The organism is Baekduia sp., assembly GCF_035685985.1.
In the GTDB taxonomy this organism is placed as follows: Bacteria; Actinomycetota; Thermoleophilia; order Solirubrobacterales; family Solirubrobacteraceae; genus Baekduia.
Genome location: NZ_DASRZV010000011.1, coordinates 56,897 through 98,901 on the forward strand (window position 1 = coordinate 56,897; position 42,005 = coordinate 98,901).

Annotated in this window: 36 protein-coding genes, 1 rRNA gene and 1 riboswitch (1 of these 38 cut by a window edge); of the genes, 31 read left to right on the plus strand and 6 right to left on the minus strand. The window is 71.5% G+C overall.

The window, feature by feature from the left end; translation table 11 throughout:
• Positions 1-2, minus strand: partial view of a mandelate racemase/muconate lactonizing enzyme family protein gene (locus tag VFG42_RS04240; protein WP_324905602.1) — a 2-nt sliver only. 1,036 nt of this gene lie to the left of the window's left edge; a 2-nt sliver of its 1,038-nt coding sequence is all that appears in the window; the start codon is cut by the window's left edge — 2 of its three bases fall inside, at positions 1-2; its stop codon lies off the left edge, out of view.
• Positions 3-116: 114 nt separating this feature from the next.
• On the opposite strand from VFG42_RS04240, the gene VFG42_RS04245 reads away from it, so the two are divergent.
• Positions 117-1,052, plus strand: coding sequence for a LysR family transcriptional regulator (locus tag VFG42_RS04245; protein ID WP_324905604.1), 936 nt, complete (start codon positions 117-119; stop codon positions 1,050-1,052).
• Positions 1,053-1,092: 40 nt separating this feature from the next.
• Here the strand turns inward: VFG42_RS04245 and VFG42_RS04250 are convergent, their stop codons facing one another.
• The gene (locus tag VFG42_RS04250; protein WP_324905607.1) at positions 1,093-2,004 is read right to left on the minus strand and encodes a 1,4-dihydroxy-2-naphthoate polyprenyltransferase; all 912 of its coding nucleotides are present in this window, start codon (positions 2,002-2,004) and stop codon (positions 1,093-1,095) included.
• A 6-nt stretch (positions 2,005-2,010) separates the two neighbouring features.
• Positions 2,011-2,847 carry a 1,4-dihydroxy-2-naphthoyl-CoA synthase gene (gene menB, locus VFG42_RS04255; protein ID WP_324905609.1) on the minus strand — a complete coding sequence of 279 codons (837 nt, stop codon included), beginning with the start codon at positions 2,845-2,847 and terminating at the stop codon, positions 2,011-2,013.
• 24 nt (positions 2,848-2,871) lie between these two features.
• Between menB and VFG42_RS04260 the strand changes: the two genes are divergently transcribed.
• The 9 genes from VFG42_RS04260 (at position 2,872) to VFG42_RS04300 (ending at position 13,496) form a co-directional block, all read left to right on the plus strand.
• A complete protein-coding gene (locus VFG42_RS04260) occupies positions 2,872-4,128 on the plus strand; it encodes an AMP-binding protein (RefSeq protein WP_324905611.1) in 1,257 nt (418 codons plus the stop codon).
• The gene (locus tag VFG42_RS04265) at positions 4,125-4,979 is read left to right on the plus strand and encodes a class I SAM-dependent methyltransferase (protein WP_324905613.1); all 855 of its coding nucleotides are present in this window, start codon (positions 4,125-4,127) and stop codon (positions 4,977-4,979) included. Before VFG42_RS04260 ends, VFG42_RS04265 begins: the two co-directional genes overlap by 4 nt.
• Positions 4,980-5,056: 77 nt before the next feature.
• Entirely contained in the window at positions 5,057-6,046 is a 990-nt protein-coding gene (gene ilvC / locus VFG42_RS04270) for a ketol-acid reductoisomerase (RefSeq protein ID WP_324905615.1), read from the plus strand.
• A gap of 194 nt (positions 6,047-6,240) precedes the next feature.
• Positions 6,241-6,325, plus strand: a riboswitch (ZMP/ZTP riboswitch).
• 20 nt (positions 6,326-6,345) lie between these two features.
• Positions 6,346-7,485 (plus strand): phosphoserine transaminase, encoded by a 1,140-nt coding sequence (serC, locus tag VFG42_RS04275; RefSeq protein ID WP_324905617.1) that lies wholly within the window; start codon positions 6,346-6,348, stop codon positions 7,483-7,485.
• On the plus strand, positions 7,485-9,104 hold the full coding sequence (gene serA, locus VFG42_RS04280; RefSeq protein ID WP_324905619.1) for a phosphoglycerate dehydrogenase: 1,620 nt from the start codon (positions 7,485-7,487) through the stop codon (positions 9,102-9,104). The genes serC and serA overlap by 1 nt, the downstream gene beginning before the upstream one ends.
• A 92-nt stretch (positions 9,105-9,196) precedes the next feature.
• Positions 9,197-10,453 carry an extracellular solute-binding protein gene (locus tag VFG42_RS04285; RefSeq protein WP_324905621.1) on the plus strand — a complete coding sequence of 419 codons (1,257 nt, stop codon included), beginning with the start codon at positions 9,197-9,199 and terminating at the stop codon, positions 10,451-10,453.
• Positions 10,454-10,563: 110 nt separating this feature from the next.
• Positions 10,564-11,409 (plus strand): sugar ABC transporter permease, encoded by an 846-nt coding sequence (locus VFG42_RS04290; protein WP_349260385.1) that lies wholly within the window; start codon positions 10,564-10,566, stop codon positions 11,407-11,409.
• Positions 11,410-11,411: 2 nt separating this feature from the next.
• Entirely contained in the window at positions 11,412-12,242 is an 831-nt protein-coding gene (locus VFG42_RS04295) for a carbohydrate ABC transporter permease (protein ID WP_324905625.1), read from the plus strand.
• Between the two features lie 12 nt (positions 12,243-12,254).
• Positions 12,255-13,496 carry a sn-glycerol-3-phosphate ABC transporter ATP-binding protein UgpC gene (locus VFG42_RS04300; protein ID WP_324905627.1) on the plus strand — a complete coding sequence of 414 codons (1,242 nt, stop codon included), beginning with the start codon at positions 12,255-12,257 and terminating at the stop codon, positions 13,494-13,496.
• Positions 13,497-13,995: 499 nt separating this feature from the next.
• Here VFG42_RS04300 and VFG42_RS04305 read toward each other — a convergent pair whose 3' ends face one another.
• Entirely contained in the window at positions 13,996-14,859 is an 864-nt protein-coding gene (locus tag VFG42_RS04305; protein ID WP_324905629.1) for a hypothetical protein, read from the minus strand.
• A 150-nt stretch (positions 14,860-15,009) separates the two neighbouring features.
• On the opposite strand from VFG42_RS04305, the gene VFG42_RS04310 reads away from it, so the two are divergent.
• The 8 genes from VFG42_RS04310 (at position 15,010) to VFG42_RS04345 (ending at position 25,080) form a co-directional block, all read left to right on the plus strand.
• Positions 15,010-16,164: an ABC transporter ATP-binding protein gene (locus tag VFG42_RS04310; protein ID WP_324905630.1), complete on the plus strand. Its 1,155-nt coding sequence runs from the start codon at positions 15,010-15,012 to the stop codon at positions 16,162-16,164.
• On the plus strand, positions 16,157-17,377 hold the full coding sequence (locus tag VFG42_RS04315; RefSeq protein ID WP_324905632.1) for a spermidine/putrescine ABC transporter substrate-binding protein: 1,221 nt from the start codon (positions 16,157-16,159) through the stop codon (positions 17,375-17,377). The genes VFG42_RS04310 and VFG42_RS04315 overlap by 8 nt, the downstream gene beginning before the upstream one ends.
• A 4-nt stretch (positions 17,378-17,381) precedes the next feature.
• Positions 17,382-18,251, plus strand: a complete 870-nt coding sequence (locus VFG42_RS04320) for an ABC transporter permease (protein ID WP_324905634.1) — start codon at positions 17,382-17,384, stop codon at positions 18,249-18,251.
• Positions 18,251-19,138 carry an ABC transporter permease gene (locus VFG42_RS04325; protein WP_324905636.1) on the plus strand — a complete coding sequence of 296 codons (888 nt, stop codon included), beginning with the start codon at positions 18,251-18,253 and terminating at the stop codon, positions 19,136-19,138. Before VFG42_RS04320 ends, VFG42_RS04325 begins: the two co-directional genes overlap by 1 nt.
• 56 nt (positions 19,139-19,194) lie before the next feature.
• On the plus strand, positions 19,195-20,736 hold the full coding sequence (locus VFG42_RS04330) for an APC family permease (RefSeq protein WP_324905638.1): 1,542 nt from the start codon (positions 19,195-19,197) through the stop codon (positions 20,734-20,736).
• A 62-nt stretch (positions 20,737-20,798) separates the two neighbouring features.
• Complete coding sequence (locus tag VFG42_RS04335) at positions 20,799-21,803, plus strand: zinc-binding dehydrogenase (protein ID WP_349260383.1); 1,005 nt, start codon at positions 20,799-20,801, stop codon at positions 21,801-21,803.
• 179 nt (positions 21,804-21,982) lie between these two features.
• Positions 21,983-23,602 (plus strand): 2-isopropylmalate synthase, encoded by a 1,620-nt coding sequence (locus VFG42_RS04340; RefSeq protein ID WP_324905642.1) that lies wholly within the window; start codon positions 21,983-21,985, stop codon positions 23,600-23,602.
• Between the two features lie 317 nt (positions 23,603-23,919).
• Positions 23,920-25,080 carry a LamG domain-containing protein gene (locus VFG42_RS04345; protein ID WP_324905671.1) on the plus strand — a complete coding sequence of 387 codons (1,161 nt, stop codon included), beginning with the start codon at positions 23,920-23,922 and terminating at the stop codon, positions 25,078-25,080.
• Positions 25,081-25,082: 2 nt separating this feature from the next.
• Here the strand turns inward: VFG42_RS04345 and VFG42_RS04350 are convergent, their stop codons facing one another.
• The gene (locus tag VFG42_RS04350) at positions 25,083-26,075 is read right to left on the minus strand and encodes a patatin-like phospholipase family protein (protein WP_324905644.1); all 993 of its coding nucleotides are present in this window, start codon (positions 26,073-26,075) and stop codon (positions 25,083-25,085) included.
• Positions 26,076-26,136: 61 nt separating this feature from the next.
• On the opposite strand from VFG42_RS04350, the gene VFG42_RS04355 reads away from it, so the two are divergent.
• From VFG42_RS04355 to VFG42_RS04405, 11 genes are all read left to right on the plus strand, one after another.
• Entirely contained in the window at positions 26,137-26,730 is a 594-nt protein-coding gene (locus VFG42_RS04355) for an XRE family transcriptional regulator (RefSeq protein ID WP_324905646.1), read from the plus strand.
• 19 nt (positions 26,731-26,749) lie between these two features.
• Entirely contained in the window at positions 26,750-28,096 is a 1,347-nt protein-coding gene (gene leuC, locus VFG42_RS04360; RefSeq protein ID WP_324905648.1) for a 3-isopropylmalate dehydratase large subunit, read from the plus strand.
• Positions 28,097-28,102: 6 nt separating this feature from the next.
• Positions 28,103-28,675, plus strand: coding sequence for a 3-isopropylmalate dehydratase small subunit (leuD, locus tag VFG42_RS04365; RefSeq protein ID WP_324905650.1), 573 nt, complete (start codon positions 28,103-28,105; stop codon positions 28,673-28,675).
• Positions 28,676-28,762: 87 nt separating this feature from the next.
• Positions 28,763-29,566, plus strand: coding sequence for a serine protease (locus VFG42_RS04370; RefSeq protein WP_324905652.1), 804 nt, complete (start codon positions 28,763-28,765; stop codon positions 29,564-29,566).
• 51 nt (positions 29,567-29,617) lie between these two features.
• Entirely contained in the window at positions 29,618-30,652 is a 1,035-nt protein-coding gene (gene leuB, locus VFG42_RS04375; protein WP_324905654.1) for a 3-isopropylmalate dehydrogenase, read from the plus strand.
• A gap of 13 nt (positions 30,653-30,665) precedes the next feature.
• Positions 30,666-31,616: a branched-chain amino acid transaminase gene (locus VFG42_RS04380; protein WP_324905656.1), complete on the plus strand. Its 951-nt coding sequence runs from the start codon at positions 30,666-30,668 to the stop codon at positions 31,614-31,616.
• Between the two features lie 115 nt (positions 31,617-31,731).
• Positions 31,732-33,330, plus strand: coding sequence for a citramalate synthase (cimA, locus tag VFG42_RS04385; RefSeq protein ID WP_324905657.1), 1,599 nt, complete (start codon positions 31,732-31,734; stop codon positions 33,328-33,330).
• Complete coding sequence (locus VFG42_RS04390; RefSeq protein WP_324905659.1) at positions 33,327-34,463, plus strand: DegT/DnrJ/EryC1/StrS aminotransferase family protein; 1,137 nt, start codon at positions 33,327-33,329, stop codon at positions 34,461-34,463. Before cimA ends, VFG42_RS04390 begins: the two co-directional genes overlap by 4 nt.
• A gap of 149 nt (positions 34,464-34,612) precedes the next feature.
• The gene (locus VFG42_RS04395) at positions 34,613-34,981 is read left to right on the plus strand and encodes a hypothetical protein (RefSeq protein WP_324905661.1); all 369 of its coding nucleotides are present in this window, start codon (positions 34,613-34,615) and stop codon (positions 34,979-34,981) included.
• Between the two features lie 27 nt (positions 34,982-35,008).
• Positions 35,009-36,355: an argininosuccinate lyase gene (argH, locus tag VFG42_RS04400; RefSeq protein WP_324905663.1), complete on the plus strand. Its 1,347-nt coding sequence runs from the start codon at positions 35,009-35,011 to the stop codon at positions 36,353-36,355.
• 4 nt (positions 36,356-36,359) lie between these two features.
• Positions 36,360-36,965 carry a DNA-3-methyladenine glycosylase gene (locus tag VFG42_RS04405; protein WP_324905665.1) on the plus strand — a complete coding sequence of 202 codons (606 nt, stop codon included), beginning with the start codon at positions 36,360-36,362 and terminating at the stop codon, positions 36,963-36,965.
• Between the two features lie 218 nt (positions 36,966-37,183).
• Here VFG42_RS04405 and VFG42_RS04410 read toward each other — a convergent pair whose 3' ends face one another.
• Positions 37,184-39,667: a transglycosylase domain-containing protein gene (locus VFG42_RS04410; RefSeq protein WP_324905667.1), complete on the minus strand. Its 2,484-nt coding sequence runs from the start codon at positions 39,665-39,667 to the stop codon at positions 37,184-37,186.
• Between the two features lie 98 nt (positions 39,668-39,765).
• On the opposite strand from VFG42_RS04410, the gene tyrS reads away from it, so the two are divergent.
• Positions 39,766-40,956 carry a tyrosine--tRNA ligase gene (gene tyrS, locus VFG42_RS04415; RefSeq protein WP_324905669.1) on the plus strand — a complete coding sequence of 397 codons (1,191 nt, stop codon included), beginning with the start codon at positions 39,766-39,768 and terminating at the stop codon, positions 40,954-40,956.
• Between the two features lie 636 nt (positions 40,957-41,592).
• Positions 41,593-42,005: ribosomal RNA gene (locus tag VFG42_RS04420) — 16S ribosomal RNA — on the plus strand; the annotation flags it as partial.

Sequence of the window (42,005 nt, forward strand, 5' to 3'; positions counted from 1 at the left end):
ATCCAGTCGGGCAGCCTGTCACGTCGCGTCGCTCGACGGATCCATCACGGAGCGTGATCGATGCTGCCGCGAACGTGACTTCGACATATCGACGACCCCGTGCCAGGATCATCGCCATGGAGCTCCGTCACCTGCGCACCATCGCCGCCGTGGCCCGTCACGGCTCGTTCACGAAGGCGGGGGAGGAGCTCCACCTCGCGCAGTCGGCCATCTCGCAGCAGATCCGGCGCCTCGAGGCCGAGCTGGGGATCCAGGTCTTCACGCGGTCGTCGCGGTCGGTCGAGCTGACCGCGGAGGGCCGGCTGGTGCTCGACTACGCCCACCGCGTCCTGCACGAGGTCGAGGGCCTGCAGAACGAGCTGGAGGAGCTGTCGGGGCTGCTGCGCGGCGAGCTGAAGCTCGGCGGCATGTACCCGACGGGCCTGTACGACCTCGCCGACGTCATCGCGGACTTCCACGAGCGCCATCCCGGCGTGGCGATCCACATGGTCGAGCGCACGCAGGACGAGTTGTTGGATGCCTTGCGCGCCGACGAGCTGGACGCCGCGTTCACGGCGGTCGACCCCGACGCCCTCGGAGAGGACTTCGCCGCCAGCCTCGTCTTCGAGGAGGAGTTCGTCGTCGCGCTGCCGATCGACCACCCGCTGACCGACTGCGAGCACGTCACCTACGAGCAGCTCGCCGCCGAGGACCTCGTCACCTACCGCGAGAACTCCGCGCTGCGCCTGCGCCTGGAGAAGGCCATGGCCAAGATCGGCGTGGAGCCGCGCAACGCCTTCATCTGCACCGAGATGGGCGCCGTCCGCGCGCTGGTCTCCAAGGGCCTCGGCGTCGCCGCGCTGCCGAAGTCGATCGCCTCCGAGCCCGGCCCCGCGATCACGTTCCGCCCGGTCGGCCCCGAGCGCCTGACCTGGCCGACCGCGCTGGTCTGGCGCGCCGACCGCCGCCGGCCGCCCGCCGCCAAGGCCTTCCTCCAGCTCGCGCTCCAGCGCGCCGAGGACACCGGCCGCGACGGCCGCTCCGGCACGCCGCCGGTGGCGCTGGTGGCCTAGCGGCGCGCCGAGCGCTCGCGCCGCGCGGGGTCGCCGCCGGTCACCCCGTGATCAGCAGCCCCGCGCTGAGCAGCACGCAGAACACGAGCTGCAGCATCCCGGTCTTGGCCAGCGCGCCGTTGAGCGTCGGGCCGTCGTCGTGCTGGCGGACCGTGCGCACCAGCGGCACCGCGAGCGGCAGCGCCAGCCAGGTCAGCAGGACCCACGGGCCGACGTGCTCGCCGCCGGCCAGCCAGACGATCGGCGGGATCAGGAACGCGACGTAGATCTCCAAGGCGTACAACGTGCGCGCCGCGGAGCGCCCGAGCCGGACCGCGAGCGTGCGCTTGCCCACGCGCGCGTCGGTCGGCGCGTCGCGGATGTTGTTGACCGCGAGGATCGCCGACGCGATCAGGCCGACCGGCACCGCCAGCGCGAAGGCCTCCCACTCCAGGTGCTCGACCTGCGCGTAGTAGGAGCCGGTCACCGCGACCAGCCCGAAGAACAGGAACACGAAGACGTCGCCGAGGCCCTCGTAGCCGTACGGCCGCGGGCCGCCGGTGTAGAGCACGCCCGCGAGGATCGACGCGGCGCCGATGGCCAGGATCACCCAGCCGGCGACGATGATCAGGTAGACGCCGCACAGCACCGCGAGCGCGAACGACACGTAGGTCGCGGTCAGCACCTGCCGCGGGGGCACGAGGCCGCCGGCCGTCACGCGCACCGGGCCGAGCCGGTCCTCGGTGTCGGCGCCGCGGCGCGCGTCGGAGTAGTCGTTGGAGAGGTTCGCGCCGACCTGGATGAACACGGCGCCCAGCAGCGCCGCGATGAACGCGCCGACGCGCAGGCTGTCGCGCTCGGCCCACGCCAGCGCGGTGCCGACGAGCACCGGGGCCACGCCCGCGGGCAGCGTCCTCGGCCGCGCGGCCAGGAGCCAGATCTGGATGGGGGAGGGGCGGGAGCTGACCGACATGTATGCCTAAGCCCGCCGCGGGAACTGGGAGAAGTCGGGCCGGCGCTTCTCCTTGTAGGCCTCGCGCCCTTCCTTGGCCTCGTCGTTGCCGTAGAACAGCAGGTTGGCGTCGTGCGCCAGCTGCTGGATCCCGGCGTAGCCGTCCTCGTGGGCGTTGAACGAGGCCTTGACCAGCCGCAGCGCGAACGGCGACAGCTCGAGCATCTCCTGACACCAGGACACGGTCTCCTCCTCCAGCCGCTCCAGCGGGACGACCGTGTTGACCAGGCCCATCTGCAGCGCCTGCTGGGCGTCGTACTGCCGGCAGAGCATCCAGACCTCCTTGGCCCGCTTGGTGCCGATCAGGTCGCGCAGCAGCGACGCGCCGAAGCCGCCGTCCCAGGAGCCGACGCGCGGGCCGGTCTGGCCGAAGCGGGCGTTGTCGGCGGCGATCGTCAGGTCGCAGCAGAGGTGCAGGACGTGCCCGCCGCCGACCGCGAAGCCAGCGACCGACGCGATGATCGGCTTGGGCAGCCGCCGCATCTGGACCTGGAGGTCGGTGACGTGGAAGCGCCCGACCTTGGCGCCCTCCGGCACGTAGCCGGTGTCGCCGCGGACGTTCTGGTCGCCGCCGCTGCAGAACGCGTGCGGGCCCTCGCCGGTGAAGATGATGACGCCGACCTCGAGGTCCTCGCGGGCGCGCTCCAGCGCCTCGGACACCTCGATCAGCGTCTGCGGCCGGAACGCGTTGCGCACCTCGGGCCGGTCGATCGTGATCTTCGCGATGCCGGGGGTGGGTGGGGCCGACTTCTCGTAGCGGATGTCGGTGTAGTCGCCGTCGCCGGGGGTCCAGGTCACTGCCATGGTCGGCAGGCTACTTTCCGAGCCATGGTGGTCGAGTCCTGGATGGCGAGGGCGGCGCGTGAGCGCCCGGACGTGCGGGCGGTCAACGACCTCACGTACGCGGCCCTGTACGAGCGTGCGCGAGCCGCCGCGGCCGGGCTGCCGCGCGGCGCGCGGGTGGGGTTGGCGATCCCTCCGGGGCTCGACTACGTGGTCGCGCTGCACGCCTGCCTGCTGGCCGGCGCGCTGGTCGTGCCGATCGACCTGCGGCTGACCGAGGCGGAGCGTCCGGCGGTGGACCTGACCTTCACCGGCGCGGTGCGCTGCTCGCCGGAGGCCGACGTCCGCGACGTCCACGACCTCGACGACCCCGCGATCCTCGTGCACACGTCGGGCACCACGAGCGCCCCCAAGCCGATCCGCCTGACCTACGGCAACTGGCTCTGGAGCGCGCTGGGCAGCGCGGTCGCGCTCGGCGTCGACCCCGACGAGCGCTGGCTGTGCACGCTGCCGCTGTCGCACGTCGGCGGCCTGTCGATCCTGCTGCGCAGCGCGATCTACGGGACGACCGCGATCGTCCACGAGCGCTTCGAGACCGACCGCGTGCTGGAGGCGCTGCGCGCGCCCGGCGGGCCGACGATCGTCTCGCTGGTCCCGACGACGCTCGCGCGCCTGCTCGACGCCGGCCTGACCCGCCCGCCCGCGCTGCGCTGGGCGCTGCTGGGCGGCGCGCCGCTGCCGCCGGCGCTGCTGGCGCGCGCCGCGGACGCGGGCGTCCCGGTCGCGCCGACCTACGGGCTGACCGAGGCCTGCTCGCAGGTCGCCACCGCGGGCGTGCCGCTGTTCTGCACGCGCGTCGAGCTGGAGGCCGACGGCGAGATCGTGGTCAGCGGGCCGACGGTCTCGCCCGACGCGGGCGCCGGGGACGGCGTGCTGCGCACCGGCGACCTCGGCGCCTTCGACGACGAAGGTCGCCTGAGCATCGTCGGCCGCAAGGCCGACACGATCGTCACCGGCGGCGAGAACGTCGCGCCGGCCGAGGTCGAGGCCGTCCTGGAGGGGCACCCCGGCGTGCTGGAGGCCGCGGTCGTCGCCCGCCCCGACGACGAGTGGGGCGAGGCGATCGTCGCGCTCGTCCGCCCGCGCGACGGCGCCGTGCCCCCGTCCGACGACGAGCTGCGCGCCCACTGCGCGGAGCGCCTGGCGCGCTTCAAGGTGCCCAAGGCCTACATCCTGATCGGCGACCCGCTGCCGCGCACCGGCTCCGGCAAGCTCGTCCGGCGTAGTCTGCCGACCCCGTGATCGATCCCGAGCAAGAGCGCAGCGCCGCGCGCGAGCGGTGGGAGGCCACCGCGCCGCGGTGGGAGTCCGGCATCGACGCCTACTACGCCGGCGCGCTGCCCGTGGCCCACTGGATGGTCGAGCGCCTGGCGCCCCAGCCCGGCCAGACCGTCCTGGAGCTGGCCGCGGGCCGCGGCGACGTCGGGCTGCTGGCCGCCGAGCTGCTGGTCCCCGGCGGCCGCCTGATCCTGACCGACGGCGCCGAGGCGATGGTCGAGGTCGCCAAGCGCCACACGGCCGCGCGCGGCCTGCCCGACGGGCTGGTCGAGCTCAAGCCGATGGAGCTGGAGTGGGTCGACGAGAAGCTCGCGACGATCGACGGCCTGCTCTGCCGCTTCGGCTACCAGCACGCGGTCGACCCCGAGGCCGCGCTGCGCGAGGCGCGCCGCGTGCTCAAGCCCGGCGGCAGGATCGTGCTCGCGGTCTGGTCGCCGCCGGAGGAGAACCTGTGGCTGTCGGCGCTCCCGCGGGCCGCCGAGGAGCTGGGCCTGGCCGCGCCGCCCGAGCCCGACGCGCCCGGGGCCTTCGCGCTCTCCGACCGCGCCCATCTCGCCGACCTCCTGGAGGACGCCGGCTTCGACGACCCGGTCATCGAGCCGATCGACCTGGTGTTCGACTCGCCGTCGCTGGACGCCTGGTGGGACACCCTGCGCGAGTTCTCCTCCACGATGCGCCCGCTGCTGGACGCGCTCTCGCCCGCCGAGCACTACAGGCTGCGCGACGCGGCCGAGGCCCTCTGGCAGCCCTTCCTCGCCGCCGACGGCTCCCTGGCGATCCCGGGGCGCGCGTTCGGAGCGGTGGCGACGGCGTAGGCCGCAAGCGCATCTTTCCGAATGCGCCAGGCCCTGGGCGCCGTCGCCGAGGCCTGACGCATACACTTCGCGCCCTCATGTACTACGACGACGACGCAGACCTCACCCTCCTCGACGGCAAGACCGTCGCGATCATCGGGTTCGGCTCCCAGGGCCACGCCCACGCCCAGAACCTCAAGGACTCGGGCGTCGACGTCGTCGTAGGCCTCCGTGAAGGCAGCGCGTCCGTCCAGCAGGCCAAGGACGCCGGCCTCGAGGTGCTCTCGGTCGCCGACGCTGCCTCCAAGGGCGACATCGTGATGATCCTGGTGCCGGACGAGCTGCACCGCCAGGTGTGGGAGTCCGACGTCAAGGACGGCATCGCCGAGGGCAACCTGCTGCTCTTCGGCCACGGCTTCTCCGTGCTCTACGGCGAGGTCGAGCCGCCCGTCGGCGTCGACGTCGGCCTGGCCGCTCCCAAGGGCCCCGGCCACCTCGTCCGCCGCCAGTACACCGAGGGCTCCGGCGTCCCCGGCCTCGTCGCGATCCACCAGGACGCCACGGGCAACGCCAAGGCGCTCGCGCTGGCCTACGCCAAGGGCATCGGCTGCACGCGCGGCGGGGTCTTCGACACCACCTTCAAGGAGGAGACCGAGACCGACCTCTTCGGCGAGCAGGCCGTCCTCTGCGGCGGCGCCTCCGCGCTGGTCCAGGCCGGCTTCGACACGCTCGTCGAGGCGGGCTACGACCCGCAGATGGCCTACTTCGAGTGCCTCCACGAGCTCAAGCTGATCGTGGACCTCATGTACGAGAAGGGCCTCGCCGGCATGCGCTACTCGATCTCCAACACGGCCGAGTACGGCGACTACACCCGCGGCCCCCGCGTGGTCAACGACGCCACCCGCGCCGAGATGAAGAAGATCCTCGGCGAGATCCAGGACGGCACCTTCGCCCGCGAGTGGATCGCCGAGAACCGCGCCGGCCAGGAGAACTTCAAGCGCATGCGCGCCGAGCAGGCCGACACGAAGGTCGAGCACGTCGGCAAGGAGCTGCGCTCCCACATGGACTGGATCCAGACGGAGTTCTAGCCCGTCTGGGCCGGGCTCCGGGCGGTCGTTCGGGCCCGACGCTCAACCGACGGCGCCTTCGTGTCGCCACGGCACACGAAGGCGCCGTCGGTCGCCGGCCGCTTGCGTCGGCCCCGCGCCGCTCGCGCCTAGCCAACCCGGCCACCGTTCACCGTCCGGACACGACCCGCCCCGCCGGCCGTTCGGTACTCTCCAGAGGCCGTCGCGACTGGCGTCTCGAGGTGGGCTAACCACCGTGGAGCGGCGGCCTCATCTCCGCCGCACGCCTGGGCACCTTCATCCCGACCCCGAGGAGCCCCATGACGACGAGCGCAAGCACGCTCACCATCCCCGAAGACCTCAAGCCCGCCGACGGGCGCTTCGGCTGCGGTCCGTCGAAGGTTCGCCCCGAGCAGCTCGCCACGCTGGCGACGCGCGACGCCCACCTGATGGGCACGTCGCACCGCCAGAAGCCGGTCAAGGGCCTCGTCGGCAGCGTCCGCTCGGGCCTCGCCGACCTCTTCGGCCTTCCGGACGGCTACGTCGTCGCCCTCGGCAACGGCGGCACGACCGCGTTCTGGGACGCCGCCGCCGCGGGCCTCATCCGCGAGCGCTCGCTACACCTCAGCTACGGCGAGTTCTCCAACAAGTTCGCCAACGTCGCCGCCGGCGCCCCGTTCCTGGCCGACCCGACGGTCGTCAAGTCCGAGCCCGGCGACGCACCGGCGCCGCAGTACGCCGCGGGTCACGATGTCGTCGCCTGGGCGCACAACGAGACCTCGACCGGCGTCATGGTCCCGATCGAGCGCCCGGCCGGCAGCGGCGAGGCGGGCGCGCTCGTCGCGATCGACGCGACCTCCGGCGCCGGCGGCCTGCCCGTCGACGTCGCGCAGACCGACGTGTACTACTTCGCGCCGCAGAAGTGCTTCGCCGCCGACGGCGGCCTCTGGCTGGCGCTGCTCAGCCCCGCCGCGCAGGAGCGCATCGCCGAGATCGGCGCGCGCGACGACCGCTGGATCCCCGAGTTCCTGTCGCTGACCACGGCGCTGGACAACTCGCTCAAGGACCAGACCTACAACACGCCCGCGCTCGGCACGCTGATCCTCCTCAACGCGCAGCTGGAGTGGATGAACGGCAACGGCGGCCTCGACTTCGCGTCCGGCCGCAGCCGCGAGTCCAGCACGATCCTCTACGACTGGGCGGAGCGCAGCGAGTACGCCACGCCGTTCGTCGCCGACCCGGCCAAGCGCTCCTACGTCGTCGGCACGATCGACTTCGCCGACGCCATCGACGCCGCCGCCGTCGCCCAGACGCTGCGCGAGAACGGCATCGTCGACACCGAGCCCTACCGCAAGCTCGGCCGCAACCAGCTGCGGATCGGGATGTTCCCGGCGATCGATCCCGAGGACGTGCGGCAGCTGACCAAGTGCATCGACTACGTGGTGGAGGCCCAGGCCTGATGAGCGGCAACGGCAACGTGAAGGTCTTGGTCGCCGAGAAGATCGGCGCCAGCGGGATCGATCTCCTCAAGCAGCACTTCGACGTCACGACGGCGTTCGAGGTCGACGGCTTCGACTTCGAGGCCGAGATCCCCAACTACGACGGCCTCCTGATCCGCTCGGCCACCAAGATGACGGCCGACCTCATCGAGAAGGCCACCAACCTGAAGGCCATCGGCCGCGCCGGCGTCGGCGTCGACAACGTCGACGTCCCGGCCGCGACCAAGCGCGGGATCGTCGTCGCCAACGCGCCGGAGTCCAACGTCGTCACCGCCGCCGAGCACACGATGGCGCTGCTGCTGGCCCTGGCCCGCAACGTGCCGCAGGCGCACGCGGCGCTGTCCAACGAGGGCAAGTGGGAGCGCTCGAAGTGGTCGGGCGTCGAGCTGGACGGCAAGGTCCTGGGCATCCTCGGCTTCGGCCGCATCGGCCAGCTGGTCGCCGCCCGCGCCAAGCCCTTCGGGATGCGCGTCCTCGCGTTCGACCCCTTCGTGTCGGCCGAGCGCTACAAGGAGCTGGGCGTCGAGAAGGCCGACAACTCCGACGCCGTCTACGCCGAGGCCGACTTCCTGACACTGCACCTGCCCAAGACGCCCGAGACCGAGGGCTGGCTGGACGCCGAGGCGATCGCCAAGTGCAAGGACGGCGTCAAGGTCCTCAACGTGGCTCGCGGCCCGCTGATCAACGACGAGGACCTGGTCGCCGCGCTGGACAGCGGCAAGGTCGGCGGCGCGGCGCTGGACGTGTTCCGCTCCGAGCCGGTCACCGAGTCGCCGTTCTTCGGCCGCCCCAACGTGATCGTGACGCCGCACCTCGGCGCCTCGACCGCCGAGGCGACCGACCGCGCCGGCTTCCAGGCCGCCGAGCAGGTCGTCGCCGCGCTGACCGGCGGCTCGGTCACGACGGCCGTCAACGTCCCGGCGATCAAGGCGGAGGACCTGGAGGTCCTCGGCCCGTACGCGCCGCTCTGCCGGCAGCTCGGCACGGTCGCGATGGCGCTGGCCGAGGGCTCGAGCGTCGACAAGATCGAGATCGAGCTGCTGGGCCGCATCGCCGACTACGACACGCGGCCGCTGGCCACCGCCACGCTGCTGGGCGTCCTCGCGGGCAAGACCGAGGAGGAGCTGAACGTCGTCAACGCGCCGGCGGTCGCCAAGGAGCGCGGCATCGAGGTCGTCGAGACCAAGAACGACAACGCCCGCGACTTCGAGAACCTCGTGCGCGTCACCGTGCACTCCGGGGATCGGGCGCAGCGCGTCGTCGGCACGACGTTCGGCCGCAAGAACCGCCCGCACCTGCTGGAGGCGTGGGGCCAGCGGCTCGACGTCCAGCTCGACGAGCACCTCGCGGTCTTCCGCTACGGCGACCGCCCGGGCGTCATCGGCCGCATCGGCACCGCCTTCGGCGAGGCCGGCGTGAACATCGTCTCGGCGGCGGTCGGCCGCCAGGACGAGGCCGACGGCGACACCGGCGAGGCCGTCATGGTCGTCACCACCGACGCCCCGGCGCCGGCCGAGGTCGTCAACGCGATCGCGACCTCCGACGGCTTCGACGGCGGCCGCGCGATCACGCTGGCCTAGCGCCCCGCGCGGCCCCGCCGCGCGACAACACTCCACAAAAGCGCCCCGGACCGTGGTTCGGGGCGCTGTGCATTGGGTACGTGACCTCCGCCATGTCGAGTCGGGTCACCTCGGTCCTGGCGCTGGTGGCGGTCTCCTTCGGGATCGCGGCCTGCGGTGGGGGATCCAACAGCTCTGGAACGGTCACGCTGAACTGGTGGGCCGGCAATCAGCCGGGCGGCTCGTTCCAGAAGGCCGCGCAGTACTGCTCACAGCACTCGGGCGGCGAGTACACCATCAAGGTGAACCTTCTCGGCACCGATGCCGACAGCCAGCGCCAGTCGCTGGTGCGCCGGCTGGCCGCGGGGGACAGCTCGATCGACCTGATGGCCATGGACGTCGTGTGGACCGCGGAGTTCGCGGAGGCCAAGTGGATCCTGCCGTTCCCGGCGGCCAAGGTCGCCGAGCTGCGCCAGGGCCGGCTCGCGGGCCCGCTGCGCACCGCGACCTACCAGGGCAAGCTCTACGCGGCGCCGGGCAACTCCAACACCCAGCTGCTCTGGTACCGCAAGAGCCAGCTGAAGGGCCTGCCGGTCCCGCGCACCTGGGATCAGCTGATCGACACGGCGACCAAGCTCCACACGAAGATCGCCTACACCAACGCTCAGTACGAGGGCACGACCGTGTGGTTCAACTCGGTCATCCAGTCAGCGGGCGGCTCGATCCTGCGCGGCCCCGACACGGTCGGGCTGCAGGAGCGCCCGTCGACGACGGCGATCGACATCATGAAGCGCTTCGCGAAGGGCCCCGGCCATCCGTCGCTGCCGGCGGCCAAGGAGGACCAGGCGCGCCAGGCCTTCGAGGTCCCGACCGGCACGGCGTTCGAGCTCAACTACCCGTTCGTGTACGCCTCGGCCCAGTCCAACACGACGGTCAAGGGCCTCAAGGACGACATCGCGTGGGCGCCGTACCCGTCGGTGAAGGAGGGGACCGGCAACAAGGCGCCGATCGGCGGCTTCAACTGGGGCGTGGGCTCGCACACCAAGCACCCGCAGCAGGCCTTCGACGCGGCGACGTGCCTGTCCTCCGAGGAGCCCGAGCGCCTCTACGCGCAGCTCGACTCGCTGCCGCCGACGCTCGCCAAGGTCTACGACGACCCCAAGTTCCAGAAGTCCTATCCCTTCGCGAACCTCGTCAAGCAGCAGATCGACACCGCTGGCGTGCGGCCGGTGACGCCGCTGTACTCCGACGTGTCGCTGGCCGTCTACACGACGCTGTCGCCGGCCAAGAACATCGGCAACACCAAGTCGACGCTGAACCAGCTCAGGCAGCGCGTCAAGAACGCGCTCGAATCGAAGGGGCTGCTGTGAGCACGAGCGCACCGACCGCCGCCGGAGCCCAGGTCGAGCGGGGCGAGCTGGAGGGCCGGCCCAAGCCGCGCGTCAGCGAGCGCACGCGCGCCGAGCGCAAGCTGGGGTGGATGCTCTGCGCGCCCGCGGTGATCGTGATGCTGGCGGTCACCGCCTATCCGATCCTGTACGCGATCTGGCTGTCGCTGCACCGCAGCGACCTGCGCTTCCCGGACCGCACGGCGTGGATCGGCCTCGACAACTACATCACGGTCCTGACCTCCAATCTGTGGTGGAAGGACCTCTTCCACACCATGGTGCTGACCGTGTTCTCGGTCTCGATCGAGCTGGTGCTCGGCATGCTGCTGGCGCTGGCGATGCACCGCGCGATCATGGGCCGCGGGCTGATCCGCACCAGCGCGCTCGTGCCCTACGGGATCGTCACGGTCGTCGCGGCGTTCGCCTGGCGGCTGGCGTTCTCCAAGGCCGACGGCGGCTTCGTCCCGGTGGTCCTCAACCTCCAGCAGGACCCGCTGATCGTGACGTGGTCGACCTACCTGGTGGCGATCCTCGCCGAGGTCTGGAAGACCACGCCGTTCATGGCGCTGCTGCTGCTCAGCGGCCTGGCGCTGGTCCCCGACGACCTGCACGAGGCCGCCAAGGTCGACGGCGCGACCACGTGGCAGCGCTTCTGGAAGATCACGGTGCCGCTGATGAAGCCGGCGATCCTCGTCGCGCTGCTGTTCCGCACGCTCGACGCGTTCCGGATCTTCGACACGGTGCAGGTGCTGTCCAACGGCTCCAACCGCGCGATCGAGAGCGTCTCGCAGCTGTCCTACAACACGCTGCTGGTCCGGCTGAACCTCGGCCTCGGCTCGGCGGTGTCGGTGCTGACGTTCCTCTGCGTGCTGATCATCGCCTTCGTCTACGTCAAGTTCCTGGGGGCCAACCTGGCCCAGCAGCGAGGGGAGCGCTGAGCATGGCCGTCGATCGCAAGCGCTGGTTCGGGTGGGCCGGGGCCGAGCTGATCATCGTCGTCGCGGCGCTGTTCCCGGTGCTGTGGCTGCTGTCGCTGTCGCTGAAGACGCCGGCGACGGTCAACGACGGGCGGCTGATCCCGAAGACGTTCTCGTTCGACAACTACTCGAGCATCTTCCACCAGGACATCTTCACCAAGGCCTTGCGCAACTCGATCGGGATCGCGGCGATCTCGACGGTCATCGCGGTCGTGCTGGCGTCGATGGCGGCCTACGCGATCGCGCGGCTGGAGTTCCCCGGCAAGCGGCTGATCCTCAGCGCGTCGCTGGCGATCGCGATGTTCCCGCCGGTGTCGATCGTCGGCCCGTTGTACGACATGTGGCGCACGCTCGGGCTCTACGACACGTGGCCCGGGCTGATCATCCCCTACATGACGTTCACGCTGCCGCTGGCGATCTTCACGCTCAGCGCGTTCTTCCGGGAGATCCCGTGGGAGCTGGAGCAGGCGGCGCAGATGGACGGGGCCACACCGGCGCAGGCGTTCCGCAAGGTCATCCTGCCGCTCGCCGCGCCCGGCGTCTTCACAACGGCGATCCTGGTGTTCATCTACGCCTGGAACGACTTCATCTTCGCGCTGTCGCTGACGTCCACGACGCGGGCGCAGACGGTGCCGCCCGCGATCCAGAGCTTCACCGGCGTCTCGCAGTTCACCGCGCCGACGGGCGCGATCGCGGCGGCGGCGATCATCGTGACGATCCCGATCGTCGTGATGGTCCTCTTCTTCCAACGGCGGATCGTCGCGGGCCTGACGGCCGGCGCGGTCAAGGGCTAGGAGCACAGCGTCATGGCGGGCATCACCCTCGACGACATCACCAAGCGCTACGACGACGGCTACGAGGCGGTCAAGAACCTCAACCTGGAGATCGGCGACGGCGAGTTCCTGATCCTGGTCGGGCCGTCGGGCTGCGGGAAGTCCACCGCCCTGCGGATGGTCGCCGGGCTGGAGGACATCACCGGCGGCCGGCTGCTGATCGACGGCCAGGTCGTCAACGACCGCGCGCCGAAGGACCGCGACATCGCGATGGTCTTCCAGTCCTACGCGCTGTACCCGCACATGACGGTCGCCGAGAACATGGCCTTCCCGCTGCGGCTGGCCAAGGTGCCCGACGCGGAGGTCAAGCAGCGCGTCGAGCAGACCGCGCAGATCCTCGACCTGACCCAGCACCTGGAGCGCAAGCCCGCGAACCTCAGCGGCGGCCAGCGCCAGCGCGTGGCGATGGGGCGGGCGATCGTCCGCTCGCCGAAGGCGTTCCTGATGGACGAGCCGCTGTCGAACCTCGACGCCAAGCTGCGCGTCCAGATGCGCGCGGAGGTGTCGCGGATCCAGTCGCGGCTGGGCACGACGACGATCTACGTCACGCACGACCAGACCGAGGCGATGACGCTCGGCGACCGCGTCGCGGTCATGCGCGCCGGCGTCCTGCAGCAGGTCGACACGCCCAAGAACCTGTACGAGCGGCCCGACAACCTGTTCGTGGCCGGCTTCATCGGCTCGCCGTCGATGAACTTCTTCGCGGCGCGCGTCGACGGGGACACGCTGAAGCTGCCGTTCGCCGACGTGCCGCTGGACGACACGCACCGTCGCGCGCTGTCGCAGTCCAACGGCCGCGGCGACCTCGTCGTCGGCATCCGGCCCGAGCACTTCGAGGACGCCGCGCTGGTCGGCGAGCAGGCCTCGCACGGCGTGGTGTTCGAGGCGCCGATCGACATCACCGAGTCGATGGGCTCCGAGGTGTACGCCTACTTCAACTACGAGGGCGCCGGCGTCTCGCACGACGAGCTGGCGGAGCTGGCCGCCGACGCGGGCGCCGCGGACCTCCCGGACACCGAGGGCCGCGCCGTCGCCCGGCTGGACGCCGAGACGTCGGTGGCGCAAGGCGAGCAGGCGCGGCTGTGGATGGACAGCAGCCGGATCCACCTGTTCCACGAGGACGGCCGGGCGATCCGGGTGGATGGGCGCGGGGCGGCGGCGGTGGCGCCGGAGGCGCCGGGCGAGGCGGGGGAGGCCGAGGTACCGCGGACGTAGGCGGCGCCGGCGCGCTCGGCGCTCGTGGCACCGCTCCACGCTGGTGGCCAAGTCACCGAGGGGAGCGAGGCCGAGTTGGCGTGGCCACCGCCTACGGTCGTCCGCGGGCGAGGCCTCCGGGTTCCGGGCGGGCCGTTCGGGGCCGAAGAGACGACCAATGGCGCCTTCGTGTCGCATGGCAACACGAAAGCGCCACCGGTCGCGGTCGCTCCGGGCCAAGCGGTCCGTCGACCTGATGCTTCGGCCCCGAACCCTCGACGCGGGTCACTGCGAACGTCGCATGGACGTTCGCAGTGACCCGCATCCCGCCCCGGCCCCGAATCGCCCGCCCTGGGTCGCGGACGCCGCCCAGGTGCCGCCGACGCCGGCGCTGCCGCCCCGGCCTCGTTCCCCTCGGTGACTCGGCCGCCGGCGTGGAGCGGCACCCGCACGCCCGAGCGCGTCAGCGCCGCCCACGCTCGCGCCGCCGCCCACGCCACCGCCGCCCCAGCGCCCCCCCTCAGCCCAGCCGCGCCGCCTCCGCGTCCCGCAGCCGCGCCAGCACGTCCTCGCTCCACTCGTGGGTCCGTAGCAGCCGGTAGCGATCCGCGCCCACCCGGAGGTACGCGTCGGCCTCCGTCCCGCCGCGCCCCGTCGACATCCCCGCGTCGCGCAGCAGCGTCACCACCGGCAGGTACTCCTCCTCGTACCAGCGCCGCGCCAGCTCGCGCCGGTCCATGAGCCGCGAGTGCTCCTGGCACCACCGCCAGCCCCAGGCCTCGACGTTCTCCGCCAGCCGCCCGAAGTCCCACGGATCGCTCGGTCGCACGCGCTCGCGCGCCTCGCGGGGCAGCGGCACGCGCTCGAAGAACACGCGCTCGTGGGACTTCAGCGGCAGGTCGGCCCGCAGCAGGTCGCGGCCGGCGCCGACGCGCGTGACGACGTCCGTGACGTGCGCGTCGATGTCGACCCGACCCAGGGCCCGCGCCACCGACACGCGATGGTGCCCGTCGCGCACGAAGTACGCGTCGCCCACCCGGTACACGTCGATGGGCGGCATCGGCTCGCCCCGGCGCATCGCCGTCGCGATCCGCTCCCACCGCGCCCGGACGGCCGGCGACGTGGGGCGGAAGTGGCGGTCGAACCCCTGCAGGCGGTCGACCGTCCCGACGATCGCGTCGAGCGGGATGACGCGGAGCCCGGCGTCGCGCTCCTGCACCCGTCCCAGCGCTGACACCACCTCGTCGAAGGGCAGGATGTGATCGACGTCGCCGGGCTCGCGTCGCAGCCGGCGTCGCAGCCGCGAAAGCGCCAAACGGCGCCGTGCGCGTAGGAAGTCGTCCTGGGCGTCGGCGCCCGCCATGCCGGTTGTGCGCGGAGGCACGCTTCGAAGGTACCCGGCCCGCCTATGCTCCAGTTCGGACAAGTCGGGTGCCGTTTCGTCGACCCGCCGGCGGAAAGCGCGTTGACTGCGGTGCTCGGGCCTGTCTAGGTTTGGACGATCCGGTGAAGGCCAGTTGAGGAGGGCCGTTGTATGGAGGGGTCACCGACCGCAGCTCCCGAGGAGGAGCGCCCCGGCGCGACGTCGTCGGCGGATGCCGACATCCATCTCGAGAACGTCACGAAGCGCTTCGGCGACATGGTCGCCGTCGACGACCTGACGCTGTCGATCGAGCGCGGAGCGTTCTACGCGCTGCTGGGCCCGTCGGGCTGCGGCAAGACGACGACGCTGCGCATGATCGGCGGCTTCGAGGATCCGTCGGACGGCATCGTGTACCTCGGCGGCCAGAAGGTCACCGACCTGCCGCCCTACAAGCGCGACGTCAACACGGTCTTCCAGTCCTACGCGCTGTTCCCGCACCTCAGCGTCGAGCGCAACGTCGCGTTCGGCCTGGAGCGCAAGGGCGTGGGCAAGGCCGAGGCGACCAAGCGCGTCGGCGAGGCGCTGGAGATGGTGCAGCTCGGCCCGCTGGCCAAGCGCAAGCCCGGCCAGCTCTCGGGCGGCCAGGCGCAGCGCGTCGCGCTGGCCCGCGCGCTCGTCAACCGGCCGCGCGCGCTGCTGCTCGACGAGCCGCTCGGCGCGCTGGACCTGCGCCTGCGCAAGCAGCTGCAGATCGAGCTGAAGAAGATCCAGCGGGAGGTCGGGATCACGTTCGTGCACGTGACCCACGACCAGGAGGAGGCCATGTCCATGGCCGACACGATCGCGGTCATGAACAAGGGCAGGATCGAGCAGGCCGGCTCCGCCGAGGACCTGTACGAGCGCCCGCGCACCGCGTTCGTCGCGAACTTCCTGGGGATCTCCAACCTCGTCGACGGCAAGGTGCTGGAGCGCGGCACCGACATCGCGACGGTCGAGACGCGCGACGGCACCGTCCGCGTCCCGTGCGCGCGGATGGACGAGGCGCCCGGCGACGCGGTCCGGATCGGCGTCCGCCCCGAGAAGGTCGAGCTGCTCCCGGCCGCCGACGGCGTGCCGTCCGGGCGCAACGCGTTGCGCGGCCGCGTCACGGTCGCGTCGTTCCTGGGCGTCTCGATCCAGTACGTCATCACCGCGCCGGGCGGCGAGGAGCTCACGGTCTTCGCCCCCAACCGCGACGGTGCCCAGCCGCAGACGCTCGGCGTCGGCCAGGAGGTCCTGCTGACCTGGGACCCGCAGCACACCTTCGTGGTCACGCCGGATGCCTGAGCCGCGCGACGCCGACGTCGAGCGCGCGCTCGAGCGGCTGCTGTTCGAGGGGCCGCGCGGCGTCAACCGCCGCCGCTTCCTCGGGCGCGGCGGCGCCGCGGCTCTCGGCCTGACCGCGCTGGGCTCCGCGCTGGCCGGCTGCTCGATCGAGGGCGAGGCCCAGAACCGGGTCAACGTCAGCAAGCCGGTCGAGGTCAACCACCCGAAGGCCTCGATGGCGGGCCTGGTGTGGTCGAACTGGCCGCTGTACATCGACAAGCACTCGCTCAAGCAGTTCGACAAGCGCTACGGCGTGAACGTGAAGTACGTCGAGGAGATCAACGACAACTTCGAGTTCTTCGGGAAGGTCCGTCAGCAGCTGGCCCAGGGCCAGGACATCGGCCGCGACATCGTCACGCTGACCGACTACATGGCCTCGCGCTGGGTGCGCGACGGCTACTGCACGCCGCTGGACAAGAAGAACATCCCCAACGCCAAGAACCTGGTCTCCAACCTGCGGTCGATCAACTACGACCCGCACCGGACCTACACGATGCCGTGGCAGTCCGGCGGCACCGGGATCGGCTACAACCCCAAGAAGACCGGGCGCAAGCTGGAGAGCGTCAACGACCTCTTCGACCCGGCGTTCAAGGGCCGCGTGACGATGCTGTCGGAGCCCTACGACACGGCCTGCTTGGTGCTGCTGGGCATGGGCATCGACGCGTCGACGGCCAAGATCGACGACATCCTCAAGGCCATCGACAAGATCAGCAAGGCCAAGGACGACGGGCAGATCCGCCGCTTCACGGGCAACGACTACACGACCGACCTGGCCAAGGGCAACGTCTGGGTCTGCGTCGCCTACTCCGGCGACCTGGTGCAGCTGCAGGCCGACAACCCCGACCTGGAGTTCATCTACCCGAAGGAGGGCGCCATGTTGTGGACCGACAACTTGATGATGCCCAAGCCGACGGCGCATCCCTACGGGGCCGAGGTGCTCATGAACTACTACTACGAGCCCGAGGTGGCGGCCAAGGTGGCCGCGTACGTGAACTACATCAGCCCGGTCGACGGCGCCAAGGAGGTCCTGCTCAAGACGGACCCCGACATCGCCAACAACCCGCTGATCTTCCCGCCCGACGACGTGCGCAAGCGGCTCTATCCCTACCCGGCGCTGAACCCGACCGACGAGCGGGCGATGCAGTCGGCGATGGCCAACGTGACGGGGGCCTGAGCCGATGCTGCGCCTGAGCCTCCGCACCCGCCGCACGCTGCTGCCCTACCTGTTCCTCGGGCCGGGCCTGCTGTGGCTGATCGTCTTCTTCGCGATCCCGCTGGTCAACCAGCTCGGCGTGTCGCTGATGACCGGAAACCCCGAGCAGGGCTACACGCTGCAGTGGCACTGGGCGACCTACAGCCACGCGATCAGCGACTACGGCACCCAGTTCGGCCGCAGCGTCCTGTACGCCGGCGCGGCGACGATCCTCGACCTGGTCATCGCGTTCCCGCTGGCCTACTTCATCGCCTACAAGGCGGGCCGCTTCAAGAACTTCATGCTGCTGCTCGTCGTGCTGCCGTTCTTCACGTCCTACGTGCTGCGGACGGTCTCCTGGCAGCTGATCCTCAACGACAACGGCTGGGTCGTGCACCGCTTCCAGGACCTCGGCCTGCTGTCGTCCGACGGCCGCCTGCTGGCGACGACCGGCGCGGTCATCGCGGGAATCACCTACAACTTCCTGCCCTTCATGGCGCTGCCGCTGTACGTGTCGCTGGAGAAGATCGACCGGCGCCTGATCGAGGCCGCCACCGACCTCTACGCCAGCCGCACCACGGCGTTCCGCAAGGTCACGCTGCCGCTGGCGCTGCCGGGCATCTTCGCCGGGTCGCTGCTGACGTTCATCCCGGCCTGCGGCGACTTCATCAACGCCGCGCTCCTGGGGACGCCGAACCAGTACATGATCGGCAACGTCATCCAGAGCAAGTTCATCAACATCTTGGATTACCCGACGGCGGCGGCGCTGTCGTTCATCCTCATGGCCGCGATCCTGGTCGGGATCCTCATCTACGGCCGATTGCTCGGGACCAAGTCGCTGAGGGAGGCCGTCTGATGCTCCGCAACGATCGCGTCCGCAACGGGATGCTCGGGGTCTGGTCGACGCTCGCGCTGCTGTACCTCTTCATCCCGATCTTCATCGTCATCCTCTACTCGTTCAACGACAACAAGGGACGCTTCAACTTCACCTGGCAGGGCTTCACGTTCAAGCACTGGGCGCACCCGTTCGCCAACAGCGACCTGACGACGGCGCTGACCAACTCGCTGATCATCGCGCTGGCGACGACGATCATCGCGGTGGCGCTGGGCACGTTCATGGCGCTGGCGCTCGTGCGCTACGGCTTCCGCGGCAAGGGCGTGACCGACATGTTCGTGTTCCTGCCGCTGGCCACGCCGGAGGTCGTCCTCGGCGCCGCGCTGCTCGGGATGTTCCTGACCGCCCACATCGACACGGGCATGGTCACGATCATCATCGCCCACGTGATGTTCACGGTGTCCTACGTGGTGGTGACGGTGAGAGCCCGGCTGGAGGGCATGGATCGCCACATCGAGGAGGCGGCCATGGACCTCGGCGCGGCGGAGTGGACGACGTTCCGCAAGGTGACGCTGCCGATGATCGCGCCGGGCGTCGCGGCGGCCGCGCTGCTGGCCGCGGCGATCTCCGTCGACGACTACGTCGTGACGTCGTTCAACGCCGGCTCGACCCAGACGTTCCCGCTCTACATCTTCGGCGCGACGCGCCAGGGCGTGCCCGCCGAGGTCAACGTGCTGGCGACGATGCTGCTGCTCGCCGTCCTGGTGCTCATGGGCCTGAACGTGCTGCTGCAGCGCCACCTCGCCCGACGCGACCGGATCGCCACCGGCGGCGGCTTCGACGGCGGGCCGGACGCCGACGAGGAAGAGGCGCCGTTCGAGCTGGCCGAGGCCACCGCGCGGGGCTAACACTGCGGTAACAAAGCAACGTGTCCCGCGGTTCGTCCGCGGGCAGACAGCGGGCCATGGAGGGCCATGCCGCAGGGCAGAAGGGCCTGAAGTCCGGGGCCATCGGCTACGCGTCGAACGTCGTCATCGGGGTTGCCTCCACGGCGCCGGCCTACAGCCTGGCGGCGACCCTCGGCTTCATCGTGGCGGTGCCCGGCGTCGGGCTGGCGGCGCCCGCGGTGCTGCTCGTGTCGTTCGTGCCCATGCTCCTGATCGCGTTCGCCTACGCGTACATGAACCGGGCCGATCCCGACTGCGGCACGTCGTTCGCCTGGGTCACGCGCGGGCTGGGGCCGCACATGGGGTGGGTGACCGGCTGGGCGATCATCGCCGCCGACATCATCGTCATGGCCTCGCTGGCGCAGGTCGCCGGCATCTACACGTTCCTGCTCTTCGGCTGGCACAGCGCGGCGAGCACGACGTGGGCGGTGACGCTGGTCGGCCTGGTCTGGATCGCCGTGATGACCTGGATCTGCGTCATCGGCATCGAGCTCAACGCCGCCACGCAGCGCTGGCTGCTGACCGCCGAGATCGCGACGCTCGCGCTGTTCGCGATCGTCGCGCTGATCAAGGTCGCGGTGACCAACGTGCCGACGGCACCGGGCATCAGCCTCTCCTGGCTGAACCCGTTCGCGATCTCCTCCTGGAGGGCGATGGTCGACGGCATCCTGCTCGGCATCTTCATCTACTGGGGGTGGGACTCCGGGGTCGCGGTCAACGAGGAGTCCGAGAACGCCCACACCGGCCCGGGCAAGGCCGCGGTCGTGTCGACCCTGCTGTTGGTGATGATCTACGTCGTGGTGTCCTTCGCCGCCCAGGCCTACGGCGGGGAGCACACGCTGACCCACAACTCCGACGACGTACTGAGCGTCCTCGGCCACGACGTGTTCGGGTCGCCGCTGGACAAGCTGCTGATCATCGCCGTGCTCAGCAGCGCCTCGGCCTCGACGCAGACGACGATCCTGCCGACCGCGCGCACGAGCCTGTCGATGGCGCGCTGGGGCGCGCTGCCGCGCTCGTTCGGCCGCGTCAGCCCGCGCTACATGACGCCGACGATCTCGACGATCGCCATGGGCGCGATCTCCGCGGTCTGGTACCTGGCCGTCAACGAGCTGTCCAACAACGTGCTCGGCGACTCGGTCACCGCGATCGGCTTCATGATCGCCTGGTACTACGGCTTCACCGGCCTGGCGTGCGTCTTCTACTACCGGCGCACGTGGGCGGGATCGCTGCGGAACTTCTTCGTGGCGGGCGTGATGCCGATGCTCGGGTTCATCGCCCTGACCGTGGTGTTCGTCTACGCCTACATCGACTACGGCACCAAGGGCTATGCCCAGGGCTACAACTACACCAAGCCCTTCCACGGCATCGAGATCCCCGTGCTGATCGGGATCGGCGGCCTGATCGCGGGCGGGGTGCTGATGCTCTTCACGCTGCGGCCCTACCGCAGCTTCTTCTCCCGAAGGCCCTACTTCGAGGCCGCGACGGCGACCGCCCTGCAGGACCCGCCGGTGCAGACGGCCGTGGTCACCGAGGAAGAGGCGCTGGTTCCGGAATAGCGCCGCGCGCCCATGCGCCCAAGCGCTCGCGACGACGCCCGCGCCGGTTTAGGCTGCTGCGCATGAGAGCGGTCGTGATCACCAGACACGGGGACCCGTCGGTCCTGCAGGTGCAGGAGCGGCCCGATCCGGGGCCGCCCGGTCCCGGCCAGGTGCGCGTCGCGGTCCGCGCGGCGGGCGTGAACTTCGCCGACACGATGGCGCGCGTCGGGCTCTACCCCGAGGCGCCCAAGCCGCCGTGCGTGGTCGGCTACGAGGTCGCGGGGACGATCGCCGCGGTCGGCGCGGGCGTCGACCCGGCGCGGCAGGGGCAGCGCGTCGTCGCGGGCACGCGCTTCGGCGGCTACGCCGAGCACGTGGTGGTGGGGGAGCGGGACGCGATCGCGCTGCCCGACGGGCTGTCCTTCGAGCAGGGCGCGGCGATCCCGGTCAACTACGCCACCGCCTGGGCGGCGCTGGTGGGCTACGGCTCGCTGCGCCCCGGCGAGCGCGTGCTGATCCACGCGGCCGCCGGCGGCGTCGGGATCGCGGCGACGCAGCTGGCCAAGGCCGCGGGCGCCGAGGTCCACGGCACCGCGTCTCCGGGCAAGCACGCGCGGCTCGCGCAGCTCGGCGTCGACCGCGCGATCGACTACCGCGCCAAGCGCTGGTGGAAGGGCCTGCCGCCCTACGACCTCGTCATGGACGCGATCGGCGGCACGTCGGTGCGCCGGTCCTACAAGTTGCTCCGGCCGGGCGGCCGCGTCGTGGCGTTCGGCGCGTCCTCGGTCCACCGCGACGACACGCGCAACCTGCGCAAGGCCGCGCCGCAGGCGCTGGCGATGATCCGCGGCTTCGACCTCATCAAGCAGATGTCGGAGTCCAAGGCGGTCGTCGGCCTCAACATGCTCGCGCTCTGGGACGACCGCGGCACGCTGGAGCCGTGGATCACGCCGCTGCGCGCCGCGCTGGACGACGGCACGATCCAGCCGGTCGTCCACGCCGCGATCCCGTTCGCCGACGCGCCCGACGCCCACCGGATCCTCGGGAGGCGGGAGAACGTTGGCAAGGTGGTGCTGGTTCCGTAGAAGATCCCGCGCACCCCTGCTAAGGTCGTTCCAAGTCCATGTCGTTCCGCTCGCTCGACCTTCGACTTCTTCTCCTCCCCCGCTAGGGGGATCAGCAGCGCGTGGCGGCCGCCAGAAGCCGCGAACCAGCACCGAGAAGTCGCACCCACGAGCCCACCTGAGAACGGAGAAGCAACGACATGTCCTTGGTACCCGAAGACCCGAACCGCGTCCTGCTGTTCGACACCACGCTGCGCGACGGCGAGCAGTCGCCGGGCATCTCGCTCAACGCGGCCGAGAAGCTGGAGATCGCCCAGCAGCTCGCGCGCCTCGGCGTGGACATCATCGAGGCCGGGTTCCCGATCGCCTCGCCCGGCGACTTCGAGGCCGTGCGGACGATCGCGCGCGAGGTCGACGGCCCGGTCATCTGCGGCCTGGCGCGAGCCAACAGCGCCGACATCGATCGTGCTTGGGAGGCCATCCAGGACGCGGAGCGACCTCGGATCCACACCTTCCTGAGCACCTCCGACATCCACATCGAGCACCAGCTGCAGTCCACGCGCGAGGACGTCAAGGGCCTGGCCCGCGCCTCGGTCGCGCAGGCCAAGGCGCTCTGCGAGGACGTCGAGTTCTCGCCGATGGACGCGACGCGCTCGGAGGCGGCGTTCACCGCCGAGGTGCTGCAGATCGCGCTCGACGAGGGCGCCACCACGATCAACATCCCCGACACGGTCGGCTACGCGACGCCGGACGAGTACGCGGACTTCCTGACCGAGCTGTACGGGTTGGTCCCGGGCCTGCGCGACGTCGTCGTCTCCGTGCACTGCCACGACGACCTCGGCCTGGCGGTCGCCAACTCGCTGGCCGGCGTCCGCGCCGGCGCGCGGCAGATCGAGTGCGCGGTCAACGGCATCGGCGAGCGCGCGGGCAACGCGTCGCTGGAGGAGCTGATCATGCTCCTGCACACGCGCAAGGACCGCCTGGGCTACACGACCGGCGCGGTGACGACCGAGATCGCGCGCACGTCGCGGCTGGTCTCGCGCCTGACCGGCTACAGCGTGCAGCCCAACAAGGCGATCGTCGGCAAGAACGCCTTCGCGCACGAGTCCGGCATCCACCAGGACGGCGTGCTGAAGGCGCGCGAGACCTACGAGATCATGGACGCGCGGTCCGTCGGCCTGGACGCCAACGCGATCGTGCTCGGCAAGCACTCCGGCCGCGCGGCGCTGCGCCAGGCGCTGGAGGACCTCGGCTACACCGTCGACGGCTCGGTGCTCAAGCAGGCCTTCGAGCGCTTCAAGGAGGTCGCCGACCGCAAGAAGCAGGTCACGGCGATGGACCTCGAGGCGCTGGTCACCGACGAGCTGCGCGGCGACGTCCAGGGCTACTCGCTGGAGTGGTTCGAGGTCGAGGCCTCCAACCAGCGCCCGCCGTTCGCGAAGGTCGCCGTGCGCACGCCCGAGGACGCGGTCGTCGAGGGCACGTTCAACGGCGACGGTCCGATCGACGCGATCTTCCGCGCGATCAACAGCGCCACCACGATCGACGCGCGCCTGCGCGAGTTCCGCATCGACGCCGTCACCGGCGGCCAGGACGCGCTCGGCGAGGTGTCCGTGGTCGTGGAGCTGGGCTCGCCCGAGGAGGCGGTCAAGCAGGGGACGCCGGGCGTGCTCACCGGCCAGCGGGTCACGGGCGCCGGCCAGGCTGTCGAGCCCGACATCATCCACGCGGCGGCGATCGCCTACGTCCGCGCGCTCGGCAACGCGGTGTCCAAGGCCCAGGCCGCGGTCTCCGACGCCGAGCTGGCCCAGACGCCGTAGGCCCATCCCGTGGAGCAGGATCGGCCGGACGCCGCGACGGCGTCCGCGCCGGTCCCGCATCCCGCGCGCGCACGCGCGCGTCCACGCGCCCGGAAGCGCCGGACGGGCGCGGCCGTGGAAGAACCGGCGGTGCTCGCGACGTTGATGTGGAACATCGTGTGCACGTCCGACGGCTCGGACTAGCCCACCGGTCAGGCCGGGGCGGCTGGACGTGAAGATAATGTTCTGATCAGCTGCACCTTTGCTGTTCTAAGGGGGAAGCGGGAATGCGGGGACGTAGGGGGTCTCGCGCGGCCGTAGGTCTGGTCGCGTTGCTGATGGCGCTGGTGGCGCCGTCGATCGCGGGGGCCGAGCCGAGCTCGGTGGTGGGCCAATGGCGCTTCGACGAGGGCAGCGGGCAGACCGTGCTCGACGACGGCCCCTACGCGCTGGACGGCCGCCTCGGCCAGACCGACGGCGTCGACGCCAACGACCCCACGCGGATCGCCGGCCTCAACGGCGGCGCGCTGCGCTTCGGCGGCCAGGCGTTCGTGCGCCTGCCCGCGGCGCCCGAGCTCCGGCCCGCGACCCTGACGCTGGAGGCCGTCGTCCGCGCCGACCGCAGCCCGGGCAGCTACCGCTACATCGTCTCCCACGGCGCGCAGGGCTGCGAGGCCGGCTCCTACGGCCTGTACACCGCGCGCGACGGCGGCGTCGCGTTCTACGTCTTCGACGGCAGCTCCTACTACCTGACCCCCGCGGCCGCGCCCGCCGACGTCTGGAACGGCGCCTGGCACCACGTCGCCGGCGTCTTCGACGGCAGCGCGCTGCGCCTCTACGTCGACGGCCGCCCGGTCGGCGGCGCGTTCTCGGCGCCGCATCCCATCGCCTACAACCTGACCTCCGACGACCACTACTTCGGCATCTACCAGGGCACGTGCACGCTGCCGCTGACCGGTGACGTCGACCTCGTCCGGATGTGGCTCGGCCCGCTGGCGCCGGAGAAGATCGGCTCGCTGGCCGACGAGGCGCTCGCGCCGCGCGCGCCGGGCGACACCACGCCGCCCGGCTCGGTGCCCACCGCCAACCAGGCCGACAGCGACGCCTCCGCGCCCCAGGTGCGCCCGGAGCTGACGCCGATCGCGCCCGGCACGGTGATCGGCGCGCGGTCCGCCGCGACGTCGGGCGCGCCCGTCCGCTCGTCGCCCGGCGCGCCCACGCGCGCCTGCCAGGTCAAGCCCTCGTTGAAGTCGATCCGCGCCGGCCGGCGCACGACGCTGACCGTCCGCGTGGCGCTGCGCGGCACGCCGCAGAAGGGCGTGCGGGTCGTGGCGATGGTGGGCCGCTCCCGGGTCGCGGCCGGCCGCACCGCGGCCAACGGCCAGGTCCGCCTGGCGATCAAGACCGCCAAGCGCGGCACGATCCGCCTGAAGGCCGCCGGGCGCGCCGACTGCGCGACCGGCTCGCTCAGCGTGCTGCGCGCCACGCGGAAGCGGTAGGGCTACGAGCCGCCGAGCCGCCGGCCCTGCACGTAGCCGGCGGCCAGCGCCGGGGTCGCGCGCGCGGACGCCATGAAGTTGGTGCCCATGGCCGTCGCGGCCGCGTCGTCGGGCGCGACGTGCTGGACCGCGGCGCCGCGGCGCGCGAGCGCCTGGACCTCCAGCCCGGACGCGACGCGGAACGCGCCGCGCAGCGCGGCCATGCGGCGGTCGCGGCCGCCGAGGCCCGCGGTCGGGTCGAGGCAGAGGATCCGCGTGCCGCGCCCGGCGCGGGCGGCGTCGAGGTTCGTGACCGACCACGCGCCGCCGTCGACGTACTCGCGCTCGCCGATCGCCACCGGCGCGAAGACCCACGGGATCGCGCACGACGCGCAGACCGCGTCGGCGACCGCGGCGGGCGGCGCGCCCGGCGCCCCGAAGACGACCCGCCGGCCGGTCCGCCGGTCGACCGCGCAGACCCGCAGCCGCCCGTCGAACCGCGCGCCCCAGCGCGCGACGCGCGCGTGGAGGTCGTGCAGCGGGCGCCCGTGCGACGCCGCGCGCCCCAGCACCGCCGCGCGCGCGGCCGCGCCGACGGGCGCGCCGAGCGTCACCGCCGCGCCGGTCAGCGGCGCGCTGAGCGCCCAGCCGACCCGCGCCGCGTCGCGCGCGGCGCCCTTGGCGGCGTGCAGCAGACCACCGACCTCCGAGCCGCCGTCGCCGCCGTCGCCGCCGCCGCCGTCGCCGCCGTCCGCGCCGGCCTCCACGGCCGGCTCCGGCCCCGGCGCCGCGCGACCCGCGCCGCCCGCGTCGGGCCGCGGCGGTCGCCGCCCGGCCGTCAGGCGCGCGGCGACGATCGACCCGGCGCTCGTGCCGACGAACGCCTCGGTCGTCGTGAAGTCCGCGCCGGTCGCGTCCTCCAGCCCCGCCAGGACGCCGTGCATCCAGGCCTCGCCGACGATGCCGCCACCGGCGAGGACAAGCACGTCGGGCCGCTGCAGCGCGGGGGAACCCATCCCCGCAAACCCTACAAACCGCTCATCAGACGCTTGTACGTGATAACGTACGCGCCTCCTCATGGCCGTCGCCGACCAGCAGATCGATCACCAGATCCAGATCGGGCCGCGCGTGCGCGCGCTGCGCGAGGCGATGGACCTCAGCCTGCGCGACCTCGCCGAGCGCTCCGGCGTCAGCGCGCCGATGCTCTCGCAGGTCGAGCGCGGCGAGACCTCGCCGACGCTGGCGGTCGCCTCGCGCATCGCCTTCGGGCTGGAGCTCAAGCTGTCGCAGCTGCTGCGGCTCGACGAGGCCGACTCGGTCTCGATCGTCCGCCGCGCCGAGCGTCGCCGCGGCGGCGGGGCGGAGGGCCACGAGTTCGAGATCCTCACGCCGCCGCTGCCCGGCCAGCGCGCCGAGCTGAGCCGCCACGTGCTGGCGGCCGGCGCCGCGACCGGCGGCGAGGGCGACCCGCCGATGCACGAGCCCGGCAGTCGCGAGATCGCGGTCGTCGAGCGGGGCACGGTCACGCTGCGCATCGACGACGCCGAGCACGAGCTTCAGGAGGGCGACACCGTCGCCTTCGACGCCGACCTGGCACATCGCTTCGAGAACCCCGGACCCGGAGAGGCCGTCCTGCTGGCGGTCGTCTCCGCGGGCCTGCGGAGAAGTTAAGGACACCAACGAGATCACCATGCCCAAGTCCCTGTTCGACAAGATCTGGGAGGCCCACGAGGTCGCCCAGAACCTGATCTACATCGACCTGCACCTCGTCCACGAGGTCACGTCCCCGCAGGCGTTCGACGGGCTCCGGCTCGCCGGCCGCCCGGTCCGGCGGCCCGACCGCACGGTCGCCACCGCCGACCACAACGTGCCGACCGACGGCACGCCGATCGCCGCGCGGATCAAGGACGCGCTCAGCCGCACGCAGGTCGAGACGCTGGAGCGCAACTGCGCCGAGTTCGGCATCCCGGTGTACTCGCTGGGCTCCGAGCACCAGGGGATCGTGCACGTCATCGGCCCGGAGCTGGGCCTGACGCAGCCGGGCATGACGATCGTCTGCGGCGACTCGCACACCGCCACGCACGGCGCCTTCGGCGCGCTGGCCTTCGGCATCGGCACCTCCGAGGTCGAGCACGTGCTCGCCACGCAGTGCCTGGTCCAGCACAAGCCCAAGTCGATGCGGATCCGCTACGAGGGCGAGCTGGGCAAGGGCGTCACCGCCAAGGACCTCATCCTGGCCACGATCGGCCAGATGGGCGTCGACGGCGCCGCCGGCCACGTCGTGGAGTTCTCCGGCCCGGCCGTCCGGTCGCTCTCGATGGAGGGCCGCATGACCGTGTGCAACATGACGATCGAGGGCGGCGGCCGCGCGGGCATGATCGCCCCCGACGAGACGACGTTCGCCTGGGTCCGCGACCACGGCGGCGAGGTCGACCCGGCCTGGAAGGACCTCTACACCGAGGACGGCGCGACGTTCGACAAGGAGATCGTCGTCGACGCCTCCGCGATCTCGCCGATGGTCTCCTGGGGCACCAACCCCGCGCAGGTCGCGGCCGTCACCGCCTCGGTCCCGCAGCCCGCGGGCGAGGGCGAGGAGCGCGCGCTGCACTACATGGGCCTGGAGGCGGGCACGCCGATCGAGGACATCAAGTTGGACCGCGTCTTCATCGGCTCGTGCACGAACTCGCGCATCGGCGACCTGCGCGCCGCGGCCAAGATGGTCGAGGGCAAGAAGGTCGCAAGCGACGTGTACGCCATGGTCGTCCCGGGCTCGGTCCAGGTGAAGGCCCAGGCCGAGGCCGAGGGCCTGGACAAGGTCTTCACCGAGGCCGGCTTCGACTGGCGCGGCGCCGGCTGCTCGATGTGCCTGGCCATGAACCCGGACAAGCTGGAGCCCGGCGAGCGCTGCGCGTCGACCTCCAACCGCAACTTCGAGGGCCGCCAGGGCGCCGGCGGGCGCACCCACCTCGTCAGCCCCGAGATGGCCGCCGCGGCCGCCATCGAGGGCCGCTTCGTCGACATCCGCACCTGGAACTAGGACATCATGAAGGCCATCGAGACGATCACCGGTCCCGTCAGCGTGCTCATGCGCGACGACGTCGACACCGACCAGATCATCCCCAAGCAGTTCCTCAAGCGCGTCGAGCGCACCGGCTTCGGCGAGTTCCTGTTCTACGACTGGGCCAAGGAGGACGGCTGGGACCTCCCGGTCAACCAGATCCTGGTCACCGGCCGCAACTTCGGCTGCGGGTCCTCGCGCGAGCACGCGCCGTGGGCGCTGGAGGACTACGGCTTCCGCGTCGTCATCGCCTCGTCGTTCGCGGACATCTTCAAGTCCAACTGCACCAAGATCGGGATGCTGCCGGTGCAGCTGAGCACCGAGGACACCAAGTCGATCGCCGACGCCGGCTCGGTCCAGGTGGACCTGTCGGCCCAGGAGGTCCGCTGGGACGTCGACGGCCGGCTGCGCACCGCGTCGTTCGACATCGACCCCGAGACCAAGCACCGCCTGCTCAACGGCCTCGACGACATCGCGCTGACGCTCCAGCAGGTCGGCGCGATCGACACCTACGAGGCCGAGCGCGAGCGCTCCGGCCCGGTCACCACCGCCCTGTAGGCAGGCGCCTGACCGCCAGTTCCGTCCCTCCTGCTCGTTGGAGCCGTTGCACCACCGCAACGCAAACGAGCAGGAGGAGAACCCCGCATGTCCCGACGCCTTCTGGCGGCCGCTGCCACGGTCGCCGCGATGGCGCTCGCGCCCACCGCCGCCCACGCGTGGGCGCCCGCGAGCAGCGCCACCGTCCATCCCGGTGTCCAGGTCTTCACCGACGGCGCCCAGTGCACCGCCAACTTCGTCTTCACGTCCGGCGGGAAGACCTACCTCGGCCAGGCCGCGCACTGCAGCGGCACCGGCTCCTCGACCGACACCGACGGCTGCACCTCCGGGTCGCTGCCGATCGGGACGCCGGTCGATGTCACCGGCGCGTCGGCGCCCGGCAAGTTGGCCTACAACTCGTGGCTGACCATGCAGGCCAACGGCGAAGGCGACGAGGAGACCTGCGCCTACAACGACCTCGCGCTGATCGAGCTGGATCCGGCCGACGTCGCCAAGGTCAACCCGTCGATCCCGAAGTGGGGCGGCCCGACCGGCGTCGGCACCGCCGCGTCGCTGGGCTCCGTCTACTCCTACGGGAACTCCGAGCTGCGCGGCGGGATCACGCAGCTGAGCCCCAAGCTCGGCAAGGTCGTCCAGGTCTCCGACGGCGGCTGGTCCTACAGCCTCTACACGCTCACGCCGGGCATCCCCGGCGACTCGGGCTCCGCGTTCCTCAACGCCGACGGCCAGGCGCTCGGCATCCTCAGCACGGTGGCGATCGCGCCGCTGCCGCTGTCCAACGGCGTCGGCGACGTCGGCAGGGAGATCGCCTACGCCAAGGCCCACGGGTTCAGCGACCTCACGTTGGTCAAGGGCACCGAGCCGTTCAAGGCCGGCCTGCCGATCGGCTAGCCGCACCCGCACGTCGCCTGACGGGGCGCCGCCGATATGGTGGCGCCCCGCATGGCCACTCGCATCGTCACCCTCCCGGGGGACGGGATCGGGCCCGAGATCCTGGAGCCCACCGTCGACCTCCTGAAGCGCTTCGTCCCCGACGCCGAGATCGAGGAGCACGTCTTCGGCGGCGCCGCGATCGACGCCCACGGCATCGCGCTCACCGACGACACGCTCGCCGCGTGCCAGTCCGCCGACGCCGTCCTGCTGGCCGCCGTCGGCGGTCCCAAGTGGGACACGACCGACCCGAGCAAGCCGCGGCCCGAGCAGGGCCTGCTCGGCCTGCGCAAGGGCCTGGGCCTGTACGCCAACCTGCGCCCGGTCCGCCCGCTGCCCGCGCTCTACGACGCCAGCCCGCTGCGCCGCGAGATCATCGACGGCACCGACCTGCTCGTCGTCCGCGAGCTGACCGGCGGCATCTACTTCGGCGAGAAGACGCGCACCGAGACGACCGCGTCCGACCTCTGCATCTACTCCGTGGAGGAGATCGAGCGCATCGCCCGCTCCGCCTTCCAGGCCGCGCGCACCAAGGTCACCAGCGTCGACAAGGCCAACGTCCTGGAGTCCTCGCGGCTCTGGCGCCAGACCGTCGTCGAGGTCCACGAGCGCGAGTTCCCGGACATCCCGCTGGAGCACGTCCTGGTCGACAACGCCGCGATGCAGCTGGTGTCCAACCCGACGTCCTTCGACGTGATCGTCACCGAGAACATGTTCGGTGACATCCTCAGCGACGAGGCCGCGATGCTCACCGGCTCGATCGGGATGCTGCCCAGCGCCAGCCTCGGCAACGACAGCGGCCCGGGCCTCTTCGAGCCCGTCCACGGCTCGGCGCCCGACATCGCCGGCCAGGGGATCGCCAACCCGCTGGCGATGTTCCTGTCGCTGGCGCTGCTGCTCCGTCACGGCCTGAACTTGGAAAACGAGGCCGGCGCCCTAGAATCGGCGGTGGACAAGGCCCTTGACCAGGGGCTGCGTACCCGTGACCTCGGTGGGCAGGCGAGCACCGCGGAGGCCACGCAGGCCGTGCTCGCCGCCCTGGGCTAGAAGGAGCAGAACGTTGGACGCAGCGGACCTCATCTGGATGAACGGCGAGTTCGTCGCGTGGGATGACGCGAAGATCCACGTTCTGACGCACGGCCTGCACTACGGGACCGGCGTCTTCGAGGGCGTCCGCTGCTACGACACCGAGAGCCACGGCCCGGCCGTCTTCCGCCACCAGGAGCACGTCGAGCGCCTCTTCCAGAGCGCGTCCATGTACTACATGGACATCCCGTTCACCCGCGAGCAGCTGCGCGAGGCGACGCTGGAGCTGATCGGCCGCAACGGCCAGCGCTCCTGCTACATCCGCCCGCTGGTCTACCGCGGCTACGGGACGATGGGCCTGTTCCCGCTCGACGCGCCGGTCGACGTCTCGATCGCGACCTGGGCGTGGGGGAGCTACCTCGGCGACGAGGGCAAGGCCAACGGCATCCGCGCGCGCGTCTCGTCGTGGCGCCGGATCTCGCCCGACTCGCTGATCCCGCAGGCCAAGGCCACCGGCCAGTACCTCAACTCGATCCTCGCCAAGATCGAGGCCCACAAGTCGGGCTACGAGGAGGCGATCCTCCTCGACGACCACGGCTACGTGTGCGAGGGCACCGGCGAGAACCTCTTCGTCGTGCGCGGCGGCAAGATCTTCACGCCGCCGCTGAGCAGCTCGCTGCTGGACGGCATCAACCGCCGCAGCGTCATCACGATCGCCGAGGACCTCGGCTTCGAGGTCTCCGAGCGCCAGATCTCGCGCGCCGAGCTGTACCTCGCCGACGAGATCTACTGCACCGGCACCGCCGCCGAGCTGACGCCGATCCGCGAGGTCGACGACCACGCGATCGGCACCGGCAAGCCGGGCGAGGTCACGCGCGCCGTCCAGTCCGCGTTCGAGGACGCGCTGCACGGCCGCAGCGACCGCTACGCCCACTGGCTGGACCCGGTTCCGGCCGAGCACTTCTCGAAGGTCGCTGCTTCCTGATGGGAGCGGGTCGGCGAATTCGGTAGCGGCACCCGGCCGCGCCCCGCGAGGGGCGCGTCGCGTGTCGCTGCTCTGAGTTCCCGACCCGCTTACCCTTCAAGAAGAGAGACCTTCCATGAGCACCAAGATCGAGACCTACGACGCCACCCTGCGCGACGGCATGCAGGGCGAGGGCATGTCGCTGACCGCCGCCGAGAAGGTGCGCGTCGTCCGCAAGCTGGACGAGCTGGGCGTCGACCTCATCGAGGCCGGCTTCCCCGCGTCCAACCCCAAGGAGCTGGAGCTGTTCCAGCTCCTGGAGCAGGAGGAGCTGAGCCACGCGCGGATCGCCGCGTTCGGCATGACGCGCCGGCGCGATGTCGCCGCGCAGGACGACCCGGCGCTGCAGATCCTCGCGCAGTGCTTCGCGCCGGTCTGCACGATCGTCGGCAAGACGTGGAAGCTCCACCTCGACAAGGTCGTCAAGGTCACGCCGGAGGAGAACCTGGAGCTGATCGCCGACAGCGTCGCCTACCTGGTCGCCGCCGGCAAGCGCGTCGTCTACGACGCCGAGCACTTCTTCGACTCCTTCCGCGAGGACCCCGAGTACAGCGTCGCCTGCCTGCGCGCCGCGTCGCGCGCGGGCGCCGAGCGCGTCGTGCTGTGCGACACCAACGGGTCGTCACTGCCCCACCAGATCGGCGCCGCGGTGAGGTCGGTCCGCGAGCAGCTCGGCGACGAGGTCGCGATCGGCATCCACTGCCACAACGACCTCGAGTGCGGCGTGGCCAACACGTTGGCCGCGGTGGCCGAGGGCGCCACGCAGGTGCAGGGCACGATGAACGGCATCGGCGAGCGCACCGGCAACGCCAACCTCGTGACGGTGATCGCCAACCTCGAGCTGCGCCAGGGCCACGAGCTGCTCGGGCCCGAGCGGATGGCCAAGCTGACCGAGACCGCGCACTTCGTCGACGAGCTGCTCAACCGCAACCCGGACCCGCGCGCGCCGTGGGTCGGGCGCAGCGCCTTCGCCCACAAGGGTGGGCTGCACGTCGCGGGCGTGCGCGCCGACGCGTCGACCTTCGAGCACTCCGACCCGGCGCTGGTCGGCAACGAGCGCGAGCTGCTGGTCTCCGAGCTGGCGGGCCGCCACACGGTGCTGGAGAAGGCCGCGGGCGTCGGGCTGGAGCTGGACGACGAGAGCGCCGCGCGCGTGATCGAGCGCGTCAAGGAGCTGGAGCACCGCGGCTACCAGTTCGAGGCGGCCGACGGGTCGTTCGAGTTGTTGTTGCGCAAGGAGGCCGGGGCCTACGAGCCGCTGTTCCGCCTGGAGTCCTGGCGGTGCATCGTCGAGCAGCGCGCCGACGGCAAGGTCGAGACCGAGGCCACCATCAAGGTCTGGCTGGACGGCGAGCGCTACGTCACGACCGCCGAGGGCAACGGCCCGGTCAACGCGCTGGACGCCGCGCTGCGCGCCGCGATCCTCCAGGTCCACCCGCACCTGGCGTCGGTCGAGCTGGTGAACTTCAAGGTGCGCATCCTGGACGAGACGCACGGCACCGACGCGGTCACGCGCGTGGTCATCGACTCCTCGGACGGGACCGAGGTCTGGGGCTCGACCGGCGTCCACGAGAACATCATCGCGGCGTCCTGGGAGGCGCTGGTGGACTCGCTGGAGTTCGCCGAGCAGGGCGCGCGGCGCAAGGCGTCCTCGCCCGAGGTGCCCTCGTCGTGAGCGACACCGAGCTGGACGTCATCCCGATCGCGCAGCCGGTCATCGGGCGCGAGGAGGAGGCGGCGGTCCTGGAGGTCTTGCGGTCCGGGCACCTCTCGCTCGGGCCGCGCGTGCCGGAGTTCGAGCGGCGCTTCGCGGACTTCGTCGGGGCGCGCTGCGCCTCGGCCGTCTCGTCCGGGACCACCGCGCTGCACCTGGCCTATCGCGCCGTCGGCGTCACCGACGGGACCGAGGTCGTGACCTCGCCGTTCACGTTCGTGGCCACGGCCAACGCGGCGGTCTACGAGCGCGCGCGGCCGGTCTTCGCCGACATCGACCCGGTGACGCTGAACCTCGACCCCGAGGCGGCGCGCGCGGCGATCACCGAGCGCACGAGCGCGATCGTCCCGGTCCACATCTTCGGCTACCCGGCCGACATGAAGGCCTTCGAGGCGATGGGCGTCCCGCTGGTCGAGGACGCCGCGCAGGGCCTCGGCGGCGTCCACCACGACGGCGTCCCGATCGGCGGGCGCGGCCATCCGGCGATCTTCGGGTTCTACCCCAACAAGCAGTTGGCCACGGGCGAGGGCGGGATGATCGCGCTCGGCTCCGAGGCCATGAAGGTCGTCATCGACTCCGAGCGCAACCAGGGCCGCGCGCCCAACATGGACTGGCTCGACCACGACCGCCTCGGGTTCAACTACCGCTTGAGCGACGTGGCCTGCGCGATCGGCCTGGCGCAGATGGACCGCCTGGCGCGGATGCTCGCCGACCGGGCGCGCGCCGCGGCCTGGTACCGCGAGGCGCTCGCGCCGCTGGCCACCGAGCGCGGGCTCGGCCTGCCCTGCGCGGACGGCGCGACGATCGCCGGCGACCGGCGCGGCTGGTTCGTCTTCGTCGTCCAGGTCCCGCACGACGGCCCGTCGCGCGACGACGTCATCCGCGCGCTGCGCGACCGCGGCGTGCAGTCCAAGCCCTACCTGCCCGCCGTGCACCTGATGTCCTACTACCGCGAGACCTTCGGCTACCGCGAAGGCCAGTTCCCGATCTGCGAGGACATCGCCTCGCGCTCGCTGGCGCTGCCGTTCTTCCCGGCGATCACCCAATCGCAGGTCGCGCGCGTCTCCGCGACATTGGCGGACATCCTGAGCTGATCTCCGCTGTCGCGGTCGGCCGCCAAAGCCGGGCGACGTTGGCGGACGTCCTGAGCTGATCTTTCGCTGTCGCGGTCGGCCGCCAAAGCCGGGCCACATTGGCCGACATCTTGGCCTGACGACGCTCTCGGATCGGGCATCATGCCCGCATGGTCCCGGGCTCGCGACGGCAGCGGGAAATCGCGGCGCGCCGGCGCGCTCGCCGCACCGGCGCCGTCGGCTTCGTCGCGGCCGCCGTCCTGCCGGTCGTGCTCTGGCGCGACGTCGTCGCCGCGATCGCCTCGGAGTTCCATCCGGACGCGCGCTACCTCGTCGCCGGCTGGTCGCCGTGGGTGCTGATGGCGCTCGGGCTGGCCTGCCTGCTGGTCGGCGGCGTCCTGGACTGGCGCAACCGCGACCGCCGCTTCTACGGCCCGACCGGCGCCGCCTGGGCGGGCTGGGGCCTGTCGCTCTACCTGCTCGGCTTCGCGCTGGCGACGCAGGTCGCGCAGATCGCCGACTCGCTGGGCCGCTCGTAGCGCGCGTCGTCCATAGACTCACGCGCGATGTCGCGCTTCGCCGAACCGCAGGACCCGGCCTTCCGGGAGATGAACACGTCGCTGGGCTTCGACCAGCGCCTCTGGCCCCACGACGTCGCCCAGTCGCGCGCGCACGCGAGGATGCTCGCCGCCCAGGGGATCATCGGCGACGACGACCGCGACGCGATCCTCGCCGGCCTGGACCGGGTCGAGGCCGAGCTACGCGACGGGACGTTCCCGTTCGAGCCCGACGACGAGGACATCCACATGGCCGTCGAGCGGCGGCTGACCGAGATCGCCGGGCGTCCGGGCGGCAAGGTCCACACGGCGCGCTCGCGCAACGACCAGGTCATCACCGACGTCGCGATGTTCACCGGCGAGGCGGCGCGCGCGGCCCAGGGCATGCTCGACGTGTACATGTCGACGCTCGTCGACGCGGCCGAGCGCCACCTCGACTGGGCGCTGCCCGGCTACACGCACCTGCAGCGCGCGCAGCCGGTGTACCTGTCCCATCACCTGCTGGCCTACTTCTGGATGGCCGCGCGCGACCGCGAGCGCTTCGCCGCCGTCGAGCGCGCCTGCGGCGTGATGCCGCTGGGCGCCGGCGCGCTGGCGGGCGTCAACTTCGACACCGACCGCGGCATGGTCGCGCGCGAGCTGGGCTTCACGTCGGTCTCGCCCAACTCCATCGACGCGGTCTCCAACCGCGACTTCATCCTCGACTACCTCAGCGCCGCGGCGACCTGCGCGACGCACCTGTCGCGCCTGGGCGCCGAGATCGTGCTGTGGTCGTCGAGCGAGTTCGGGTTCCTGATCCTGCCGGACGCGTGGTCCAGCGGCTCGTCGATCATGCCCCAGAAGAAGAACCCGGACGCGGGCGAGCTGCTGCGCGGCAAGGCACCGCGGGTGGTGGCGCACCTGACCGCGCTGCACGGCGTGATCCACGCGCTGCCCTTGACCTACAACAAGGACTTGCAGGAGGACAAGGAGCACCTGTTCGACGCCGTCGACACGCTCCGCCTCTGCCTGGCCGCGGCGACCGGCATGGTCGCCGGCGCGCGCTTCGACCGCGAGCGGATGTCCGACGCGGCCTCCGACGAGCTGATCGCCGCGACCGACCTCGCCGACCTGCTGGTCAAGCAGGGCACGCCGTTCCGCGAGTCCCACGGCGTGATCGCCGGCCTGGTGCGCGAGGCCGTCGAGGGCGGCACGTCGCTGGCCGACGTCGCGGTGCCGAAGCTGGGGGAGGAGGCGCGCGCGGTGCTGGCGCAGTCCTCGTGGCTGGAGTCCAAGGCGTCGGAGGGCGGCACCGCCCTGGCGCGCGTGCGCGAGCAGCTCGACCAGGCGCGCGCGCTGCTGGCCCCCGCCGGCTGATCCGGTGGCGCTGCCGCCGTCCTTCTATGACCGCCCGGTCGTCGAGGTCGCTCGCGACCTCGTCGGGTGCGTCGTGGAGCACGCCGGCTGCGCGGGCGTGATCGTCGAGACCGAGGCCTACCACCACTCCGAGCCGGCGGCGCACTCCTACGTCGGGCTGACCGCGCGCACGAGCGTGCTCTTCAGCGACCCCGGCAAGGCCTACATCTACCGGTCCTACGGCATCCACGCGCTGCTCAACGCGGTCTGCGAGCACCGCTCCGTCGGCGCCGCCGTGCTGATCCGCGCGCTGGAGCCGATCGAGGGCATCGAGCGCATGCGCGGCCGCCGCGGCGTCGCCAAGGACGTCGACCTCTGCAACGGCCCCGGCAAGCTCACCCAGGCGCTCGGCATCGACCTCGAGCTGAACGACACCAACCTGTACGAGGGCCCGATCCTGCTCCACCCGCGCGAGGGCGCGGCACCGTCGCTGGTCGTCGGCGAGCGGATCGGCATCACCAAGGCGGTGGACCTGCCATGGCGCTTCTGCGCGGCGGGCAGCCGCTACGTCAGCCGGCCTTGGCCCCCAGACCTGCGCGAGACGCTTTGCGCGCCGCCTCGTCGCGCCTGACGGCCGCCGACGGAGCTTGAAGGGCCGGCCCCGTTGCGCTCGCCGGCGACCGTCAGCTACGACGATCCGGGGCGCAAAGCGTCTCGCGCCCGCGCGTCTCGTCTCGCCGCGCGCCATGCCGCCCGCCGCGCCGCGCCGTGCCGCGGCTCGCGCCTCACCGCGCGCCGCGCCGCGTCTCGCCTCGCCTCGCCTGACGGCCGGACCGTGCGCCGCCGGCGCTAGCCCGCGCCGGTGCCGCCGGTCGCGGCGCCGGTCCCGCCGGTGCCGCCGCCCGTGGTGCCGCCGCCGGTCGTGCCGCCGCCGGTGGTCCCGCCACCCGTCGTGCCGCCGCCGGTGGTCCCGCCTCCGGTCGTGCCGCCGCCGCCCGTGGTCCCACCGCCCGTCCCGGTGCCCTCGCCGGTCCCGGTCCCGCCGCCGGTGGTCCCGCCACCGGTCGCGTCGCCGCCGCCCGTGGTCCCGCCGCCGGTCTCGCCACCGCCGCCGGTCCCGGCCCCGCCGGTCCCCGTGGAGGGCGTCGTCGTCTTGGGCGTGGTCGCCACCGGCGGCGTGCTGCCGGCCTCGGTCCCGCCCGACGCGCCGCCGGTGGTGCCCGAGCCCTGCGGCGCGGCGCCCTCGCGCGGGGCGGTGGGGGCGACCTCGGTGGTCGAGGGCTCCGTCGAGGACTCCTCGATCGGCGGCAGCCCCTTCTTCTCGCGCTCGGCGTTCTTGCGGTTGTCGACGATCTGGTTGGCCGCGACCACGAAGTCGTGCCAGATCAGCGCCGGGAACGTGCCGCCGGTGACGTCCGAGCCCTGGAACTCGGTCAGCATCGGCTTGAGCGTCGTCGGGTAGCCGACCCACACCGCGATCGTCCACCGCGGCGTGAAGCCGACGAACCACGCGTCGCCGGAGTTCTCGGTCGTGCCGGTCTTGCCCGCCGCGAAGCCGCCGTACTGCGCGCGCGTCGCGGTGCCGAACTTCACCGGCCCGGTCAGCAGCTGCGTGGCCTCGGCCGCGACCTTCTCCGACAGCACGCGCTTGCCGATCACCCGGTTCTTCTTGACGACGTCCTTGTCGTCGTTGCGCTTGGTGATCTCGTGGATCCCGACCGGCCCGGCGTCGCTGGTGCCCAGCGTGCCCGTGATGCGCTTGCCGCCGGCGGCGAACGTCTCGTAGGCGTGGGCCATGTCCAGCGGCGTCACGCCCTGGTGCAGGCCGCCGAGCGTCATCGCCAGGTTGGAGGACACCGGGGTCCGGATGCCCATGCGCTCGGCCAGCCGCGCGACCTTCTTGGTCCCGACCTTGATGCCCAGCGCGGCGAAGACCGCGTTGTCGGAGAACGTCAGCGCGTTGGCGATCGTCGACTGCCCGGCGTACTCGTTCTCGAAGTTGTTGACCACGAACTGCTCGTGGGACTTCTTGTTGATGGTGAAGAAGCGCTTGCGGGACGGGAAGACGGTCCCGGGCCCGATGCCCTGGCGCAGGGCCTCGGCCAAGATGAAGGGCTTGATCGACGAGCCCGGCTGGCGCTGGCCCTGCGTGGCCAGGTTGAACGGCGCCTTGTTGTAGTCGCGCCCGCCGACCATCGCGCGCACCTCGCCGGACTTGTTGTCCAGCACGACCACCGAGGCCGTCGGTCCGCCCGCCCAGGACAACCACTTGGTGACCGCGTTCTGCGCGGCCTGCTGGAGGTCGTAGTCGAGCGTGGTCTTGACGTTCAGGTCGCCCTCGAACGCGCGCTGCGGGCCGACCTGGTCGACCAGCGACTGGCGGACCCATGAGACGAAGTACTCGGTGCCCTTCGGGGAGTCGAAGTGCGGCGGCGTGATGTCGTCCGGCACCGGCGTGCGGACCGCGTCCTCGTACTGCGACGCGGTGATGCGCGACTGCTCGAGCATCTTCTTCAACACCAGGTTGCGCCGCTCACGCGCGGCGACCGGATGCGCGATCGGGTCGTAGCCGCTCGGCGACGCGATGATCGCCGCCAGCGTCGCGCCCTCGACGGGCGTCAGCTGCTGGGCGCACATCGGGTGCCCCGGCGTGCCGCAGCCGACGTGCGACGGCTCGGCGCCGAAGTACGTGCGCGCCGCGGCCTCGATCCCGTACGCGCCGTTGCCGAAGTACACCGTGTTGAGGTACTCGGTCAGGATCCGCGGCTTGGACCACTTGCGCGTCAGGTGGTAGGCCAGCGCGGCCTCGCGGAGCTTCTCGAACACCGTGCGCTTGGACTGCGCCTGCAGCGCGTTCTTGACGAACTGCTGGGCGATGGTCGAGCCGCCCTGCGCCTGTCGGCCCTGCACGACGTCCTGGACGAACGCGCGCGCGATGCCCTTCAGGTCGACGCCGGAGTTCTGGTAGAAGCGCCGGTCCTCGATCGCGATGACCGCGTACTTGGCGTAGGCCGAGATCTGGTCGTCGCCGACGATGATCCGGCCCTGGTTGGACGTCAGCGTGGTCAGGCGCTTGCCGTTGATGTCGGTCAGCACCGAGTTCTTGCGCTTGGCGACCTGCGGCAGCTGCTCCAGCGACGGCAGGTCGGAGGCGACCGCCATCATCATCCCGAAGATCGTCGAGACGACCGCCAGGGCGGCGAGCGGGACCAGGATCGCCAGGAGCCGGAGCTTCTTGATCTTCGTCCGGCGCTTCGGGCCGTGCCCATCGTCCCCGGCTGCGGGCGGCAGGTCGGGCACGGGTGCGAGATGCGTTCCGGTCGGGTCGCTCATGGCGGCGTTGACGCCCGCATGCTCAGGGGCGGACGAGGAGGTCGCGGGGTGGCGGCAGCTGCCCCGGAATCGGCCCTTGACTCTAGCATTGGGGCCCCATGGCCCCAGCCGATGACCTTCTGCGCAACGCCCACCAGTCGCTGCCCGAGGGAGGGCTGGCGCGCAAGCTCGAGATCGCCGAGAACGAGGGGCGACAGCTGCGCGTCAAGCTCGGGCTCGACCCCACGGCGCCCGACATCCACCTCGGCCATACGGTCGTCCTGCAGAAGCTGCGGGAGTTCCAGGACCTCGGCCATCGCGTGGTGCTCATCGTCGGCGACTACACCGCGCGCGTAGGGGACCCGTCGGGGCGGTCCTCGACGCGGCCGGTGCTCTCTCCGGAGGACATCGACGCCAACGCCGAGACCTACAAGGACCAGGCGTTCACGATCCTGCGCGACGACCCCGAGCTGCTGGAGGTCCGCCGCAACGGCGAGTGGCTGAACATGCCCGCCGCGGATCTCTTCGCGCTCGCGCGCGTGGCGACGGTCGCCCAGATCCTCGAGCGCGACGACTTTGCCAAGCGCTTCGCCGCCCAGCAGCCGATCTCGGTGCTGGAGACGCTCTACCCGCTGCTCCAGGGCTACGACAGCGTGGCGATCCGATCCGACGTCGAGCTCGGCGGGACCGACCAGACCTTCAACCTGCTGCTGGGCCGCGACGTCCAGCGCGCCTACGGGCAGCCGGAGCAGGTGATCCTCACGATGCCGATCCTGCCGGGGATCGACGGCACCGAGAAGATGTCCAAGTCGCTGGGCAACCACGTGGGGGTGACCGAGCCGGCCGACGAGCAGTTCGGCAAGACCATGCGGCTGCCCGACGCCGCGATGGACACGTGGTTCGAGCTGCTGGCCCTCGACGACCCGGGCGCGGGCGCGGGCCCGCGCGATCGCAAGCGCGCGCTCGCGCGCGGAGTGGTGGCCCGCTTTCACGGAGAGGAGGCCGCCCAGGCGGCCGAGCGGCGCTTCGACGCGCTGTTCGTCTCGCACGCCGTGCCCGACGATGTCGAGGACTACGCGGTGGAGTCCGACGACGGCGCCAGCGTGCACCTGCCCGCGCTGATCGCCGCGGCGTTCGGCCGCTCGCGCTCGGAGGCCCGCCGTCTGCTGGAGCAGGGCGGGGTCAGGCTCGACGGCGAGGTCGTGGCCTCCGACGCCTTCGACCTCCCGCTCGATTCGCTCGACGGACGCGTCCTGCAGGTCGGAAAGCGCCATTTCCGGCGTCTCGTCGCCGCCTCTCGCACGGCCTGATCGCGGGGTAGCCGGGTTCGAGCCGGGCCCGATTCCTTGCCGTTGCTGGGCCGGCGGGCAAGCGAGAGGTTCGAACCATGGATCTTGACCGGACGTTCACCTCCGCGGCCGGCCCGCACGCCACGATCTGAGGCGTTCGGACTGGACCGGTTGGCGCTTGCGCCGGGTGCCTGAGGCCGGATAGCCTTGTGGCACAAGGGATCCGGCGTGATCCGGGTCCCTGCGGGGGCGTCTTCGGGACGACCGGGCGACGCGCGGCTCCGAACTGTGCGTATACTTCCGCTCAGCGGGGCAGGGAAGTCCGGTCTGACCGGGCCCCACACCCGCCGCCGAGTGGTGCTAAACTGCTCGGCCCCGCTCCAAGAGCTTCGGTTCTGGGGAGCGTCCTTTCGAAGGAGACCCCTTCCCGACAGGGCGCGACGGTCTTTGAAAACTCAACAGCATGCGCACCTTCTCTCCCAGCCGGGAAGAGAGGTGTGCGTCCAGGTTCGACCCCTCGGGTCACTTCGGTGATCGCGAGGGTCTGAGTAAGAAATTCCGTCATACCTTGGCTTGAGCCGTGTATTGCTCGAGCCACATGAGGCATGACAGCTCTTCGAAGCCGGCGCGCCTTCGGGTGTGTCGGCGGAAGTTCACTTCACGGAGAGTTTGATCCTGGCTCAGGACGAACGCTGGCGGCGTGCTTAACACATGCAAGTGGAGCGACGAACCGGGGCTTGCCCCGGGGCAAAGCCGCGAACGGGTGAGTAACACGTGGGTAACCTGCCCTGTTGATTGGGACAACCCCGGGAAACCGGGGCTAATACCAAATGTGCTCCTTCCACATCAGTGGATTGAGGAAAGGAGGCTTCGGCTTCCGCAACGGGATGGGCCCGCGGCCCATTAGCTTGTTGGTGGGGTAACGGCCTACCAAGGCTCCGATGGGTAGCTGGTCTGAGAGGACGATCAGCCACACTGGGACTGAGACACGGCCCAGACTCCTACGGGAGGCAGCAGTGGGGAATCTTGCGCAATGCGCGAAAGCGTGACGCAGCAACGCCGCGTGAGGG

Excerpts from the sequence above, each read along its gene's own strand:
- leuC (WP_324905648.1), top strand. The coding sequence starts at position 26,750 with ATGCCCAAGTCCCTGTTCGACAAGATCTGGGAGGCCCACGAGGTCGCC.
- VFG42_RS04315 (WP_324905632.1), top strand. The coding sequence starts at position 16,157 with ATGCCTGAGCCGCGCGACGCCGACGTCGAGCGCGCGCTCGAGCGGCTG.
- VFG42_RS04325 (WP_324905636.1), top strand. The coding sequence starts at position 18,251 with ATGCTCCGCAACGATCGCGTCCGCAACGGGATGCTCGGGGTCTGGTCG.
- VFG42_RS04410 (WP_324905667.1), bottom strand. The coding sequence starts at position 39,667 with ATGAGCGACCCGACCGGAACGCATCTCGCACCCGTGCCCGACCTGCCG.
- VFG42_RS04345 (WP_324905671.1), top strand. The coding sequence starts at position 23,920 with ATGGCGCTGGTGGCGCCGTCGATCGCGGGGGCCGAGCCGAGCTCGGTG.
- VFG42_RS04310 (WP_324905630.1), top strand. The coding sequence starts at position 15,010 with ATGGAGGGGTCACCGACCGCAGCTCCCGAGGAGGAGCGCCCCGGCGCG.
- VFG42_RS04300 (WP_324905627.1), top strand. The coding sequence starts at position 12,255 with ATGGCGGGCATCACCCTCGACGACATCACCAAGCGCTACGACGACGGC.
- leuD (WP_324905650.1), top strand. The coding sequence starts at position 28,103 with ATGAAGGCCATCGAGACGATCACCGGTCCCGTCAGCGTGCTCATGCGC.
- serA (WP_324905619.1), top strand. The coding sequence starts at position 7,485 with ATGAGCGGCAACGGCAACGTGAAGGTCTTGGTCGCCGAGAAGATCGGC.
- ilvC (WP_324905615.1), top strand. The coding sequence starts at position 5,057 with ATGTACTACGACGACGACGCAGACCTCACCCTCCTCGACGGCAAGACC.
- VFG42_RS04395 (WP_324905661.1), top strand. The coding sequence starts at position 34,613 with ATGGTCCCGGGCTCGCGACGGCAGCGGGAAATCGCGGCGCGCCGGCGC.
- VFG42_RS04295 (WP_324905625.1), top strand. The coding sequence starts at position 11,412 with ATGGCCGTCGATCGCAAGCGCTGGTTCGGGTGGGCCGGGGCCGAGCTG.
- VFG42_RS04370 (WP_324905652.1), top strand. The coding sequence starts at position 28,763 with ATGTCCCGACGCCTTCTGGCGGCCGCTGCCACGGTCGCCGCGATGGCG.
- VFG42_RS04340 (WP_324905642.1), top strand. The coding sequence starts at position 21,983 with ATGTCCTTGGTACCCGAAGACCCGAACCGCGTCCTGCTGTTCGACACC.
- VFG42_RS04320 (WP_324905634.1), top strand. The coding sequence starts at position 17,382 with ATGCTGCGCCTGAGCCTCCGCACCCGCCGCACGCTGCTGCCCTACCTG.
- serC (WP_324905617.1), top strand. The coding sequence starts at position 6,346 with ATGACGACGAGCGCAAGCACGCTCACCATCCCCGAAGACCTCAAGCCC.
- menB (WP_324905609.1), bottom strand. The coding sequence starts at position 2,847 with ATGGCAGTGACCTGGACCCCCGGCGACGGCGACTACACCGACATCCGC.
- VFG42_RS04250 (WP_324905607.1), bottom strand. The coding sequence starts at position 2,004 with ATGTCGGTCAGCTCCCGCCCCTCCCCCATCCAGATCTGGCTCCTGGCC.
- leuB (WP_324905654.1), top strand. The coding sequence starts at position 29,618 with ATGGCCACTCGCATCGTCACCCTCCCGGGGGACGGGATCGGGCCCGAG.
- VFG42_RS04350 (WP_324905644.1), bottom strand. The coding sequence starts at position 26,075 with ATGGGTTCCCCCGCGCTGCAGCGGCCCGACGTGCTTGTCCTCGCCGGT.
- tyrS (WP_324905669.1), top strand. The coding sequence starts at position 39,766 with ATGGCCCCAGCCGATGACCTTCTGCGCAACGCCCACCAGTCGCTGCCC.
- VFG42_RS04245 (WP_324905604.1), top strand. The coding sequence starts at position 117 with ATGGAGCTCCGTCACCTGCGCACCATCGCCGCCGTGGCCCGTCACGGC.
- VFG42_RS04285 (WP_324905621.1), top strand. The coding sequence starts at position 9,197 with ATGTCGAGTCGGGTCACCTCGGTCCTGGCGCTGGTGGCGGTCTCCTTC.
- VFG42_RS04355 (WP_324905646.1), top strand. The coding sequence starts at position 26,137 with ATGGCCGTCGCCGACCAGCAGATCGATCACCAGATCCAGATCGGGCCG.
- VFG42_RS04335 (WP_349260383.1), top strand. The coding sequence starts at position 20,799 with ATGAGAGCGGTCGTGATCACCAGACACGGGGACCCGTCGGTCCTGCAG.
- cimA (WP_324905657.1), top strand. The coding sequence starts at position 31,732 with ATGAGCACCAAGATCGAGACCTACGACGCCACCCTGCGCGACGGCATG.
- VFG42_RS04260 (WP_324905611.1), top strand. The coding sequence starts at position 2,872 with ATGGTGGTCGAGTCCTGGATGGCGAGGGCGGCGCGTGAGCGCCCGGAC.
- VFG42_RS04330 (WP_324905638.1), top strand. The coding sequence starts at position 19,195 with ATGGAGGGCCATGCCGCAGGGCAGAAGGGCCTGAAGTCCGGGGCCATC.
- argH (WP_324905663.1), top strand. The coding sequence starts at position 35,009 with ATGTCGCGCTTCGCCGAACCGCAGGACCCGGCCTTCCGGGAGATGAAC.
- VFG42_RS04290 (WP_349260385.1), top strand. The coding sequence starts at position 10,564 with ATGCTCTGCGCGCCCGCGGTGATCGTGATGCTGGCGGTCACCGCCTAT.